This window comes from Sabulicella glaciei, from assembly GCF_026183895.1.
GTDB classification, from domain to species: domain Bacteria; phylum Pseudomonadota; class Alphaproteobacteria; order Acetobacterales; family Acetobacteraceae; genus Roseococcus; species Roseococcus glaciei.
Genome location: NZ_JAPFQI010000022.1, coordinates 1 through 57671 on the forward strand (window position 1 = coordinate 1; position 57671 = coordinate 57671).

45 protein-coding genes and 7 pseudogenes (1 of these 52 running past the window's edge) are annotated in these 57671 nt (G+C 65.3%); 28 read left to right on the plus strand and 24 right to left on the minus strand.

Annotation, left to right across the window (positions count from 1 at the left end; all coding sequences use genetic code 11):
* The coding region (locus OF850_RS19500) for a transposase (RefSeq protein WP_301592009.1) at positions 1-375 on the minus strand (375 nt) is incomplete at its 3' end.
* A gap of 299 nt (positions 376-674) precedes the next feature.
* Here OF850_RS19500 and OF850_RS19505 point away from each other — a divergent pair.
* The 6 genes and pseudogenes from OF850_RS19505 (at position 675) to OF850_RS19530 (ending at position 7031) form a co-directional block, all read left to right on the plus strand.
* Complete coding sequence (locus tag OF850_RS19505) at positions 675-1967, plus strand: alpha/beta hydrolase family protein (protein WP_301592010.1); 1293 nt, start codon at positions 675-677, stop codon at positions 1965-1967.
* 65 nt (positions 1968-2032) lie between these two features.
* Positions 2033-2801, plus strand: a pseudogene (locus OF850_RS19510) (IS5 family transposase).
* 847 nt (positions 2802-3648) lie between these two features.
* A complete protein-coding gene (locus tag OF850_RS19515; RefSeq protein ID WP_301592065.1) occupies positions 3649-3984 on the plus strand; it encodes an SH3 domain-containing protein in 336 nt (111 codons plus the stop codon).
* Between the two features lie 518 nt (positions 3985-4502).
* Positions 4503-5426 carry a transglycosylase SLT domain-containing protein gene (locus tag OF850_RS19520; RefSeq protein ID WP_301592011.1) on the plus strand — a complete coding sequence of 308 codons (924 nt, stop codon included), beginning with the start codon at positions 4503-4505 and terminating at the stop codon, positions 5424-5426.
* Positions 5427-6092: 666 nt separating this feature from the next.
* The gene (locus OF850_RS19525) at positions 6093-6515 is read left to right on the plus strand and encodes a response regulator (protein ID WP_301592012.1); all 423 of its coding nucleotides are present in this window, start codon (positions 6093-6095) and stop codon (positions 6513-6515) included.
* Positions 6516-6875: 360 nt separating this feature from the next.
* Complete coding sequence (locus OF850_RS19530; protein WP_301592013.1) at positions 6876-7031, plus strand: hypothetical protein; 156 nt, start codon at positions 6876-6878, stop codon at positions 7029-7031.
* Between the two features lie 87 nt (positions 7032-7118).
* On the opposite strand, the gene OF850_RS19535 is transcribed toward OF850_RS19530, so the two are convergent.
* From OF850_RS19535 to OF850_RS19545, 3 genes are all read right to left on the minus strand, one after another.
* Entirely contained in the window at positions 7119-7328 is a 210-nt protein-coding gene (locus OF850_RS19535) for a hypothetical protein (protein WP_301592014.1), read from the minus strand.
* A 550-nt stretch (positions 7329-7878) separates the two neighbouring features.
* Entirely contained in the window at positions 7879-9276 is a 1398-nt protein-coding gene (locus tag OF850_RS19540; RefSeq protein ID WP_301592015.1) for a DUF2254 domain-containing protein, read from the minus strand.
* Between the two features lie 398 nt (positions 9277-9674).
* Positions 9675-10625 carry a M20/M25/M40 family metallo-hydrolase gene (locus tag OF850_RS19545; protein ID WP_301592016.1) on the minus strand — a complete coding sequence of 317 codons (951 nt, stop codon included), beginning with the start codon at positions 10623-10625 and terminating at the stop codon, positions 9675-9677.
* Positions 10626-11303: 678 nt separating this feature from the next.
* Between OF850_RS19545 and OF850_RS19550 the strand changes: the two genes are divergently transcribed.
* Positions 11304-11720, plus strand: coding sequence for a YcgN family cysteine cluster protein (locus tag OF850_RS19550; RefSeq protein ID WP_301592017.1), 417 nt, complete (start codon positions 11304-11306; stop codon positions 11718-11720).
* A 368-nt stretch (positions 11721-12088) separates the two neighbouring features.
* Here the strand turns inward: OF850_RS19550 and OF850_RS19555 are convergent, their stop codons facing one another.
* Both OF850_RS19555 and OF850_RS23770 read right to left on the minus strand, forming a co-directional pair.
* Positions 12089-12397 carry an ankyrin repeat domain-containing protein gene (locus tag OF850_RS19555; RefSeq protein ID WP_301592018.1) on the minus strand — a complete coding sequence of 103 codons (309 nt, stop codon included), beginning with the start codon at positions 12395-12397 and terminating at the stop codon, positions 12089-12091.
* Positions 12394-13092, minus strand: coding sequence for a transposase (locus OF850_RS23770; RefSeq protein WP_368044707.1), 699 nt, complete (start codon positions 13090-13092; stop codon positions 12394-12396). Before OF850_RS23770 ends, OF850_RS19555 begins: the two co-directional genes overlap by 4 nt.
* 426 nt (positions 13093-13518) lie before the next feature.
* Between OF850_RS23770 and OF850_RS19560 the strand changes: the two genes are divergently transcribed.
* A complete protein-coding gene (locus OF850_RS19560; RefSeq protein WP_301592019.1) occupies positions 13519-14901 on the plus strand; it encodes a hemerythrin domain-containing protein in 1383 nt (460 codons plus the stop codon).
* A 146-nt stretch (positions 14902-15047) separates the two neighbouring features.
* On the opposite strand, the gene OF850_RS19565 is transcribed toward OF850_RS19560, so the two are convergent.
* The 3 genes from OF850_RS19565 to OF850_RS19575 all read right to left on the minus strand — a co-directional run bounded on the left by OF850_RS19565 (position 15048) and on the right by OF850_RS19575 (position 19688).
* A complete protein-coding gene (locus OF850_RS19565; RefSeq protein ID WP_301592020.1) occupies positions 15048-15722 on the minus strand; it encodes an IS5 family transposase in 675 nt (224 codons plus the stop codon).
* A 643-nt stretch (positions 15723-16365) separates the two neighbouring features.
* Positions 16366-17718, minus strand: a complete 1353-nt coding sequence (gene hflX / locus OF850_RS19570; protein ID WP_301592021.1) for a GTPase HflX — start codon at positions 17716-17718, stop codon at positions 16366-16368.
* A gap of 344 nt (positions 17719-18062) precedes the next feature.
* Positions 18063-19688, minus strand: a complete 1626-nt coding sequence (locus tag OF850_RS19575; RefSeq protein ID WP_301592022.1) for an ATP-binding protein — start codon at positions 19686-19688, stop codon at positions 18063-18065.
* Positions 19689-20511: 823 nt separating this feature from the next.
* Between OF850_RS19575 and OF850_RS19580 the strand changes: the two genes are divergently transcribed.
* Together OF850_RS19580 and OF850_RS19585 are read left to right on the plus strand one after the other, a co-directional pair.
* Positions 20512-21327 carry an FkbM family methyltransferase gene (locus tag OF850_RS19580; RefSeq protein WP_301592023.1) on the plus strand — a complete coding sequence of 272 codons (816 nt, stop codon included), beginning with the start codon at positions 20512-20514 and terminating at the stop codon, positions 21325-21327.
* Positions 21328-22531: 1204 nt separating this feature from the next.
* Positions 22532-22828, plus strand: a complete 297-nt coding sequence (locus OF850_RS19585; RefSeq protein WP_301592024.1) for a response regulator — start codon at positions 22532-22534, stop codon at positions 22826-22828.
* Between the two features lie 188 nt (positions 22829-23016).
* Here OF850_RS19585 and OF850_RS19590 read toward each other — a convergent pair whose 3' ends face one another.
* Positions 23017-25350 (minus strand): PAS domain S-box protein, encoded by a 2334-nt coding sequence (locus OF850_RS19590; protein WP_301592025.1) that lies wholly within the window; start codon positions 25348-25350, stop codon positions 23017-23019.
* Positions 25351-27624: 2274 nt separating this feature from the next.
* Between OF850_RS19590 and OF850_RS23775 the strand changes: the two genes are divergently transcribed.
* Positions 27625-28332, plus strand: coding sequence for a PEP-CTERM sorting domain-containing protein (locus tag OF850_RS23775; protein WP_368044708.1), 708 nt, complete (start codon positions 27625-27627; stop codon positions 28330-28332).
* 163 nt (positions 28333-28495) lie between these two features.
* Here the strand turns inward: OF850_RS23775 and OF850_RS19595 are convergent.
* A protein-coding gene (locus OF850_RS19595) for an IS3 family transposase (RefSeq protein ID WP_408906482.1) occupies positions 28496-29616 on the minus strand; the annotation gives its coding sequence in 2 pieces (ribosomal slippage) (positions 28496-29373 and positions 29373-29616; 1122 coding nt in all).
* 114 nt (positions 29617-29730) lie between these two features.
* Here OF850_RS19595 and OF850_RS19600 point away from each other — a divergent pair.
* Both OF850_RS19600 and OF850_RS19605 read left to right on the plus strand, forming a co-directional pair.
* Positions 29731-29958, plus strand: a pseudogene (locus OF850_RS19600) (transposase); the annotation flags it as partial.
* 412 nt (positions 29959-30370) lie between these two features.
* On the plus strand, positions 30371-30616 hold the full coding sequence (locus tag OF850_RS19605; RefSeq protein WP_301592027.1) for a hypothetical protein: 246 nt from the start codon (positions 30371-30373) through the stop codon (positions 30614-30616).
* Positions 30617-30725: 109 nt separating this feature from the next.
* Here the strand turns inward: OF850_RS19605 and OF850_RS19610 are convergent, their stop codons facing one another.
* Positions 30726-31190 (minus strand): hypothetical protein, encoded by a 465-nt coding sequence (locus tag OF850_RS19610; protein WP_301592028.1) that lies wholly within the window; start codon positions 31188-31190, stop codon positions 30726-30728.
* 30 nt (positions 31191-31220) lie between these two features.
* Positions 31221-32045: pseudogene (locus tag OF850_RS19615) on the minus strand (recombinase family protein).
* Between the two features lie 73 nt (positions 32046-32118).
* Here OF850_RS19615 and OF850_RS19620 point away from each other — a divergent pair.
* Positions 32119-32892 carry a substrate-binding domain-containing protein gene (locus OF850_RS19620; RefSeq protein ID WP_301592029.1) on the plus strand — a complete coding sequence of 258 codons (774 nt, stop codon included), beginning with the start codon at positions 32119-32121 and terminating at the stop codon, positions 32890-32892.
* Positions 32893-33039: 147 nt separating this feature from the next.
* Here OF850_RS19620 and OF850_RS19625 read toward each other — a convergent pair whose 3' ends face one another.
* Together OF850_RS19625 and OF850_RS19630 are read right to left on the minus strand one after the other, a co-directional pair.
* The gene (locus OF850_RS19625; protein ID WP_301592030.1) at positions 33040-33270 is read right to left on the minus strand and encodes a hypothetical protein; all 231 of its coding nucleotides are present in this window, start codon (positions 33268-33270) and stop codon (positions 33040-33042) included.
* Positions 33271-33315: 45 nt separating this feature from the next.
* Positions 33316-33993, minus strand: coding sequence for a class 1 fructose-bisphosphatase (locus OF850_RS19630; RefSeq protein ID WP_301592031.1), 678 nt, complete (start codon positions 33991-33993; stop codon positions 33316-33318).
* 747 nt (positions 33994-34740) lie between these two features.
* Here OF850_RS19630 and OF850_RS19635 point away from each other — a divergent pair.
* Positions 34741-35211 (plus strand): hypothetical protein, encoded by a 471-nt coding sequence (locus OF850_RS19635; RefSeq protein WP_301592032.1) that lies wholly within the window; start codon positions 34741-34743, stop codon positions 35209-35211.
* Between the two features lie 474 nt (positions 35212-35685).
* Here OF850_RS19635 and OF850_RS19640 read toward each other — a convergent pair.
* The 4 genes and pseudogenes from OF850_RS19640 to OF850_RS19655 form a co-directional block, all read right to left on the minus strand.
* Positions 35686-36640, minus strand: a pseudogene (locus OF850_RS19640) (IS3 family transposase); the annotation flags it as partial.
* Between the two features lie 7 nt (positions 36641-36647).
* Positions 36648-38261: a hypothetical protein gene (locus OF850_RS19645; protein WP_301592033.1), complete on the minus strand. Its 1614-nt coding sequence runs from the start codon at positions 38259-38261 to the stop codon at positions 36648-36650.
* Between the two features lie 129 nt (positions 38262-38390).
* A pseudogene (locus OF850_RS19650) lies at positions 38391-39177 on the minus strand (IS5 family transposase).
* Positions 39178-39260: 83 nt separating this feature from the next.
* Complete coding sequence (locus OF850_RS19655; RefSeq protein ID WP_301592034.1) at positions 39261-39413, minus strand: hypothetical protein; 153 nt, start codon at positions 39411-39413, stop codon at positions 39261-39263.
* 68 nt (positions 39414-39481) lie between these two features.
* Between OF850_RS19655 and OF850_RS19660 the strand changes: the two genes are divergently transcribed.
* Positions 39482-39928, plus strand: a complete 447-nt coding sequence (locus OF850_RS19660) for an Rrf2 family transcriptional regulator (RefSeq protein ID WP_301592035.1) — start codon at positions 39482-39484, stop codon at positions 39926-39928.
* A 136-nt stretch (positions 39929-40064) separates the two neighbouring features.
* Here OF850_RS19660 and OF850_RS19665 read toward each other — a convergent pair whose 3' ends face one another.
* Both OF850_RS19665 and OF850_RS19670 read right to left on the minus strand, forming a co-directional pair.
* A complete protein-coding gene (locus OF850_RS19665) occupies positions 40065-40892 on the minus strand; it encodes a glycosyltransferase (RefSeq protein ID WP_301592036.1) in 828 nt (275 codons plus the stop codon).
* Between the two features lie 131 nt (positions 40893-41023).
* The gene (locus tag OF850_RS19670; protein ID WP_301592037.1) at positions 41024-41266 is read right to left on the minus strand and encodes a hypothetical protein; all 243 of its coding nucleotides are present in this window, start codon (positions 41264-41266) and stop codon (positions 41024-41026) included.
* A 170-nt stretch (positions 41267-41436) separates the two neighbouring features.
* On the opposite strand from OF850_RS19670, the pseudogene OF850_RS19675 reads away from it, so the two are divergent.
* From OF850_RS19675 to OF850_RS19710, 8 genes and pseudogenes are all read left to right on the plus strand, one after another.
* Positions 41437-41913, plus strand: a pseudogene (locus tag OF850_RS19675) (integrase core domain-containing protein); the annotation flags it as partial.
* A 1230-nt stretch (positions 41914-43143) separates the two neighbouring features.
* The gene (locus OF850_RS19680; RefSeq protein WP_301592038.1) at positions 43144-43722 is read left to right on the plus strand and encodes a hypothetical protein; all 579 of its coding nucleotides are present in this window, start codon (positions 43144-43146) and stop codon (positions 43720-43722) included.
* 122 nt (positions 43723-43844) lie between these two features.
* Positions 43845-44015, plus strand: coding sequence for a hypothetical protein (locus OF850_RS19685; protein WP_301592039.1), 171 nt, complete (start codon positions 43845-43847; stop codon positions 44013-44015).
* A 304-nt stretch (positions 44016-44319) separates the two neighbouring features.
* Positions 44320-48189 carry a PAS domain-containing hybrid sensor histidine kinase/response regulator gene (locus tag OF850_RS19690; protein WP_301592040.1) on the plus strand — a complete coding sequence of 1290 codons (3870 nt, stop codon included), beginning with the start codon at positions 44320-44322 and terminating at the stop codon, positions 48187-48189.
* Between the two features lie 98 nt (positions 48190-48287).
* Positions 48288-49429: pseudogene (locus OF850_RS19695) on the plus strand (IS3 family transposase).
* A 331-nt stretch (positions 49430-49760) separates the two neighbouring features.
* Positions 49761-51488 carry a SulP family inorganic anion transporter gene (locus OF850_RS19700; RefSeq protein WP_301592041.1) on the plus strand — a complete coding sequence of 576 codons (1728 nt, stop codon included), beginning with the start codon at positions 49761-49763 and terminating at the stop codon, positions 51486-51488.
* An 80-nt stretch (positions 51489-51568) separates the two neighbouring features.
* A complete protein-coding gene (locus OF850_RS19705) occupies positions 51569-51856 on the plus strand; it encodes an RNA polymerase sigma factor region1.1 domain-containing protein (RefSeq protein ID WP_301592042.1) in 288 nt (95 codons plus the stop codon).
* 64 nt (positions 51857-51920) lie between these two features.
* Positions 51921-52250 (plus strand): RNA polymerase sigma factor region1.1 domain-containing protein, encoded by a 330-nt coding sequence (locus tag OF850_RS19710; protein ID WP_301592043.1) that lies wholly within the window; start codon positions 51921-51923, stop codon positions 52248-52250.
* Here the strand turns inward: OF850_RS19710 and OF850_RS19715 are convergent.
* Complete coding sequence (locus tag OF850_RS19715; protein ID WP_301592044.1) at positions 52207-53856, minus strand: arylsulfatase; 1650 nt, start codon at positions 53854-53856, stop codon at positions 52207-52209. The two genes, OF850_RS19710 and OF850_RS19715, sit on opposite strands and share 44 nt — an antisense overlap.
* Positions 53853-54335 (minus strand): OmpA family protein, encoded by a 483-nt coding sequence (locus tag OF850_RS19720; RefSeq protein ID WP_301592045.1) that lies wholly within the window; start codon positions 54333-54335, stop codon positions 53853-53855. Before OF850_RS19720 ends, OF850_RS19715 begins: the two co-directional genes overlap by 4 nt.
* Before the next feature lie 137 nt (positions 54336-54472).
* On the opposite strand from OF850_RS19720, the gene OF850_RS19725 reads away from it, so the two are divergent.
* The 4 genes from OF850_RS19725 to OF850_RS19740 all read left to right on the plus strand — a co-directional run bounded on the left by OF850_RS19725 (position 54473) and on the right by OF850_RS19740 (position 57167).
* On the plus strand, positions 54473-54964 hold the full coding sequence (locus OF850_RS19725; protein WP_301592046.1) for an MgtC/SapB family protein: 492 nt from the start codon (positions 54473-54475) through the stop codon (positions 54962-54964).
* Positions 54965-55123: 159 nt separating this feature from the next.
* A complete protein-coding gene (locus OF850_RS19730; protein ID WP_301592047.1) occupies positions 55124-55543 on the plus strand; it encodes a response regulator in 420 nt (139 codons plus the stop codon).
* 136 nt (positions 55544-55679) lie between these two features.
* The gene (locus OF850_RS19735; protein WP_301592048.1) at positions 55680-56105 is read left to right on the plus strand and encodes a DoxX family protein; all 426 of its coding nucleotides are present in this window, start codon (positions 55680-55682) and stop codon (positions 56103-56105) included.
* Positions 56106-56114: 9 nt separating this feature from the next.
* The gene (locus tag OF850_RS19740) at positions 56115-57167 is read left to right on the plus strand and encodes an AI-2E family transporter (RefSeq protein ID WP_301592049.1); all 1053 of its coding nucleotides are present in this window, start codon (positions 56115-56117) and stop codon (positions 57165-57167) included.
* Positions 57168-57515: 348 nt separating this feature from the next.
* Here the strand turns inward: OF850_RS19740 and OF850_RS19745 are convergent, their stop codons facing one another.
* A protein-coding gene (locus OF850_RS19745) for a DUF421 domain-containing protein (RefSeq protein ID WP_301592050.1) crosses the window boundary here: on the minus strand, positions 57516-57671 show its final stretch. The gene runs 441 nt beyond the window's last position; 156 of the gene's 597 nt are visible here — the last part of the coding sequence; its start codon lies beyond the right edge, outside the window; it ends in the stop codon at positions 57516-57518.

A 57671-nucleotide genomic window follows, 5' to 3' on the forward strand; every position in this document is an offset into this window, starting at 1 on the left:
ATGCCCGTGGCTGGAGCGGACCGGGTCCCGATAGATCCCTTTGGCGCTGATGCGCCTGCCGCGCCGCCGCTCAATCGTGTCATCAAGGCCCAGCAGCACCGGCCCTGCCGGCAGGAACGCGTCCAGCAGAAGCTCAAGCAGCACGCGGGCAGCCGCCCGCCCGCTCCAGGCAGCGCGATTGAGCACGCGGTGATAGTTCACGAACCGCCGTTCCCGGCTGAGCCCGGTGATCCGCAGGATGCTGGTCACCATGCGTCGGCCTGGTGCCAGAATGGACCCGATCAGTAGCACCTGAGCGTGCCGCCAACTCCGTTGCCGGAAGAGCGGCGCGAAGCATAGGATCACCGCGGCGAAGCGGGCTGGTAGGCGCAGCATGGCGGCTGTCCTTTGGCCGGGACGCCTCCAGCTTAGCCGCTCACCCGCTCCGCCGCCTCAGCTCCCGCAAATGGCCAAAGTCGAGCTCAGACTGTATGCCGAGATCAACTAAGGTCCGTTAGCGCTTGAGCCAGCCGAGCGCAGTGGCGTGGTGTAGGGCGCCGATGAAGGACCGGGCGGCCTTCGCGTGGCGGGTGGCGTACGCGCTTTGAACTACGTGGCCGTCCCGGCAACCAGCAGGCAACCAAGTGGTTCATCCGCATGGAGGGATCAGCAACCCTCCTGACAGCGAGATGGCCATGACCACCGCCCGCGACGTCTCCCTCGCCCGGCTCGCCCTGGCCGCCTATTCGAACGCGGACCCTCCTCTTCCCGCTGGCTTCACGCCCCTTCCGACTACAGCGCTGACCCTCGATCCCAGCTTGGGCGCGAGCTTTGTTGATGGCATTTACCGCAACCAGAACGCGGCGGCGCTGGTGGTCACTGGCTCCCTCAATGGCGAGCCAACGGTCGTCCTGGCCTTCCGAGGCTCTGACGACCGCGAGGACTCGATCAACTCCTTGCGCGACATCAATGCCGACTACCCAGATTTCGCACCCTTGGTGAGCGCGCTGGACAGCTACGTGACCGCCACTGAGGTGCGTAACGTCGCGGTCACCGGGCATAGCCTCGGCGGCGCCATGACGCAGCTCTACATGTCTCAGCATCCCAGTGCGGCGACCCAGTATCTCGCCGTCACCTTCGGTTCGCCGGGGGCATTGCTCGGCGAGGGAACTGACCCACGCAGCCGCGACTACGTGATCGCCGGTGACCCAGCCGTTTATCTGGGTGAAAACCGTGCGGAGACCGGCGCGGAGCTGCGTGCCAACCCGCTCCTCGCTGGAGGAGCCGCATTTATTGCCGCGGACACCTTCCCTGGCCTCACGGTGGCCGACGCCCTTGCTTCGCTGCCGTCCTTGACGCGGGACTACGAGAACCGCGGCATCACCGTGCTGCTCCCCAGCCTCGATGGTAGTGTCGATCAGGTCTCTGACTTCAGGGAGTTGTTGCGGGCGGATCCAGCGAACCATCGAATTGAGGTTTACACGTTCCAGGTGGCCTCGGAGGCGGCAGGCACCAACGGACGCAATCCTGCCCCGCTCTTCGACCGAGACTTTTACTTGGCGAGGAACCCGGACGTTGCGGCGGCGGGAGTCGATGCGCAGACGCATTACGAGCAGTTTGGCTGGCGGGAAGGGCGTGACCCTGACGCGGCGTTCAAGACCAGCTTTTACCTCGCGTCCAACCCTGATGTCGCCGCCGCTGGGGTCAATCCGCTCGAGCATTACAGCATCTATGGTTGGCGCGAGGGCCGCGACCCCAACCCCTACTTCGATCCCGACTTTTATCGGGCCTCCAATCCGGATGTCGCGGCCGCCGGTGTTGAGCCGTTGCTGCATTACCAGTTATGGGGCTGGATGGAGGGCCGCGATCCAGGCCCCTCCTTCAGCACCTCGCGGTATCTTGCGGCCAACCCTGATGTCCTGGCCGCCGGAGTCGACCCACTCGGGCACTACCTGCAGTTTGGCATTGAGGAGGGGCGGATCTTCTAGGGTCTGTCATCGCTTGAACTTGTTGGCTTCGCTGGGGTTTTGCCTGCTTTGAGCAGGAGGGACCCATGCTGGACGACAATCAATGGGCGATGCTCGAGCCTCTGGTGGAGGCGTGCCGGCCCAAAGGGAAGACGCCGCCCCGTGACCTGCGGCGCACGATGGCCGCGATCCTCTGGCGTCATCAGAACGGCGCCAAATGGCGAGCCATCCCTGAGGAGTACGGGCCATGGTGGCGGGCGCCACAGATCTTCATCCGCTGGGCCCGTGCCGGCGTCTGGGAGCGGCTGCTGCATCTTGTGCAAGACGCGGGATCCAGCTCGGCATGGTGTTCCTCGATGGCACCAGCGTGCGCGCCCATCAGAAGGCGGCTGGTGCTGCACGAAGGGGGGATCTCGGGCTGAGCGAGACGGTCGTGAGGCGCTTGGCCGCTCTCGTGGCGGATATGGCACCAAGGCTTGCGTGATCGCCGATGGTGCCGGTCGGGCGATCGCGTTCCGGATTGCACCAGGACAGGCGCATGAACTCCCGCACGCGATCCCGCTGCTTGACGCGCTGCCAGAGGTGCCCCGCTGGGTGGTCGGCGATCGCGGCTACACCAGCCACGACCTCCGCGAACACATTTGGAGCATGGGAGCGCGGCCGGCGATCCCACCCCAACGTCACGAGGCACCGGTCTCTTGCCCGGACTGGATCTACAACAGCCGAAACCGCGTCGAGCGCCTCTGGGCGCGGCTCAAGGAGTGGCGGGCTGTCGCCACACGATACGAGAAAACCGCCAGGTCCTTTCTCGGCGTGCTCTGCCACGCCGCCACACTCGATCATTTCAAGCGATGACAGGCCCTAAAGTGGGCACGACCCCTTGCGCGACTACTCAAGTACGACCGAAACCTCCCCCCATTTGTTAGTGAGCATGGTCGCCACTGGGCCCCAGCTGACCATGTTAGTAAATGCGGTCGCCTGCACTCCTTGTGGTTGCACGATTTCTAAGAGATTAAACCCTTCGCTTCCCGTGTCTCAGCTTCTCCGTGCTCTAGGCTCGTCGAGGCGAGGCCTACTGGGCCGGCTGCTCCAATTGGATTGTTAAGGAAATAAGCAACGAAAGCCGAGCACCGCGGCCAAGCGTCGTCCGGCTTCCGGAACGGAAAAGGCTCCGCTACCCGAAGGCAGCAGGGGACAGAGGCGTTTACATTCAGGAGAATGTTCCTGGAACACGCGAGGCCCCACGCATTTGCGTCTGCATTCTTGGACTGACCTGCGGCGTTTGACGCGCATGCACTTCCGCTGTGGCTTGCTCCTGACCCTTGCCGCCGTGACGCTCCTGGCGTGCCGGGAGGATCCCCCCTCCGAGAAGGCGGCAACTCCCGATCCGCGCCTGCAGGCCGCCCGCCAAGCCGCGGAGGGCCGCCTCCGGGAGCGCATGCGCGCTTCCGGTGAGCCGCAATCGCGCGGGGTACAGGTCTTTGCCCAGGCCGTCCCGAACAGCTTCGCGGTCTGCGGTCGTGCCACCGCCTCGGGCAGTGCGAGTGAGCCGCTTTTGCCCTGGGTGGCGGTGGTGTCCGTCGCGGGGGATGAGGCGCAGGTCACCAGCTTTGTCTTGGGAGCAAGCGGTCCCGAGGCGAGCCGCGTGTTCACCGAACTGGTCGACCGATGCTTCGAGGGGGGCGGCCCGCCTTCCGGGCGCATGCCAGCGCGGCCTCTCCCGCCCTTGCCGACACAATCGGCGCCCGAAGCTGCGCCCACCGTGGCAGGCAGCGACAGGCCCACTGCTGCCCCGCCTGCGTCGTCAGCCGCGCCCCCTGCGGCGGCCGCACCCTCCTTCAGGACCGTCGTCACTTCGGCCCGCAGCGGCGCAAACCTCCGTTCCGCACCCCAGGGAGGTCAGGTTCTGCGCGTGGTTCCCCGCTCGAGCACCTTGCAGGTGCTCGGCGAGGCGCCGGGCGGGTGGTACCAGGTCGGCCAGAACGGCGCCGCCTGGGGCTGGATCCACTCTTCCGTCGTGGAACGGACGGACCGCTGACGTCGGAGTGTCGAGGATTGTCTGCGCAGGCGAATCTGGCCACGTGACGCGGCGCAACGCGCCGAGAGAGCGGCCAGCGATCGCTTGCAACCCATCGAGACCGAAGCCCGCACTCCCAGCTCCAGCACAGCGGCTATGAGGCCGCTTGCTCATCCTTCTCTTGCATTTTTTTGAACCGCGTCACGCACACGCAGCAGTCCGAGCACAAACGCGCGAGGAGGTGGCAAGGCTCGCGTTCTCGACGAAACGCCACCCCGCACTGAGTTTCTTTTGCGATGGAGCTACGGCTGAAGCGCCAGGGCCCGGACTGAACTCGCCTCTCCACCAAACTTCTGGTTGCTGAGAATATCCCTCGTCCACAACCGAAGAACAGGAGGCTCACTCACACGAGAGGACGCAACGAGAAGGTTGCACGTTCCAGGCATCGATCTCGGCCCTTCTTCTGAGAACCATTCTTTCGATCTTGAGTTAAGCGCTCGCTGGGCGGCCACGCCCTTGATCATTTCGAGGAGACCGGCGTGAGCCAGACCACTTCTTCCTCAGCCCATGCTGCTCCGATCTCGACAGCGCTGCGTCTGACGGTTCCGTGGTTGTGCCGCCACCTCAAGTCCATCGCCGCTGCTGCGACCATCCTGGTGGTCCCCGCGATGGTTCCGGAAGCAGAGGCTCGTTCCTCGTCGCAGGCGCGCGAGAGGGCGACGCACAGCGAGCGCCCGGCGGCGCGCGACCGCGCTGACGCGAGGCAGAGACGAGACTCTTCCTCTGCTCGCCTGTCGGCACGCCGGACGCAGGTCCGCCGGGCAAGCCCGGCACCGCGGCCGCAGACGCCCGAACTCACGCGAAACCGCGTGCTCACTGCCTTTGTCTCGGCGCAGCAGGCGACGGGCTTGAGTGCAGAGTTCCTCCGGCTGATCGCGGAGCGGGAAAGCAGCCTCAATCCGAAGGCCCGCAACCGCAGCTCGTCCGCCACAGGCTTGATGCAGTTCACGGACGACACCTGGCTCGAAGCGGTTCGTGACTTCGGCGCGCAGCACGGCCTCCGGGGCTACGCCGCCCTCCTGCGGACCGACCGCGACGGCAACATCACTACGCAGGACCCAAGGGCGCTGCGCCACATTCTCAAGCTCCGGGAGGATCCGCGCCTTTCGGTCGCGATGGCTGCCGAAAGGCTTCGGGCGGCACGCCCACGCCTGGAAGAATCCTTGGGACGCACGGTCGAGCCAGCGGATCTGTACCTTGTGCACCTGCTGGGCGTGACCGGCGCGAGGCGCTTTCTTGCTGCCATGCGAACCGATCCAAACACGACTGGTGTCGCGGTCGCCGGCACGGCAGCCCGCAGCAACATCAATGTTTTCGTCCGGGCGGGGCGGCCTCTCTCCGTCGCAGCCGTCTACGAGGATATCCGACAGGTCTTCGCGCCCCTGAGGGTCACGCGCGTCTAAAGGGAGAAGGTGGCAGACTTCGAGGTTGCGGCGCAGGAGTGCGGCACGGCTGTGCCGCCGACCCGGAAAGTCAGGCTGGCGTGGCGGCAGCGATCGGGGGCAGCTTGGGGAAGTGAAGCCTACCTAGCAGGGCTCGCATGGCGCTGAGGACGGCGTCCGCCACTTGCCAGTTGCGTCCGCTCGACGCCCCCTCGCGCACAAGGCCAGGGCGGTAACATGCTGTATTATGGAGTTTGTTGCGAACGACGAAGCGAATAATGCTTTAAGGAATCAAGCCTTTGCCGCCTCTTTCCCCCAAACCCCGGCGGCTGAGGTGAGGCCGTGCGGGATTCCCCCTCCCGCACGGCCGTCTTCTCAGTCCCCCTGAGTACCCCGACCGGCTTCTGCACGTATCCGATTCGGCGTCATAGATCGTAATCCTACCTACATGCCGCCGCATCAGAAAACCCCGGCCGCAGTGCTTTTTGGGTCGCGCGCGTAGCTCCCAGTTTGCGATGGCCAACAGCTTGACACCTGGGGCTGGCGGCCCGGCTGAAGCCTTCGTTGCTAGCGAGGTCCGCCGCTGGCAATCGAGGAGGTCCGTTTATGCGGTACTGTTGTTTTCCCTCATGGACCGCGCTCTCGAGCGGCTGTATGGGCCGTCGCTGGACGCCGAGACCCCGCTTCATGAACCCGGACACGACCTTTCCCACCCTCAAGGTGCTGGTGGCGGAGGATGATTATCTTCACGCGAGTTCCCTGGCGCGTTCGCTCGAAGCCGCGGGGGCAGGGGTCGCGGGTCCGGTGGCCACCCTGGCCGCGGCACTGCGGATGCTTGAGCGCGAAGCCGATATCAAGGCAGCCGTGCTCGACGTTGAGCTGCATGGTGAGCTGGTGTTTCCGGTGGCCGTATTGCTGCGGCGCAAAGGCATCCCTTTCGTGTTCGTGTCGGAGCAGCCCGCCGTAGGCGTCCCCTTCTCCTTTCAGCACGTTCCCTGGCTGCCGAAGCCTGCGCCCGCAGTCCAGCTCCTGCGCCTCCTGGGGCAGGATCAGGTCTTCGAGCCTTTGTCTGTTGTGGGCGTGTCCGAGAAAGACCTGCTCGCGGCCTGACCTGCGGAGGCTTCGAAGGCTTTCTGTCAGAGGCGATCAGCGCGACTGGGAGTGTAGTTCGACCTTTGGCTCGGGCGCCCGGCAGCAGGGGCAGCACCCGTCTGGGCTGTGGCTCCGCTTTCTCCTCTTCCTTTGCCGCGCTGCACTCGTCCAAGGCGAGCAAAGCCCTCCAATTGGAGCTATAATGCCCTTGTACGGCTCAGGTCTGACCAATTGGCCCTATGGCGTCAAACAACACCACAGCGGTACGATGCTGGGAATGGCGCAAGGTGCAGCAACAAATGGGGCACCTCGGAGTTCGAGTTTCAACTAGGTCTCGAAGTCGCGGAATGAAGCACAGCCGGCGATGGAGAAAAGACGATGACATTCCGGAATGTTCAGGCTCTGGAGATGTGCTTCTCGCTGGTTCCAGCGACAGACGGTCGGCTTCGCGAAACAATGGTCATCCGCTACGCCGACGGCATCATGGAGCGCTTCGTTCGCGCCAGCACCGAACGGGACTGGTCCCGCGTTTGAGAGACTGATCAGGTCGCGAGGCCGCCGAACGAAGTGCAGCTGAAAGAATTCGAGACCGGGTGTGGGTGGCGAGGGGCGCTGCGAGCATCAATCGGCTGAGAGCCGCCCGCGCTTGAACTCCTCGAAAAGGAGGTAGACGACGCGCGGTGTCGAGGCGCTTCCGGTCGCGATGGTTTCGCCGCGATCCCGGAACACAAAGGCGAAGTCGGGCTTGTGGATGCTCGTCATGTGGATGTGGGAGCGCCAGCGATAACAGCCGACCTGCGTCACGCCGGTCGCCCGGATCGACTCCGCCACGGACTGCCCTGTGAGAGCAGCACATCCACCTGCCGCAGCTTGGTCAGCGCCTCTTCAGACCGGTGCTTCCCCCGCCCCGCCGTCTCGGTCCTCCTCCGGTTCAAACCTATATCTCAAGGCGGACCACTGTAGAGGGAGGGATCACGGACAGGGTGCTGGAAAGGATGCCCTGGGGCGCAACGGCCGACGCGGCCCTTGTTCTTCATATCAGAACGCTTGCATCAGGCTTCCTCAAACGCCCCAAGCGCCACGACACCGTGACGCAACCATTCGGCACGGAAGGGGTGCCCGGCTTCGCAGCGTTGGTGGCCAGTTCGTGAAAGGCAAGGTTGAGCACCTCCGCCGCATCCTCCGCGACCCAGATTGGCGCGCCGTCGGCCTCCATCCGGCCGGACCCGCCATAGGGCGAAAGGACACGTCGTGCGACCTCTGCCAGGGCCGGCCCCCCTGAGACCGCGAGAGCCTGGTGCCTATCCTCGAGCGCGCTTTGGATCGACAAGGGGACGGCCACCATGGCGGAGGGCCTGGGCCTCGTGAAAGTCAGAGGGCGCTATGCCGTGGGCCTCAACAGGGCGCCCGGCGTCGCGCGAAGGCGAGTACCGCGGTCCACCCGGTGTGATGCCTCCTCCGGCCGAAGCTTTCCTTCTGCGTTCTCGAGGGCTCGTTCGATGTCGTGGCGGTCGCGCGGCTCGGAAGCCTCGCGCAGGCCAGCCGCCGCGACCATGCGTGCGTGCTGCGCCAGGGTGACGCATTGCTCCTCCGTTCTGCCGTGCTCAGCAATGCGGGCAATGGCTTCAAGGAGGTGGATGACCACCGCCGGATGTTTCGCCGCAGCTTGGCGGATCTGGTTGAAGGCGGCGTCCAGGGTTCCCGCGAATGTCGTCGTCTGACGCATGACGCGAAGCCGACCCTGGGCGTCGCGCAGCCTGCGCCGCGGCAGCTGCCGTCCCGCCAGCCGGCTGAGGCAGCCCCGCAACCGGTCTACCACCGCGATGGCGGTGGCCGGGTCGTTGATGCCGGGCGACAAGGCCCGCACCGCCACCTCGACCAGATGCCGGACGGCGAACTCCAGGTCCTGAGTCGGCGTCCGTTCCCGGCCCACCGTGGCGAGTTCGCAGATGCTGTCGCGCTCGGCAGCCTCGGCCATTTCCGCCGGCCAGACCAGGATACGGCGGTCCCCCGCAACGACAAAGTCACCAGCGCGAAAGTCGAGGCGAAGCATTGCACCATGTTGGTCGGCCCACGCCAGCAGGGCGTCGTGGTCGATCGACTGGACGTAGCCCTCCTGGCGCTGCTCCAGGGCCGCGGCTGTCCGCCAGAGATCCTCTGCGGCTTCCTCCTCTCCCTCCAGCTCGGTCTCCGCGTCATTTTCTAGCCGGGGCAGGTGCTCGATCGCCTCGTCGAATTCCCGGCCCACGCGCGCCACGACCTCGTTGGCAACGGCGATCGTGCTCAGCTCCTGGATGAAGACCAGCAGCGCTAGCACGCAGCCCAAGGCAAGCACCGTGCCAAGGCTGATCGCCGCGTGGGGGACATCGTGGAACTCGGCATCGCCCCGGACCGCACGCAGGACGAGCACCAAGTAGACGATGGTCATGGCGAAGGTGCCGAGCGTGGCCTGGGTGGTAAAGTCGGCACGGAAGACGCGGATCAGCCTCGGTCCGTACTGGCTGGCGGCCAGGGTGAGCACGACGACGGTGGCGGAGAAGGCCATGGAGGCCATCGAGATCACCCCGGTCAGCAGCGAGGACAGGAGGTTGCGCGCATCCTCGCCGCTGCCGCTGTTCATCCACCAGGCGCGCACGTCGTCCTCGCCGCCTTTTCCAGCGTCCACCGCCAGCATCGCCCAGGCCAGTCCGGCTGCCGCGAGGATCATCACGGAAGGAACGAGCCAGAGGCTCGTGCGCACCGCATCCCAGATCGCCCGGGCCCGGTTCGTATTCACCATGCCGTCTCGGCCTTTCGTTCTCGAGAAGAAGCAATGCCCCGAAGCTCCGTGGATGCAGGTACAGCAGAGACTTCAGGCGACCTTTGCACCGTGTCCCAAGGGAGGACGGGGTCGTTCGGCTTCATTCTGCAGCTTCTGCGGCATCACCCCCGCCGGATCTCCCAATCCAGCGCGACCGCAGCCTGGACATTGCTGGACCAGGAACTCGGCCTGAGGTCGGCAGCATGGCTGTGGGGGGCCGACGAAGAACGCGGGCTTCGGCACCTTCTGAGGTGTTCAGGTGAGACCGCATCATCCGCGCAGCGCCTGAGGGGATGGTCTCGGTGTGTGCGGCCTGGTGGACATCCCATCTTTGGCGAGCAGGACGACGCATGGCGGTTTTCGAGCCGCGCTCCATCCTAGTGCGGCGTGAAATCCGTATCTGGTCTCACCTGGCGGCAGTACGACGCCACCAGACGGCTGCAATTCTCCAGGTCGGAGAGACTCAGCACCTCGCTGGGCGTGTGCATGTATCGCAGCGGGATCCCCACCAAGCCAGTTGCCATCCCATGCCCGCTGGTCTGCATCGCCTTGGCATCGGTGGGCGTGGCCCCTGGCGCCACGCGCACCTGGAATGGGATGCCCGCCTCGGACGCGGCCTTGCAGAGCAGCTTGAAGACGATTGGGTTGGTGTTGGCGCCCCGAGAGATGCTCGGCCCCTTTCCCATGTCGAGCTGGCCGAACTGCGCCGGGGTCAGCCCAGGAAGGTCGATCGCATGCTCCATGTCGACCGCAATGCCAGTCCTCGGGGCTAGCGCAGCCGCCGCAGCCGAGGCACCGCGCGAGCCAATCTCCTCCATCACCGTCCCGACCGCCCACACGCCCACGTCCTCGTGAAGTCCGCCCTCCTCCTTGAGGAGGCGCAGCGCCTCGGCTACGATGAAGAGGCCGCCTTTGTTGTCGAAGCCTCGTGCGACGGCACGGTCGCCAAGCAGTGGCTGGAAATCGTACTGATAGGTGGCCAGGTCCCCGACGCCGACCGCCTCCTCCGCCTCGCTTCGTGAAGCGGCGCCGATGTCGATCCACAACTCCCCAAGCTTCGGTTTGCTTCCGGCCTCATCAGGACCGAGGAGGTGCAACGCCTTGCGTCCGATGACACCGGTGATCCGCCGACGCCCATGCACCCAGACCCGCTGCCCAACAGGCACAGCACTGTCATGCCCGCCGATGGCGCTGAAGTAGAGCAGCCCGTCATCCCCGATGTGGTGGATGATGAAGCCGATCTCGTCCATGTGCCCGGCGAGCATGATCTTCGTGGGGGCACCCGGGTTCAAAGTCGCAGTGACGTTGCCGTGGATGTCGGTCGTCACCTCGTCCGCGAGGGGCTCCACGTACTCCCTGTAGAGCTGGGCGACAGGCTCTTCGCTTCCGCTCGGCGAGACGGCGGTAATGATGCGCTTAAGGAAGCTCAGAGACTCGTCCCGCATGGAGGATGCCTTCCTGGGTGTTGTTTTAGGTTACTTCACTGATGCTGATACTTTAGCTGGACGCTCCACAGCCGTGCTTCCGTAGCCGCGGCGCCGTCCGCACCCGATCACACTCCAGGCGCCTTCTCGCCGGGCGAGGGCAGGGGGGATGGAGCGTCATCACGCAAGAACTCGTCAGCGAGAAGTTTGTTTGCTTGCGGAATGAACTGGTAGGGCTGCGCGCGGAGCCGCCTGGTTAGCCCCTGCAAGGGATCTGCGGCTGCGAGGGTCGGATGGAACAATAAGAGGCAATCAACTGGTTACTGCAGGTCGTACATGGACCTGACACCCGGTTCTCGCTTCACCGGAAGCCCACCGCGTCCTCCGCTGGGCTTTGGCGATCGGATCGCAGCCAGCCCCCAGCGGTCGGGAGTAACTTTGGAGCATTGTCCGCCATCCGCCGGTCCTGACCCGCAGCCTCTCCCGCTTCTTTCGGCACTTAGGGAACGGTCGCGTGGAGAACCATGCGCTGCGTCCATCGTTCCAGATGAGCCATGGACGTTGCGGGCAGGGGCTGAAGCCATGACCTTCTGGATGCAAAAGAGCTTGGCGGAGATGACCCAGACTGAGTGGGAAAGCCTGTGTGACGGCTGCGGACGCTGCTGCACGGTCCGGCTCAAGCGGGCGAACTTCAGGCTCCTGACTCGGCTGGGCTGCCCTCTGCTGTCACCGGACACTGGCCGGTGCATGGACTACGCCAACCGCAAGGAACGCATGTCGCACTGCAACACGCTGACCCCAGAGAGCGTAGGAAACTGGCTGCCCAACACCTGTGCCTACCGGCTGGTGAAGGAAGGCAGATCGCTGCCTGAGTGGCATCATTTGATGTGCGGCGACCGCGAGCGGGTGCATGAGGGCCACAGCGTCCGAGGCTGGGTCGTGCCGATGGAGCCTGGCATGGACCCGATCAAGAACCTCGTCGGGTATGAAGAGGGCTGAAGCGGGGCGCACCGACGCTAAAGGTCTCCGAGGCAAGCTTGGGCTGGCAAGACGTGGCCAGATCGACCCAGCCCGCTGCACCAAGCTGTCTTTAGGGACGGCGAAATGAGTGGACCTTTCTCACGGGCTTGTGACCACGTGCACGGTGTTGCTCCTTTCGGTGCTTGCGGCAGGAAAGCCCAGAACCGGTCGATGGAAACGTTCCTGAGCGACCTGCGCCGCGAGGTGCCCGAGGCGACGCGGCCGCGTCACATTGAGATCGACACTTCCCAGGACAGCTTGGAGCGGCAGCCACCGATCGAAAGCCAAGCTGCCTAACGCGCCTTCTCCAGCGGTGAGGCCGTGCGGGCTTTCCTTCCCGCACGGCCTCACCAGATCGTTTGTTCTTGGTCAACGACCCCGTCGAGCCGCGCCGCCAAATGTGGGTGACCCGCCCGGCGAGCGTATTCCGAGGCACTGCGGCCTTGTGCGTCACGTCGCGACGGATTGGCGCCGCGCTCCAAGAGGAGTTCTACTGCTGCGTGGTGCCCGGCGGATGCCGCGACCATCAAGGGCGTCACGCCCTCAGGACCATCAAAAGGCGTGAGGTCGCCCGCAGCCGGCAGAAGCGTCTCCAGCAAGGCAAGATTGCCGGATGCGGCCGCCGCAAGCAGCTTAGCTTCCCTGGATTCCGTCATTCTGTCTGCTCCTCCACTGGTGCGACCGTCGCCCTCCGGAAGGCCTGGTGCGAGCCACAAAGCCGCAGCAGCCAACCCTCAAACCAGGATCTGCGTTTGGTGACAGCAGCTCCTGGTGGCGACCGGACGCTAACGACGCCTAGATTTGCCTTTGCAATATTTGGTTCAAGCATCTCGTCAAAGACTTTCGTGTTCCGGTTTTCACGGCGGCAGCGGTGAGAACTGTCGAATGAAATTCTCTGAGCGCGTCCCAGCGGCTCGACCGGCCGGGGCGCCCAGGCGGCCGCTTCAGGACGGTTGGCCCACTGCCCGCGCCCGGCGCCGCTGCCCAGCCAGATGTGCTCAGCGGCCCCAGCCGAACCGCGGTCCCGCGGAGGCTGCGGCCAGCATATCGCGGACCTGCCGGGCCGGCACGCACGGCTCGAGGTGCCCGCCAGACCCGCCCGAGGGGTCGCGCACGCGGCCGAAGACGCAGGGCCGCAGCACGTACAGCGCAGCGAAGTCGTCAAGCGCATGAAGCTGATTTGGTGGTGCAGCTGGTACTCGGCCTGCTCCTCGGACAGCGCATAGAGCCCCTGCAGCACCAGCACGCGGAACATCAGCACCACGTCATAAGGAGGACGGCGGCCGCGGCTGCGGCCGGCCCGCGGCAGCGCCTCCTCCAGCTCCGCGCGGAGCGCCTCGAACTCCACCACGGCGCGCAGACGCTCCAGCGGCTCCCCCGATACCGACAGCCATGCAGCCGCTCCTCCGCGTCAAAGGAACCGGGCTGTCCCGCGATGCCTCGCTCTCACCGTCACAAGCAACAGTGAAGCAGCCTGCAGCCGTCAGCAGCAGATGCTCTCGAGGTGTCCAGGTAACTTGCCTTCATCACTCGTAGCAGGTAATTCGCCAACCTTCCATAACTGGGTCAGTGCGGCCGCCATAATTTATATCTTCTGGGCCCTAACTTTCAGTCCAACCGAGCATTACTTGTGTGCAGTGCAGCATTTTCAGGCATTTGTTGCCTGGCACGATCGCTCCAACCGGCATGTGGGCCGAGATGCAGCGCAAGCTCTGTCTGGAGATCCTTTGCACATTCACGTCGCAGGCCCGCACTGCGACAGGACAAGGACATCACCATGACCTTCCGCGCCCTCATGCAGGCCGGCCCGGCCAAGGCCAACGAACTCTTCGCCAAGCTTTCCGAAACCTCGGATGGCGCGGTTAAGACTAGGGAGAAGCTCTTCGCCGAACTCAAGGGCGAACTCGAACTCCATGTCAGGCTCGAGGAGCAGCACCTGTTCCCGATCCTGCGGAAGAACCCCGAGACCCGCGAGCTCGTGGCGGACGCGATCCGGGACAACAAGGAGCTTCGGGCTAAGCTGAACGACCTCGAAGCCATGCCCAAGAACGACCCCGCCTTCGCCGAGACGCTGCAGGACCTGCAGAAGGCCTTCCGCCAGCATGCGCGAGATGAAAAGAAGGAGCTGCTTCCCGCGGTGCAGCGTGCACTGACTGACGAGCAGGTGCAGGGCGTCGCCGAGAAGATGGAAGCCAGCCTGGCCGAGGTTGAGCAGGCGAGGCAGGACGAGGCCGAGGAGCGTCGGGCCCAGGCGCGACAGGAGCGCGAGGAGCAGGAGTTCCAGGCACGCCAGGCCGAGCTGCGAGCAGAGCAGGCTCAGGCGGCCGAGCGGGAGCAGGCAGCCGCCGAGGAGCGCGCCAGCGAGAACATCCGCCGTGTGGCCGATGCGGCCCTGAGCCCGATCGTCGCGGCAGCCAAGGCTGTGGCCGTGACAAGTCGTCCTGCCTCCACCGCAGAGGTGGGCCAGCGTGCCCAGGCTCAGGCATCGGCCCTGACCAACATGTTCCTGTGGCCCTGGATGAGCATGGTGCCGAACGCGCAGCGGCCGGGATCCTCCGCGGCCGTTCGTGGCCCCGCGGCCATGGAAGAGGTCATCCCCCTGGGCGAGGAAGTCCTCGAGGTCGGCAAGCGCACGGAGAACCGCGGCACGGCCAGCATCCGTCGCTTTGTGGTCGAGACCCCGGTCGAGCGTCAGGTCACGCTGCAGAGCGAAAGGGTGGTCGTGGAGCGCCGTCGCCCGGTGAGCGACAAGGTCACCGGCGAGGTCCTGACCGAGGTGTCGATCGAGGTGATCGAGACCGAGGAAGTTCCGACTGTCGAGAAGCGAACTCGCTTGCGGGAAGAGGTCGTGGTGCGGATGGAGCGCAGCCAGCGCGTTGAGACGGTGCGCGAGACCGTCCGTCGCGACGAAGTCGAAATTCGCCACCCTGGCCGCAGCGCCGGACCAGAGCTGAAGGCGGGCCAGCTGAATGGGCAACGGGGCTCATATATCGAGCAGGATCCCATGGCGTCCAAAAAGGGCGAAGTGACTTCGGCCAAGGCGGCGAGTGCGGCGGGCAAGGTGCTCGCGGACAATAGTTCCTCTGCGGATGCGAAAACGGCAGCAGCCTCCGCGCTGACGCAGAAGCCGTCCAGCAGTCAGCCGACTGGGAAGAAGTAAGGATTGGGAACAGCGCTGATGGCCGGCTCAACCTGGAGCCAGCCATCAAGGGACGTCACGCGGAAGGAGCCAAGGGGCACGCCACCCACCAAGCCTCAGGCCACGGTGGATGCCGCCACCGACTTCCCTCTGCTGCTGGCTTCAAGTCAAGCGCCTCCCTCTACGGTCCGGTAGCGAATGGAGCAGGCCGCGGTGCGGGCGCGGCTGATCCATTCGGATGCGGACGGCTTGGTTCGGTCGTAGCCCGCATCGGCGAAGAGATGCTTCAGCCATGGCCAGCGCTTGCGGATGGCGGCCAGGATCACCTGCGCCCCCGCGCTGTCGGACACGTCCGCGGGCGTGAGGTTTACCATCAGCAGGCGCCCATCGGTATCCACCGCGACGTGGCGCTTGCGCCCGACGGTCCGCTTGCCCCCGTCGAAGCCGCGCACCTCGGCGAAGGGTGCTTTCACGGTTTGGCTGTCGAGCACACCACCCGTGGGGCTCGCCTCTCGGCCTGCCGCCTCGCGGTCCAGCATCAGCGCCACGTCTTGGATGGTCTGGAACAGCAGGCGCCGAACGAAACGCCGGAACCACCAATAGACTGTCTGCCAAGGACCGAAGTGCACCGGCAGCATGCGCCAGCCGCCCGCGCTGCGTGCCATGTATCGGATCGCGTTCAGCACTTCGCGCAGGTCAACCGAGGGCTTGCGGCCCTGCCGCGACGGCTTTGGCAGCAACGGCTCAATCCGCGTCCACTCCTCGTCCGTCAGGTCAGAGGGGTAGCGCTTCGTCTTTCGGCCAAGTTCGGCCATCCGGCCTCGGGTTTCTCGGGTCCACATCCCGAGTTTGAATGACCCCTAGCCGCGTCGCGCCAAGCCTTTCTCAAACGGTCACTCAGCCTCGCCCTCGACGGACAAACGCGCGATGGCCCGATACCCCCCCAGGAGACGCAAGACTGGGCTTGCGGACATCGGCTTCGACATTCGGCAGCAAGGGCACTTGCCGAAGCGCGAGGGGGCCCGTTGCAGGGCTGCTCGGACACGAACACGAAAGGAATGCCCTCGCAGCAGCACTCCTGGGCGATGCTGCGGCGTTGCGAGAAGATGGGCCCGCCCTGTGCTCTGCTTTATGATCCCAGCCGTGTCGACGCTCCTGGCGTCCCGAGAGGATCTCCCTTCCGAAAAGGCAGTAGCCCCGGATCCGCGCGGCACGTCGTTCTGAGGTCGTGGCGCTCATGAACTCCTCGGCAAACGAGGCGCTGCGTGACCCGGTGGTATTGGAGCGCCTAGCACGGAGGAGCGTCAATCCGAGCGGCAAGACGCCGCGCGGTCATGCTCATTTGTCGCTCGGACTGTATTCGGTGGCATGGCCCAGGATCATCGGCGCCGCCAGAGGGAGGCGGCCGATAGACGTTTCGCCGACTTTGTCCTTTCCCTGATTGCACCATGTTCGGCTTCGATGAACGACTTGGCGCAGCAGAACTCAGGGCGCAGCGAGACTCCTTCGCAGCCGCATGATCGTTCCAGGCAAACCGCGGACCCTCAGGACGCCCCCAATCTCGTCGTAGGTCTCTGACAGCACGTGGGCGCTTTCGTAGATTTCGCCGATCAAGGCCTGCTTGGCGTGGGGCATCACTAGCACATCCTCCACCATGGCAGCCTCGAAAAACCCGATGATGGTGTCCCGCAGCGCTCTGACATCCTCCGGCGAGTGGGCGGAGAGCAGGATCGCATCCGGATGCCTCTCGACCAGAGCCGCGCGCCGCGCGGGGGCCACACGGTCCATCTTGTTCAGCACGAGGTGGTACGGGACGGCGTCCGCCCCGATTTCGCGCAGCACGCTGCGGCTCACTTCCAGCTGTGCCTCGTAGGTAGGATCAGACGCGTCCACCACGAAAAGCAGTAGCGAGGCTTCAAGGGCCTCCGCCAGGGTGGAACGGAACGAGGCGACCAGGTCGTGCGGCAGCTGCTTGATGAAGCCCACCGTATCGGAGATGAGCACCCGCGGCCGGGTCTCCGGCTGCAGGACGCGGACAGTGGTATCGAGGGTCGCGAAGAGCTTGTCCTCCACCAGCACCTGGCTGCCCGTCAGCGCCCGCATCAACGACGACTTGCCCGCGTTGGTGTAACCCACGAGAGCGACCCGCAGCTGGTCCTGTCGGCCCGTGCGGCGGTTGTCGCTGTCGCGCTGCACCGCTTCCAGCTGCTCCCGCAGCTCCGAGATCCGGTCACGGATCTTGCGGCGGTCGAGGTCTAGCGTCGTCTCCCCTGCACCCGGTCCCTGCTGTCGCCCACCGCCGCCCGAGGACTCGCGAAGGCGCGGTGCGACGTATTTCAGCCGAGCCATCTCCACCTGCAGCTTCGCCTCGCGGGTGTTGGCGTGGCGGTGGAAGATCTCGACGATGACGCCAGTGCGGTCGAGTACCTGAGCGCCGGTGGCCCGCTCCAGGTTGCGAATTTGACTTGGCGAGAGGTCGTGATCCACGATCACGAATTCTGGTTTCCGAGCCGCATTCTCCTCCGACCCCAGAACGGGAACGGCTTCGACCGCGCCCCCGAAGCGCCCGCGCGCTTTCGCGGTTGGTGGCGCTGCCATCGAACCGACCACGCCGGTGCCGCCGGTCAGCGCGGCCAACTCCGCCAGCTTGCCCGTCCCCAGCAGCGATCCGGCACCGGTGCCCTCGCGCCGTTGCGACACCGCACCCACAACCTGGTAGCCAAGTGTCTTCACCAAGCGCCCCAACTCCTCAAGGCTGGCGGCATGGGTCACGTCATCGACTTCGGGGGTCTGGATGCCGACGAGGACGGCGAGTGGGACGGGAGGCATGGTTTCCATGGCGATGACCTAGCATGAGTTCAGTCGAAGCTTCGTGGGCCGGAACCGGTTTCAGTCTCAACCGAAGTGCCCGTCGGTCCACGGCTACGTGGCGGGGAGGTGCGGCGGGAATGCTTGGCAAGGCCGCCCGCACCGGATCCATTCAGGTGTCCGCCGCGCGCTACAGATGCCGCGCGGAACGGCACAGTTTTTCCGGGCAAGGGCCATGTTCTCGCCGTGGAGAAGGCAGAAGACGCCGGTCCGGCTTCGGCCGGAGAAAGCCCCAGGCTGCTCAAATCCACACAAGGGTAGGACCTCGAGCCCGCTCCAGACCCCCTCTCGAGAGAAGCGCGCGGAGTCTGGATTTACAATCGCTCAGGCCGGACCGCCGGGAGCCACAGCGTCACTGTGGTGCCGCGTCCCGGGTGGCTGGACACATGCAGACCGCCATCAGCCCGCACCGCAAAGCCACGGACCATAGATAGGCCGAGCCCTGTGCCCTTCTCGCCCTTGGTGGTGAAGAAAGGATCTCCCGCCCGGGCGCGCGTGGCCTCATCCATCCCCATGCCCTTGTCGCGCACTTCGATGCGTGCGTACGCCCCTGGAGCAAGCCCGGCTGGATGGCCCTCTGCCTGCGCCACAGCATCCCCCTGGCTCAACACGAGCACCTCCCCACCGTCAGGCATGGCATCGCGCGCATTCAGGCACAAATTGATGACGGCACTTTCCAACTCACCCCGGTCGACATTGACTCGCGGAGGCCGAGGCTGCCCGCTCTGGTAGCGAGTCGTGACCCCGTGTCCGAGGGTGGATGATAGCAGCTCCACCAACTCGGAAAGGATTGCGCTCGGGTCGACCGGCTGAATCGACGCTGTATTGCCCTCGGGCGCCCCTCTCCGTGCAAAGCTGATCATCCGTGCCGCAAGGCCCGCCGCCCGCTCGGCCGCCCCCACGACGCGCGCTACCGCCTCCCGCACGCGCGCAGGATCCTCGACACTCCGCTCGATCCGATGCGCACCTGCCATAACGACCTGTGCCGCATTGCCAAAGTCATGGGCAACACCAGCCGCCAACTGCGAGAAGGCCGTTCGCGCTTCCGAGCGGCGTAGCTGCTCTTCCATCTCCGCCCGGCGCTCCGCTTCTTGTCGCGCTTGGCCGGCTTCCCTCTGCGCACGCCAAGTGAGGAACATCAACAGGATCGTTGCCAGCCCGGCGAGGAGGGCCGGTGCTGGCAGGCGTGCTGCCCAGTTCCTCCACTGAACGGAGGCATTCAGCGCATAGGCGACAGAGACAGGGAAATCTCCAAGCCCGCGGACGACGACCAAGCGCTCGGCCTCGCCAGCCTCGAGCCTAAGGCGACCCGGGCCGTCACGCTTCGCCTCCTGACCCTGGATCAGTTGAAGAAGAGTCCCGCTCGGGACCGACAAGCCCACAGGCGCTGCAGGCGCCGGATGGCGCGCCAGCACCGCCCCATCATGGCGAAGCAGCAGCACGACGTCCCGTTCTGTTTCGATGATTCCTCGCCAGAACTCCTCGAAGTAAGCCGGGAAGAATGCGGTGCTGACCACTCCCCCATCAGGTTGGCGGGCTGCTCCAAGACGGGCACGGCTGAGCCGAAAGACGGGGCGGCCCGTCACAGCTCCCTCGGAAACCGCGCCGACAAACGTCCCACCTTCCATGATGCCCTTTGAGCCGGCCTCGGAGTCCTGGTGTGCGTGGACATAGTCGCGGCCGGAAAGATCCACGGCAGGGGTTGGAAGGGCCACGCGGCTTGTGAGAGCAAGCTTCCCCTCTGGGTCGATTAGAGCGATCCCCACCGTCGCGGGCGCGGCCCGGTCGAGATTGAGGAGGGCCTCGTGCAGGTCAGCCGCGTCACGGATCTCCGACCAGTTCCTTTCCCCGGTCAGGAGAGCGGCGGCAACGATTGCAGCGTTCTGCGCCTCGAAGGCACGAAGCGCGTGCTCGCGCAGCATTTCGGTCGTGCGCGTCAATCGCACGTGGGTTTCCTCGGCGGTCTGAGCCCATTCGAGCCAGGCAGCCGCCAGAAACCCAGAAAGTGGGACCATGAACGCGGACAGCCACAAAAGGACGAAGCCCTTGGACCGAGTCCAAATGGCACCCACCTTGCCCGGGGGCAGAACGCTGCTTCGCTTACTCGTCACGAGTGATGCTTCGGGGTGCAATCAAAGGCGATGGCGACGATCCCTTCTTTGCTTCAGATATTGCCTCCCAAGGATCGGAGGTAATCTTCAACATTCTGGCCCTTGAGATTTGCCAAAGGCAAATCCTGGCGCGGAGCGGAAGTTCGCGAGAAACGCGGCGAGTGCTTCGATGAAAGCACTCGCAAGCAGCCAGCAAACCGGCTCTTTCGCATCATCCAGCCTCCGGTCAGGTCAGCAATCCTGCCTGAAAAACTCTCACAGTGGCTGGACCAGTTTTCCGGTCTAGGGCCAGCCAACAGCTTGAGACCCTTCACCGGCGGCTCGGTTTGATCGCGCCCTCTGCTCGGCGTTCACCGCTGGCTCGGTCCAGGTCCGTCGGCATATATACGACGCCTAGCGCAATGGCGGGCTTCGGACTGGGCGTGGCGTGTCGCAGGGTCGCCCGACACCTCCGTGCTAGAGCCATGAAGAGGACCTTTGGGTTTCGGTTGGATCTTTCTCCGGGGGAGCAACAGCAGCGGAACCAGTGCTCATACAGAAAAATAGAATTTTCGTTACATTTTCTCCTTGGTCTTGCCAACGAATGTTTGAGTTGTGCAAGGTTGTCGGAGCGCAAGCGCCCGGCGACAGCAGGGCATGAGGACGCCCGACCATGTTGCTCTCCCCTTTTATCAAGACTGCGAAGCGCCTAGCGCCGTCGCGCATCGCCTTCCGGTTGGAGCAGATGTGGCGTGAGCGCCGGCGGGAGGGCGAACCCGAATGGCACCTCCTCCAGGGACTGGCCGATCCCGCCCGTGCTGCGGTGGACGTTGGGGCTAGGGGCGGGGTCTACGCGGAGCGGCTTTCCCGCATTTGTCCCTATGTCCATTGCTTCGAGCCGCAACCTGGGCTGGCGGCGGACTTGCAGCGCAAGCTTCCGCCAAACGTCACAACCCATAGTATCGCCCTTTCGGACCAGTCTGGCTTCGCAGAGCTTCGGGGCGTGCACGGTGACAACAGGCGCTCGTCGCTTCACCCGGCGGACACGACCCAAGGCGAAACAATCTGCGTTGCGCTCCGGCGCCTGGATGATGTGGTGTGCGATCCGGTCGGCTTCCTGAGGATCAACGTAGACGGCCAGGCGATGTCCGTGCTTCGCGGCGCGGAGGAAATCCTCCATCGCGACCGCCCCACGCTTCTGATCACAGCAAAGGCTGTGCACCAGGAAGGCCAACCCCTCGAATTCTTCCAGTATCTTTCCGACTGCGGCTACGAGGGGTGCTTTCTGTGGGGGGATGACATCGTGCCGGCCGACGCGTTCTCCTTGGAGGAGCATCAGCGCCCGGATCGAGCGGGTGGCTACGTCAGCAACTTCATATTCATGGCTGTCGACTCGAAGCGGCGGGCGAAGGCTGTTTCTTCGTTGGCGCTGACACGCAATGTACCGGTCGCTGCAGACCTGTCTTCCACCGGTCCACTGGCAGCGTGACCGAGCCCGGCGCGGCAGCTGCACCTCTTCAAAGGGGGCCATCTGCAATTATTCGTCGTAAGGGATGGGCGAATCCGCCCGCTGGCTACCAGAAGCTCCCGTAGGGACGGTGCCCGCTTTCCTCTCAAGGCAAACAACAACCCAGACCGCCTTCTGACTCGGCTTGCATGTGGTCTGAGCTGCGAAGCGGTTGCGGCGATATCTCACAGGAGACAAAGAGGATCAGCCACAGCAAAACCGATATCACGAGGAGGAGACGCACCGCCTCGTGCCACGGTAGACCATCGCGCGAATGGTCTTCCTTCCCAGGTCCACTGCGACGCCAGAACCGTCCCCCACATACCATTCGCACCCCCGTCATTGACGCAGTCTAGGCCATTTACGGTGCTGGCGCATGTAAGTAGGCACGCTTCTCCGCTTGAAAACGAGAACTTTCGGCCGGTTGCGCAAAACTCGTTCACGATGCGGTTCCAGCCCGCTCCACGACCCGGTCAGGGTCTCTCTGCGCCTAGGGACTCGGGCCGAGCAGCATGCTGCGATCTTGACATGGCCTCACACCCGCGAAGGAGCCATTGGCAACACTCGCACTTACTTCGGTGCGTTGGTGCGCGGCGTGGCTGAGCGTGTGACAAGGAGCTGAGGCGAGAGCGCACTGCGCACTCTGCCGAGCCGTTCGGCGACAAACGGTGTGAGGCCGGGCGCCGCAAGAAGGGAGGAGGACGAGCCGAGGCAAACTGAGGTTCCGGCTGCCAAGTGGTGTTGAGAGGCGCCCGATGGAATGCTACTGGCTTGCGCGACGTGGCGTGCAACGACGCGATCGAGACACTTGCCAACTCGAACACCGTGCTTTTGCGCGTAGGAGCTGATATCCTAGGCAGCCCAAGGCGGGTTGCGGCGCGGAGCGGCAACAATTCTGCAGCGATCTGGGACGCGCTCTCCGGCCAAATCCCTCTTCCCGCGCGAGGGCCGCCGCTGGTTGCCGAGGACACGTCCGCTTACTTGGTACTGTTGATTTCCCTCATAGACCGTGCTCTCGAGCAGCTATATGGGCCCTCGCTGGACGCCGAGACCCCGCTTCATGAACCCGGATATGACCTTTCCCACCCTCAAGGTGCTGGTGGTGGAGGATGATTACCTTCACGCGAGTGCTTTGGCGCGCTCGCTCGAAGCAGCATGAGCGAGGGTCGCGGGTCCAGTTGCAACGGTGGTCGCCGCGCTGCGGATGCTCGAGCGCGAAGCCGGAATCACGGGTGCTTTGCTTGATGTCGAACTGCACGGTGAGTCAGTCTTTCCCATCGCTGCGATGCTGCAGCGCAAGGGCATTCCCTTTGCCTTCGTGATGGAGCAGCCTGCCAGAGATATTCCTTTCGCCTTCCGCCATGTGGCTTCGCTGCCAAAGTCAACGCACGCAGGCCGCGCCCTGCGCTTACTGAGACGGGATCAGGACTGCGGGTCACTATCCGTTGTGGACAACCCCGAGAAAGACAGGTTCGCGGCATGAGCCGCTGTAGCTTCTCGAAGTCTTCCTGCTCCAGGCGGTCAGCTCGCGAGTGCGATCGGAACCTTTGACGTGGAGACTTCACGGAAGCACGGGATTGCCAATCCCCGGCTTGTCGGGAGCGACGCAGGCCCTTCGCTGGACGTTCCGCTGTCATAGAGTTCGGGAGCGGCTCACCTTCACACGATTACTCAGCGGTGCCGCACCACGGCCGCGAGGCTCGCAGCAAGATCCGCCCGGCGAAACGGTTTGGCGAGACGTGGGAGGTCGGGGGCCAGCCCATCCACCTCGGCGTAGCCGGACACAATGACCACCGGCAGTCCAGGTCGAAGCTCGTTCAGGCGCCGGGCGAGATCGGTGCCGCTCAAGCCTGGCATGAGATGATCCGTGACTACCAAGTCAGGACGTAATCCACCGCCGACGAGGCGCAGAGCTTCCTCTGCGGAACTCGCCTCCACGACCTCGTATCCAAGGTCGGCGAGCATGTCGGCGGTGCTTGCCCGAACGATTTCCTCGTCATCGACGAGCAGAGTGGTGCCAACGCCCTGCCCAACTACTTGCGATTGCTGAGGCTGCTCTGCCTCAGGTGTCGCGCCGCTAGCCGGTAGCCAGAGCTGGACGTTCGTGCCGACCCCAAGGCGGCTGGCGACCGAAAGTCCGCCGCCGAGCTGCGACGTGAGACCGTGAACCATGGACAGCCCCAAGCCCGTTCCCTTGCCAATCCCCTTTGTCGAGAAGAACGGCTCGATCGCCCGCTTTGCCGTCGCCTCGTCCATGCCCACACCGGTGTCCGACACCGACAGGCAGACGTAGGTGCCGGGTCGGAGCCCCGCCCGATGGGTGTCCCGCACCTCCTCGAGAAAGGCCGTCAGGCGGAGTGTACCGCCGTCAGGCATGGCGTCTCGCGCATTCACGCCAAGGTTCAGAAGCGCCATCTCCAGTTGGTTGGGGTCGGCGTGTGCCGGAGGCAGGCCGCTCGCAATGTCGACAGACACTCGGACCTGCGGCCCGGTCGTCGAGGCAAGGAGATCCGCCATGCCTTCCATGAGCTTGGCGACGTCGATGGCGGTCGCCTGCAGCGGCTGCCGGCGGGCGAAAGCGAGCAATCGCTGCACCAGCATCTTCGCGCGCTCTGCCGATTGCATGGCGCCATTGATCAATCGCCGTTCGCGTTCACCGCCCAGGCCTTGTCGCTGCAGCATGTCCAGGCCGCCGACGATCGGGGTGAGCAGGTTATTGAAATCATGGGCCACGCCACCGGTCAGCTGCCCCATCGCCTCCATCTTCTGACTCTGGCGGAGCGCGTCCTGGGCGGCCAGGAGTTCTGCCTCTCGAGCCTTGGCTAGGCTGAGGTCGCGTCCGACCGCGATGAAGTTGACGCCATCCGGTTCTGGGGCGACGGTCCACTCAATCGGCTTGAAGCCGCCGTCACGTGTGGCGATGCGGTTCTCGAAGCGCGTGGGCTGGCGGGTTTCGGCCATGCGCGCGATGGCTTCCAGGGTTGGCGGCATGTCGTCCGGATGCATGAAGGTCGCGTAGCCGCGCGACAGCAGTTCGGCCTCGCTCCAGCCCAGGACCTGCGTCCAGGCCGGGCTGACGGCCGACATCATGCCGCTGTAGTCGGCCCGGGCGAGCATGTCCTGCGAAAGGCTCCAAAGATGGTCGCGCTCTGCGGTGCGGACCGCCACCCTCTGCTCAAGCGTTTCGTTGAGTTCCCGCAGTCGGCCCTCGGCAATGCGGCGTGCCGAGATGTCGTTGAAGAGGATCGCAACCAGCCGGGCCTCGGGCTCACCCACGCGAAACGCGTACACTTCAAACGACCGCCCGAGCATATCCGAGTGCTGCTCGAAGCGTTCCGGCCTGCCAGTGAGGGCGACGCGTCCATAGACTTCGTACCACTGCTCCTCGAGACCGGGAGCTACCTCGCGGAGCCATTGTCCCAGGACCGCCTCGGAAAAGCCCGCCTGCCGATAGAAAGCGGGGTTTGCCTCGACGACGCGGTAGTCGATCCGTCCGCCCGGAGCATCGAGGTCCACCTCAACGATGCAGAAGCCCGACTCGATCGTCTCGAACAGCGCGCGATAGCGCGCTTCGCTCTCGCGCATCACCGCTTCCGCGCGGACCCGCTCGGTCGCGTCCACGACATGGTGGATGACCGCGACCACCTCTCCATCTGCGTCGAGGACGGGCGCGTTCACCGGGTTCCACCAACGCTCCTCGAACCCGCCGTCGGGGCGCGGGATGTCGTACTTCTGTAACGGCATCCTGTCCGGCTGCTTTCCGGTGATGGCCCGCTCAATGGATGCGCGCAGATTGGCGGCGCCCGCGGCACCCGGATCGTCCGGATTATCCGGCATCGCCTCGAAAACGCCCCGCCCGGTGAGGTCCTCGCGAGCCCTCATGACAGCAGCGAGGTAGGCGTCGTTCACGTCCGTGATCGTGAACCGGGGCGCGTCGGGCGCAAGCAGCAGCATGGGCGCGGGAGATGCCGCGAACAGCGCAGCGGGGCCGGCCAGGTCTGTCACGGAGGGGTCACCCATCGGCTACTCGGTCCAGGTTCGGCGGCGCATTGAGTGCCGCCCCCGTTCTGATGTCTGTCTAGCGGCGAGAACCCATGCGCAAAAGTGCAAATAGTCGTACAAGGCCGTCTGCGAGATCTGGCGCGGTGCCTTTCTCTCGGACCACGCCCTCCAGGTTGTGCTGTCCGCTGTCATCCCTCTGGGCGGTTTGTCAGTGGACTTGACGCTCAGCTACTGCTCCGGGCGATGCGGCGTCAGATGTCTAGGATGACGCCGCGAGCGCCCGGTGTGAGCGGCGCCTGGAGCGTACCGACGAGGCGGTTCGGCTCCGCACCCCGGAGCGGAACCGTTGTGGTCCGCCCACCCGACTGGATCGTCAGCCGCCCCGATGCCTGACGGGTTGACGCGGGACGGCCGCGCTCGTCAGTGACGAGCAAGGTGACCTCCGTTCCGGAAGCCAGATCCGCCGGAACCACCTGTCCAGGCTCCTCGCCGCCGCGACGTCGTGCAGTTCTTGGGTCTGGGTTCCCGCCACGTGTTTTGGTCTCGCCGCGGGCGGCGGGTCTCCCCTGATGAGGGTTCGCATTTGAATTGGCGGCGGCAGTGAACCTCATGGCGCTCTTCGGTCGGTCTGGAGCACATCGCGTTTGCTTCTTTCGTCTTCACTCGGGCTAAGGTTTCAGTTCAGTGGGGTGTCGGGGCGCGCGGCATCGAGCGTGGATCCGGGGGTCAACCTGTGACGAGACGGTCACAGTTCCCGGCTGCGGGGTGTACGACGCTTTCTCGGAGCGTTTCTTCAAGCGCTCGCAGCGTGCGTGGCCCCAACAGTTTGAAAGAATCGGGGTGTGCTGAAGCGAGAGGCCGTGGCTCGCTGGCGGCACGACGTTTCCAGGGAAGGGTCATTGCCTGTGGATTCCCAGCGGTGCCCTTCCGACTCATGGCACCAGCCCCATAGCATCGGGTTGCACTGACGCGCTGATGTATCACACCAACCGCGCCGGGCGTCCCCGCCCCGAAAGGCGTGGGCGCTTCCATCACGCCAGAGGCCGTTCGATCTGTCGTGCTGGCTTATATTCAGAGAACCGTGGAAGCCCTGTTACTACTGTGACGCCAGAGACCATCGAGAGGATCAATGCATCCTACGTCTTTCATGTACTGCGGCTGACGCTGCTGGCGCCGGACGTTGTCGAGGCCAATCTGGACGGTCGGCAGCCAGAGGGGAAGACACTTGTAGGCAGATAAAGCGTTTCTCGGAGCATCGGGGGCGATCAGCGCCCGATGCTCCGATGACGGCAATTGTTGCTCCCGGCAGCAACCAGAGGTTGAACGCGATCATGCCTATTGTGGCCACGTCGTAACCGGTAATGCGCTGCCAGACCATTGATCACGCGTGGCTGGTGGAGCCGCTGGCGTGCGAGACTGAAGTCGTGGAACTGATGGCCGTGGCGCATGACCGTTAAGGGCGGAACGACCTTCTTCCAGGTGATGGACCGCAGAGGCGTGTCGTTGCCTCGCCGCCCCCAGGGCCAAGATTTTAAAGGTATGGCGCCGAGCGTGAGGGCGCTGAAGGCGTCGGTGCTAGGCTGCACCCTTCGTCATAATGGCAACGCGCTGCCGCGCTGGGCCGTGGCAAACGCGATGGTGGACGTGGACCCAGCTGGTGGGCGAAAGTTGAGCAGGAAGCGCGCGGCCGGATCGACCAGTTGGTGGCGTTCGCCATAGCGGTGGCCCGGCGAGCCAGGAACCGGCAGCGCCGACTTACGAAGGCAGAGGCTGGGTGCAATTCTGATGCCACGGCACCTACGTAGGATTACGACCTATGCCGTCGCATCGGATGCGTGCAGAAAACTGGCCGGGCGCTCTGGGGAAATGGGGAGCGCGGCCGTGCGGGCGGGGGGAGCCCGCACGGCCTCACCTCAGCCGCTGGGATTGGGGGGAGAGCGGCAAAGGCTTGATTCCCTTTAGCATTTTCCGCTGCGCCGTTCTCCACAATTTTCATACGTAGGAATGCGTGCGCAGCCGCATTGACCCGCCGGTAATGGCAGTTATGGCGGTGGACTCAGCAAGCAGGGAGCCTGGCACGTCGACCTACGAGCAATCAGGATGGATAGCTCTGTCACCGATTTAGCTCACCGCTCTCGCCTTCAACTGCTGTCGGAAAATTTGCCACTCGATTTATTACCACCCCATATCATCAGTGAATTCAGTCGCTTAAGACTTGGTGTATATTTTGCTTCTGAGTTCCTCGCGCACCTTTTTGTGCGGTTCGGGAGAGGAAAAATGCGAGGAAGCATCACTTCGCGAGTTACGCGCCTTGCGCTTGGTTTGACAGTGAGCCTTTGCGCTCTGATAAGCATACAATCGGCTCAAGCGGACGTAATATTCAATTTTAATCAGACAGGTCCGACTAATCTTGTTAGTTTTGGTCCAGGCGATAATTGGGATCCTGCTGGAGCCAAGGGCAGCACACGATTCGACGGACGCTTGATTGTAACGGATGAGCAGTACATCAATGGGTTCTCTTTCGATTACCGAAATTCAGTTCTGCCCAATGATCCAGGCCTCCCGGCATATTTATCCTCGCTTCCTGATCTGCGGTTTACGTTTACCTATACTCCATGGGACGAGGTAGTCGCGGTACTCGACAATCAATTTCTCTTGGTATCTGGTAACAGCCTAGCTTCGGGGGGCGATGGTTATACGTTCAGCAGTGGTCCGTTCGGACAAAATTTCACGGGAAGCGTCATCAGCTCGCAGTCTGGCTCCCGTTTCTCCTTGACGCTTAGTAACGGGCGCTTCGAGGCTTCCTACGGGGATGACAATGCTTTTCGTGGGGATTGTAGCTCTGCCACTTGTGTCGTCGGCGGCCGCGTAGTCGTGACAGGGCCAAGGCCTGTTCCGGAGCCGGCGACGCTGGTCCTCCTCGGCACCGCATTGACGGGCCTAGGCTTGGTTCGTCGTCGCAGGATTAAGAGCGATACGCACTGAGACAGCTCTAATCTGCTCAAGCGTCTGACGCGTCCGGGAGTGACCTGGGCGCGTTTCTTTTTGTTGCCTACTTATGGTGGTCCTGACCCCGGAAACTGGTCCAGGTGAAGCGCAAATTTTTCGGGCACGTGAGGCGCTTGGCTGTGGTGGTCCAGGTGCAGTGTTAGCCTCCGCCGGTCGTCGAACCCTCCACCGCTGGTGAAGGGCGTGTCAGCAAAAGGTATTCCTGCGGCGTCCGCTGGCCAAGAGCCATCTGAGGTCGGCTCTCGTTGTAGTCCCGTCGCCAAGCCTCGATCACCGCCCGTGCCTCGGCCACCGTTTCAAACCAGTGCAGGTTCAGGCACTCGTCGCGCAGCGAGCCGTTGAACGTCTCGATGAACGCATTGTCCGTCGGCTTGCCAGGGCGCGAGAAGTCGATCCGTACGCCGTGGTGATAGGCCCACAGGTCGACCAGCTGACCAGTGAACTCCGCCCCATTGTCAACAAACACATACTTCGGGGCACCGCGCTGGCGCACCAAGCGGTTCAGCACTTCGACCACGTGCTCGCCCCGGAGCCGCTGGCCCACCTCGATGGCCAAGCCTTCACGGCTGTAGACATCGACCACCGTCAGCGCTCGGAACTTGGTGCCCTGGCTGAGCTGATCGTGGATGAAATCCAGGCTCCAGGCCTCGTTTGGTCGTCTGGGAATGCAGCGTGCCTCCCGGTGCACTGCCATCTTGCGCCGCCTTGGCCGCTTGCTGCGCAGGGACAGGCCCTCCTCGCGGTATAGACGCCAGACGAGGTTGCGGCTGACCTCCCAGCCGTCGCGCCGGAGCATGATGTGGATGCGTCGGTAGCCATAGCGGATTCGGGTCGCCGCGATCTCGCGCATGCGCTGACGGATCTCGAGACGCGGATCCCGCGTGCTCGGCTTGCGCTGCGTCGAGCGGTGTTGACGCGTCAGAGAACAAGCCCGGCGCTCGCTGTAGCCGTGGCGGCTCGCCACGTAGGCCACAACCTCCTTCATGAGCGCGGGCCGGGAAACTTTTTTGACAGCACGTCCCGCAGCACGGCTTTGTCCAGGCTCAACTCCGCGACGAGCTTCTTCAGCCGGGTGTTCTCCTCCGCGAGCTGCTTGAACTCCCGGACCTGGTCGGTCTCCAGTCCAGCGTACTGCTTCTTCCAGCGATAGAAGGTCTGCTCCGAAATGCCGACCCGGCGCGTCAGCTCAACGACCGACAGGCCCAGCTCCGCCTGCTTCAGCACCGCAACAATCTGCTCCACCGAGTATCGCTTCTTCATGGCCAATCTCCTCCGTCCAATCTGGGGAAATCCGCCGAAAAGCTAACATCAGGACCGGACCACTTCCGCCGTGTCACCTCACACGCTGAACCCCTGAGGAGGGGGAAAGGTGCCATGAAGCAGAAGCGATACACGGACGAGCAAATTGCCTTTGCCCTGCGGCAGGCGGAAAGCGGCACGGCGGTGGCCGAGATTTGCCGCAAGCTCGGCGTGTCCGAGCCCACGTTCTACCGGTGGAAGAAGCAGTTCGCCGAGATGGGTGTGGTGGAGATCCGGCGGCTCAAGCAGCTTGAGGAAGAAAACGCCAAGCTCAAGCGGCTTGAGGTGCAGGCCTGGCTGGACGCCGAGCGGGTCTTTGCCGTCAACGAGAACGGCCAACCCCTTTATCCGCTCTTCCAGTTCGACCCGGCCGGACAGCCGCGGCCGGAGTTTCGGCCCTTGCTGCGGGCGATGCGCGGCAAGCTCGAGGGCTGGCAATTGGCCGTCTGGCTGACGGGCCCCAATGCGGAATTTGCCGACTGGAGGATCCCGCTTGAGGTGATCGCGTATGATCCACGAGCCGTTGTCAGGGCCGCGGAGAGGTACGTAGTCGAGCCGGACTACTGATGCGCCTGCACGTCCTGTCCGACCTTCACTGCGAGTTCGGAGGCTTCGAGCCACCGGCCCTGGAGGCCGACGTGACGCTGCTCGCAGGCGACACTTTCATCGTCACGAAACCTATATGATAGCGCAGCAGCCGAGCAGGAGCGCCGCTATGACGAACCGGCCCGAGGCCATTGACCCAGCTGCCCCGGACGGTCGCGTGCCCTTTCACCGCCTCACCGAAGCAGAGCGGGCCGAGGTGATGGCCCGGATGCACAAGAACTTCCGCAACCCAAGCGCGGAGATCCGCGAGTTCTACGCCACGATCGGGCAGCGGACGGGCGCCTCAGGCATCGACGAGAAGGGCCGCCTGGTGCGACAGCGGGCCGACGGGTCGCTGGAGGTCCTGGAGGAGTGATCTTGCCTCACCGCGTGACCGGCCTGGATCAGCCATAGGCCTTCCGGCTCGACGCCGGCCTCGCGGCAGAGTTCCTTGATGCGGCGCAGCATGGCGCAGGACATGGCCTTCACGGCTCAGTTCCTTGCGGTCCCCGGACGGCCGCTTTCAGCGGGCCTGGCGAAGGGGTGCAAGTCGAGCGGCCATGCGCCTGGGCCTCGGCCCAGGCCCGCTCGCCCCGCGTGACTTTCCATGTCCCCAGGGTGCGAAGCCGGCCATCGGGCGTGCCATGGCGCGCACAGGTTCGCCGGGACGCGTCCGACAGCTGGGCCAGGATCGCCTGGGCCGCCTTGACGCGCAGCGGGTTCGCCTCCGGCGCCGGCTTCGCGGCCACATCGATGCCACCGAACTTCTCCCGCAGATGCGCGTGCGACAGGACGTCCCCGAGACCCGCAGCCGCCAACTGCTCCGCGGCGTCCTCGACGAGACCCAGCCAGCCGATCGGCAAGGCCTGGGGCGCTCGCCTCAGAGCCGGCACCAACGCGGCGATCCACGCACAACGGCTTTCCCACTCGCATTCGTCGGCTGGGATCATGGCTCAGCCTCGTCGGGGAGGAGGACCTCGTCAAACGCCGCGGTTATCCTCGCCCGAGAGCGCGCCTGGCGAAACCGTCCCTTTCGACGCCACCAGTTTGCTTCCGAAGTCGTCCTCGGCCGTCTGATCCTCAAGCCGCTGAATGGTGGACCGGCCGACGCCAAGGATCCGCACCACCTCGGCCTGGCTGCGGCTGGCGGCGAGCAATTCGCGGGCGTGATCGCGCTGCGCCGCCGTCAAGGCGGGCCGGCGCCCCAGCATCCGTCCGTTGCGCTTCGCCGCATCAAGGCCGGCCATGACGCGCCCGCGGATGGTGCTGCGCTCCAGTTCTGCGAAGACCGCCACCATCTGCATCAAGGTGCGGCCGGCTGGCGTGCGCGTGTCGAAGCCCTCCGTGAGGCTGAGGAAGTGGATCTCCCGTTCATCCAGGTCCCGGAGCAGTTGCAGCACGCCCACGGTTGTGCGACCGAGCCGATCGAGCATTCACACCCCCAGGGTGTCGCCGGGCCGCAGCGCGGCAAGCGCCGCCTCGAGGCCGGGCCGCTGCATGACCGAGTAGCTGACGCCGTCGTCCACATGGACCACCGCGGCGCCGGCTTCGGCCAGCGCCTGGCGTTGCAGCTCGGCCGTTTGTTCACTTGTGGACACTCGAGCGTAGGCGATGAGGCGCGGCCCCTCCGGCAGCCCCTCGAACAGGGCGGGGGCGACCACCTCCGCGCGGGCGGTTTGGGCAGATGCTTTTCTAGCCGGGTTTCTGGGCGGCCCCCCAGCCGCATCGTCGAAGCGTAGGCTCGTGAAGCTGCGCGCGGACGGATCGGATATGAGACCATGGACATGTATTGAGATTGTCTGCATGACTCATGTCATGTGGAACGCCCTTCGCCGGTCCGCTCTTGCTGTGGCCTTCGCAGGGTTTGCTCTGCCGAGCATGGCACAGGAGCGCGCGATCACCGTCGCCAGCACGACGAGCACAGAGCAGTCGGGGCTGTTCGGCCACATCCTGCCGCTCTTCACGCGGGAGACGGGCATCGCGGTCCGCGTGTTGGCGCTCGGCACCGGGCGGGCGCTGGACGCGGGGCGTCGCGGCGATGCCGACGTGGTCTTCACGCATGACCGTGAGGCGGAGGAGCGCTTCGTCGCCGGGGGTTTCGGAGGCCCGCGCCGCCACGTGATGTACAACGACTTCGTGCTGATCGGCCCGGCCAGCGACCCCGCCCGTATCTCCGGGCTTCGCGACATCACGGAGGCAATGCGCCGCATGGCCGAGGCCCGCGCGCGCTTCGTCAGCCGCAGCGACCGCAGCGGCACGCACACAGCCATACTTCGCCTGTGGCAGCTGGCTGGCGTGAGCCCAGCGCAAGGCCGCGGGCAGTGGAACCACGAGGTGGGCCAGGGCATGATCGAGACGCTGAACGCCGCCGCCGCGCAGGGCGCCTATGTGCTGTCGGATCGGGGCACTTGGTTGTCCTTCCGAAACCGCCAGGATCTGCGCATCCTGGCCGAGGGCGATGAGCGTCTGTTCAACCAGTACGGCGTCATGGTCGTGAGCGCCGAGCGCCATCCGCACGTGAAGGCAGCCGAGGCACAGCGCTTCGTCGACTGGATCACCTCGCCTGCCGGGCAAGGCGCAATCGCCGGCTACAGGGTCAACGGCGAGCAGCTCTTCTTCCCGAACGCCGACAGGCCCGAGCCTGCCCCGTGAAGGGGCCGTATCGGTGACCACCGGCCCTGCGCCTCCCTGATCGCCTCCTGCGGCGGCCCAACCACCAGCAGAGTGCTCGCTCGCAGGATCGGCTCGATCACGCCCTGTGTTTGACGGCTTCCGCCACTACCTCCCGGCATCCCAGGATCACCGAAACGCGCTGGTGTAGGCTTGTAGGGACGATGTCGAGATGCGGCCGGTGCCGTCGCTGGCGCTCCCGCTTGCTTGCTCAATGAGCATCCCCAGGGGGTTCCCTTCGTACATCAAGCGAAGCTTGCCCGCCCGGTCCGGCTCTGGCGCGTCCCACCGGTAAAGGACGATGCCACCACGGGTCAGGATGCGCTGGACGTCGGCCACCATGGAGCCGGTCCAGCGCATGTTGAAGTCCGCCCCGCGTGGACCCTCCCTTCCTGCGAGGCAGTCTCAGATGTAGCGCCGCGCGCCCGGCGCCCAGTGGCGCTCGTTCGACATGTTGACGGCGAACTCGCGGTGCCCGCCTGGATTGGTCTTGTTGGGCTGTGTCGGCACCAAGGAGCCCACCTCGCGATCCAAGGTGAAGTCGAACACGCCCTGGCCAGAGGTCAGCACCAGCGTCGTCTGCAGCCCGTAGAGGGCGTAGCCCGCCGCGACCAAGTGCTGCCCGGCCTGGAGGAAATCGGCCTCCTCGGCGGGACGGTCAGAGAAATGCGGTGGCGCCTTCAGCACCGAGAAGATAGTGCCGATGCTGAGGTTGACGTCGATGTTGCTGGAGCCGTCGACCGGGTCGTAGACTAGCAGGTACTCGCCGCGCGGATAGCGGTGCAGGATGGGATGGACCGCCTCCATCTCCTCGGACGCCAGGGCAACAAGGTCGCCGCCCCACTCATTCGCCTCCAGCAGGATGTCGGTGGCGATGACGTCCAGCTTCTTCTGAACCTCGCCCTGGACGTTCTCCTGACCGAGGCAGCCCAGCACGCCGCCGAGTTCGCCCTTTTTGATGGTGTGGCTGATCGCCTTGCAGGCGCGGGTCACCACCTCGATCAGCAGACGCAGCTCGGGCGGCAGGGCGCTGCCCGCCTGCTGCTGCTCGATAAGGAAGCGGGAAAGGCTGACTCGCTGCATGCAGTTGGGCTCCTTACAATCAGGCATTGGCATAGCAGCGGCCCTGGCCCGCTAAGGCGAGCACGGCGGAAGGGCGGACTGCCCATTCGACATGCACAGCCTGGTGCCGATCCCCTGGCCAATCCTGCAGCTCGGGCCGCACGACCCGAAGTCCATCCAGTGGATGGCCGCCACCTGGGGTACCACCTGGACCCTGCGTCGCGTCGAGGAGGTGCCGATCACCAAGGAAGAAAAGAAGGCGTTGGTCCCAGGCCAAGCCCTTGTCCGATATCGCTTCTGGTCGGCCGACTGGTCGCGCTGGCAGGCGATGGAGACGTTGAGAAAGGAATGGCCGGCGCCTGGCTTCCGGATGTCCTTCCAGGTGGACTGCGGAGCTTCGTCAGCAAGATGGGATAACCGAGAGAAAGCCTCTCAAGCGAGTGTATCTGCATCGTCAGCGAGACGATCGAGAGCGGCTTGAGATTATGATGAACGTTGCGTCCGCGATTGGCCCGGTCCCAGCATGCGTTGTCATGGAATCCCGTGACGGGCGCCTCGTGTGCCCCCTTCAACGCGAAGCGTTCTTCATCTGAAAAGGGCGCCGGTGGTATTTGGGCATGCCGCTGCTTATCGTGGCATCGGATGCACAAAGCGACCTCAGGCTGTGCTTCGTGTCGTGGGAGGTTCTCCGCAACCCAGGCCGCTCCATCCGACTTAGTACTCAAGGGCCTGAGCCACGTGTCCCGCGAAATAATGGGAAAGGAACGGATGGATCGCTTTCTGCTCGACCGCGTGTTCCAGCCCGTCGCAGACCGCACCCGCGGACCCGAGCTTTCAATCGCCATCTTCGGCGTCAGCTGCCTCGTGGGGATTTTTGCGCTGGCGCTCCGGTGGCACGATCCGGCCCCGTGGGATCTCATGGATTTTATCGCCTCCGCCGGTCAGCCCACTAGTGGCGCCTTTGTCGCCGTTCTCGTTCAAGGCATCCTCCGCCGCCTCAAGGAAGGTCAGGCGAACCCCATACGGACGGTGCTCGCCGTCCCGCGCGTCGCTCTGGGGATTACGGCGCTGGTCTCGCTAGCGGCCATCGTGGTGACAGGCTTCGCCGTCTCTCCTCTGCGAGTAGCGAATTTCGCCTGGATCGTTCTCTACGTTTCGGGTTTCTACCTCGCCTCATGCCGGATCAACCCGCCGAGGCAGCGCGAACCCCGAAGTCATCTGGCTCAGCAGGCGGCCTGAGGCGCGCCTCTCGAGAAAAGCGTGACGGCGGAAACTCAACGAGGATAACCAGCTCCCCGTGCCAGGTTCGATGAGTTGCGATTGAGCGGCGTCATCGAGAGAGTCCGTCGATCTTTCATGGCAGCGTGGCGGTCTAGTTCGCTCCCGACGCGGATCGACAGCAGCGCGGGGCCGTAGATTAGGATGGCATAGAGCGCCATCGGCCCAGAACTGATGTACTCTATGCTTCGCTCAATCCGGGGAGCCCGTCGGCAGCCTCTTGCAAGAAATGCACCAGAGGTTAGATGAACTGCGCACATGCTTCTCCTGCAGCGGATGGTTGCCGATCGTTTGTCGTCTAAGCGGCGTTGCGCCCGAGGTAGCTGCTGTCGGGCGGCGCCAGCGATGTCAGCACACCAGCGCGTTTCACGTTCAATGGTCCCAGTGACTGTGGACCCGAAACTGGTCCGCCCGAAGGGAGAGAGCTTCCGGGCTTCATCGGCAGCCCTTCCGGGCTGCTTTGGCAGCAAATTCCTGGGGCGTCAGGTGCCCCAGGGCAGTGTGAGGCCGGAACGCATGGTAGTCCTGCCTCCAGGCCTCGATCTTGCTCCTGGCGTCCTCGAGCGACAAGAACCCATGCGTGTCCAGGCATTCGTCCCACAGCCGCCCGTTGAAGGACTCTACGAAGCAGTTGTCGGTGGGCTTGCCGGGCCGGCTGAAGTCGAGCGTCACACCGCGCTGTAGGCCCAGCGGTCCAGCGCCTTCGAGACAAACTCCGGACGGTTATCCACGCGAGAGAGGCGGGGCACGCCGCGGATGCCGCTATCCACCACGATCGCCAGCGCCTCCCGCGTGTGGTTGTCGACCAGTGTCAGGGCCCGGATCCTGCGTCCGTCGAAGGGCGCGTCTGAGACGAAGTCCAGGGACCACTGCTCGTTCGGACGCGTCGCCGCTGGCCGCTTGCTCCGGCGTGCCGCCATCACGTTCCGCCTGGGTCGCTTGTGTCGGAGGCTCAGCCCCTCTTGCCGGTACAGCCGATAGACGCGCTTTCTGTTGACGGGCCAGCCCTCGCGCCGCAGCAGGATGTGGATGCGCGGATAGCCGGGGCGGACGCGCACTGCGGCGATCTCGCGGATCCGCAGTCTCAGAGGTGTCTGGTCGTCACGGGTGGCGCGAGGGCGCTGGGAGGAGCGGTGGAAGCGCAGCGCCGCACATCCCCGCCTCTCGCTCACCCCGAACCGGTCCTGCACGTGCCGGACCAGTTCGCGACGACGACCAGGCGTCACGGCTTTTTTGCCAGCACCTCTTGGAGCATGGCCTTGTCCAGGCTCAGGTCGGCCACGAGCTTCTTCAGCTTGGTGTTCTCCTCCTGGAACTGGCGAAGCTGTCGAAGTTCCGACGGTCCCAGGCCGCCGTACTTCTGCTTCCATCGAAAGAACGTGGCCTCGGATCTCGGATCATCGCGTGCTGACGAAGGCGCGTGCCTGAGCCAGTTCCGCGCGGGTGGCATCCGCGTTGGGCGCGATCTCCAGCAGCGCGGCGTAGTGCCGGCGTGCCGTGGCGGGATCCCCTGCCTGCTCCGCCGCACGCGCGGCGCCCGCGACGGCGCGGAAGCGGCGCGGCTCGGTCTGCTGGACGGCTTCGAACTCGCGCAGCGCGTCCGCAGGGTGGCCCGTCTCCAGCAAGGCCTCTGCCAGCAACTCGCGCGCCGGCGCCAGCGGGCCCGGGGTCACCACGTGCTTGTCGGTGCGGCTTTCACGTTCCGCAGCGATGCGCAGGGCCGCAAGGCCGTCCTCGTTCCGGCCCGCCGCGAGGAGCGCGATGCCCTCGGCGGATTGGCGCTGGATATCCACCTGCTCCGCCCAGTACGCGTCGCGCGCGCGAAGCGCCTCGGCGATGTGGCGTAAGGCGTCGATGTCGGCGGCGGCTTCCGCTGGCCGGCTGGAGCGGGCCAGCCCTATGGCCCGCGCGAAATGCGTCAAGGCATTGGTGTAAGGGTACGCTCCCGCCTGGGTAGGGGCCGGCAATGCAGCGGCCTCGGGCCAAGCACCGCGCTCCAGGGCCAGCCGCGCCGGCATGGCAGCCGCGGCAAAGGCATGGGTGTTGCGCGGTGGCTGCGCCGAGCGCGCGCGGCCAGCCGACGCCAGGGCGCGCCGCGCAGCCTCGTCCTGGCCGGTCTGCAGGTAGGCGTAGACCATGTAGTCGAGTGCGTGGAACTCGCCGTCCACATCGCCCGTGGCGACGGCGCGCTCGGCCGAGCGCTGGTTGCTCTCGATCGAGCCCTCCCAGCGGCCGATCCGGGTGAAGATGTGCGAGGGCATGTGCAGCGCGTGCGCTGCGTCGGCGGCCAGCGTCGCGTAGCGCTCGGCGGCACGGACGCCACGTGCCGCGAGGGGCGGGTAGTCGTAGAGGTGGATGAGGTAATGGACGATGCCCGGATGCTCCGGCTGGCGCTCCCATTCCGCCTCCAGGATCGTCGCGCCGCGAAGCTGGTCGGCATAGGTCTTGTCGGCCGGCGAGGCGGCGACGCCCAGGAGCAGCGCGTACTGGATCGCCGCCTCGGCGTCATCGGGGAAGCGGGCGTGCAGCCGGCCCATCGCGTCGCGGAAGTCGCCAAGCCGCGCGCGGTGCTGCGTCAAATCGTCGCCCGCGAAGACCTGCGAAAGCGCATCCACGTAGGCGGCCTCCCGCTCGTTCCGCGCGCCAGCGCGCCGCGCCTCGTCCAGCAAGGTGCGGCCCCGGCGCAGATTCTCCGGGGAGGGCGGGCTGTAGGGGTTGGTCAGCAGGGACAGCGCCTCGCCCCAATAGGCCATGGTGCAGCCCGGGTCGTGTTGCCGGACCTGCTGGAAGGCCTGGCCGGCGGCCTGGTACCAGAAGGAGTGCTGCAGCTTCATCCCCTCGTCGAAGGCGGCCTGCGCCTCGGGGGAGCACTGCACGGGGAAGTGCACGCGGCCGAGCACGGCGGCGCCGCCCCCTGCATGGCCGTGATCGTGCGACTGGGCGTAGACGGCAAGCGGCGCAGCGGCGAGACCAGCGGCGAGCAGCGCGCGGGCGAAGACAGGATACGGCATGACGGCGTCCTCCGGGCCGAGGCCGCCTGGGTCGGGCCCCTGGCAGCAGGGAGGTTAATCCTGCCCTGGGCATTCATGCCAAGGAAATCTTTCCGCCTGAGCATCGATGAGGGATGGCACCCTTTAAAGTCAGGAGCAAAACCGCCTGACCTGACGCAGGCGGAGGACGGTGAGGGCGAGATGCACGTCGGCGCGGCGCTCATGACGGATGGCCAGGCGGCGGAACTGGGCGAGCCAAGCGAAGGTTCGCTCGACCTTCCACCGATGACGGCCGAGCCGCTCGCTGCTGTCGATGCCGCGCCTTGCGATGCGCGGGACGATGCCGCGGGCGCGACACTCGCGGCGGCACCGGCGATGATCATAGCCCTTGTCGGCGTGGAGTTTATGCGGTCGACAGCACGGAGGGCCCTGCCGCCCGCCGTCCGGCGGCACAGTGTCCAAGGTGGGTGGCAGCATCCGGCTGTCGTGCCGGTTGGCCCCGCTCAGCGTCAGGCCGAGCGGCGTGCCCTCGCCATCGACGACCAGGTGCCGCTTGGTGCCCGCCTTGCCGCGGCCCGTCGGATTGGGCCCCGTCTCCGCACCCCCCCTTTGGCGCGCACGGAGGCGCTGTCGAGCGACGCCCGGCTCCAGTCCAGCCGGTCGGCGTGGCGCAGCCGCTGCAGCAGCGTTCGATGCAAGGCGCGCCAGACCCCAGCCGCGTGCCATTCGACCAACCGGCGCCAGCAGGTCTTGCCACTGCAGCCCATCTCGGCGGGCACGTCGCGCCACTGGATGCCGGTGCGCAGCACGAACAGGATCCCGCCAGCGCCACCCGGTCCGGAACGCGCGGGCGTCCGCCCTGCGGCTTCGGTGGATCGGCCGGCAACAAGGGCGAAATCGCCGCCCAGAGATCGTCAGGAACAAGAAGGGCTGCCATCGCCCCTTAACGACCAAGATCAGGTTTCGTCCCCGGTTTTAAGGCCGCCGCATCGATGCCAAGCCTTATCAGGGTCCGGCCTCTCAGATGAAGGGCAGCACCGACAAGACGACCACAAGGTTCCAGAACAGCATGTTCACGAGGGTCCGAATCATCGTGCGGCTGTCAGCTTCATCCACGTGCAAGACGTCACTGACGAGGTTTCCAGGCAGCAGGAAGAGTTGCGTCGGGTTCATGGAAAGCCTCATAAGGTGTCTCGTTCGTGCATCTTATAGCGGAGCAAGCTTGTAAAGCAATATCAATCATGCATCTTATCGGCATGCGCCTCACGACCCTCACTGACTTCGCACTTCGGATGTTGATGCACCTCGCGCTGAGGCCGCAGGGACGGGTGACGATCTCCGAAGTCGCGAAGGCGTATGGCATCTCCGAGAACCACCTGATGAAAGTGGCTCAGCTGCTCGGTCAGGAAGGCTTCGTGAACACGGTACGCGGCCGGGGAGGCGGCTTGGTCCTGGCAAGATCAGCGGACCAGATCACAGTCGGGCAGGTTGTACGCCGCCTCGAACCCGACTTTGCCTTGGTGCCTTGTTTCGGTGGAGGATGCTGCGCCATCTTGCCCGCCTGCCGTCTCAAGCATGCGCTGCACACCGCCCGAGAGGCTTTCCTTGGGGTGCTGGATGACACGACGCTCGAGGCGATAGCTGAGCCCGAGGCCGAGTTGCGCGGACTGCTAGGGATAGCTCTCTGACCTTCCACGGTCCCGTTCCGCGCGATGCAGATCGCCGGATGAAAAAATCGTGATCAAGCCTGATTGCGCCTAGCGGGGCCGTCACTCCTTGCGGCGGCAGCCACGTCTGAGCGGAGAGGCTGCTGCCCTCCGACCCTCATAATGACTGAGCATGAGTTTTCACCACCTCTTCCGCGACCTCGCAGGCACGCGAAAGCGTGTCCACTGCGCGCAGCCGCGCAGAGGCCTGACGCGCTGCCCCCGCATAGCTCGGCTCCGCCAGCACTCGGCTGACCGCCTCGGCCAGCCGCTCCAGAGTGCAATCGCTCCGCGAAACGATCTCAGCCACGCCCATCGCCGCGGCCCGGGCGGCGACGCCCGCTTGATCGCGGCCCCAGGGAACCAGGACCATTGGCACGCCATGCCGCAAGCCGCGCATGACCATTTCGTGCCCTGCGTGACCAACAAGCAGGCAGGCTTTGTCCAGAACGGGGCCGTGAGGCACATAGCCGCTGATCCGCGCGTTCGGTGGGGCGGGGCCGAGTTCCTCCAGCGGATGTCCGGGCGCAAGCGTGACCAGAACCCTCACGGGCCGGTCTGCAAGCGCGGCGAGGGCGGCGCGGGCGATCGCCATCTCCCCCGACTGCGGCAGAGTGCTGAGTGTGACCAGGACCCAGGGATTTCCTGCCTCATGCAAGAACGCGGTGTCCCCTGGAGTGGGCGCTGGCGCCAGGTCGAGTGGACCGACGTAGTGGTGGTTCCGGGGCAGGTGGAGCGGCGGCGGATCATAGACGGGGTCGGTCGCGTGAAGGACGGCAGTCGCACGCTGCACCAGGGGCAGGAGCCAGTGCCGAAATGCACCTGCCCCGAGCCCGGGGAAGTCTTCCTCCCAGGGGCGGCGGGCGTCGTCGCCGAAGTAGAAGCTCGGGTTCACGAGCACCCAGGGAGAACCAAGCGCCTTGGCCAGGCGCTCGGCCAGGCCCATGCAGAACAGGCTGCTCAGCAGCAAGGCTGGGCCGAGAGGACGGAGCATTGCGAGGGCGTCGGGGAGACAGGCTTCCGCCCACGCAGCCAGTGGATCGGGCGTGTTGGCTTCGATCGTCTCCCCGCGCCCCATCATGCGCGGAAATGGAAAGGATCGTAGAATGCGGACTGACGCAGGGCCTGCGGCAGCCCCAGCATTGCCAGCCCGGTCGGTCGGGCCGCGTCGGCGACATCGCCGTCGCACAGCACGTGCACGGTGTGGCCGCGGTTCCGGAGTGCGGCCGCGAGGGCAAGAACGGGCGGCTTGTCTCCGGCGCCACGCTCGCTGACCAACGCGACAATCGCCTTGCGCTGCCCTGGGCAATCCGGATCCATGTCTGCCTCCAAGTTCACTGCGTTTGGCTTGAGGTCCGCTCTGATCCGCTCCCAATGGCGAAGCATGCTAGACTCTGCACAGACAGGACAGGGACTTTCGCATGCCCGTAAGCCTGAATGCATCCACTGGCCCAAATCTGGACCCTGCAGCTCTCGAGCCAATCCCGCTCTTGCTGAACGTGGTGGACGAGTTCACCCGCGAGCGCCTGACGATCCGGGTCGGCCGCCAGCTCAAGGCAACGGACGTCATCGACGTGCTGTCCGACCTGTTCATCCTGCGCGGCACTCCGAGCCATGTTCGTTCAGACAATGGGCCGGAGTTCGCAGCCACAGCCGTGAAGGGCTGGATCAGCGGCGTCGGCGCCAAGGCGGCGTTTATCGAGCCCGGTAGCCCTTGGGAAAATGGCTAAGTGGAGAGCTTCAACGGCAAGCTGCGCGATGAGCTGCTCAACATGGAGGTGTTCAACACGCTGGCCGAGGCCAAGATCCTCATCGAGCAATGGCGACGGCACTACAATACTGACCGGCCACACTCCTCGCTGCGCTACCGCCCACCCGCACCCGAGGCGCTCCTGACATCATGTCCGCCGTTTCCCGCAGGCCCACCCTCCTCCAACTCAGGCCAAGCCGCAGCCATGCTCCATTAAAAATTCGCCTGGACCCGCTCGTGGGGCTGGTCAGTCTTCGGCGGTTGCTCCTTGTTCACGGACTACCCCGCTCACCCACGTGAGGCGTTTTGCTGGGAGGGTCCGCCTCGGGGAGCCACCGTTGTCGCGGTGGCCCCCATGGCAATGCCCGAAGGCTCGCTGGCTGTCCTCCTAGGCCCTGCCGTTTCCTTTGTTGCCCCCCTTCCTGAAAGCGTCGGGCGTGCGATTCATTGGCGAGCTCAATGCGGAGTGGGCCGGTGAGACCCGCGATCAAGCCAGCTATGCGGCACGTGTGGTGCGGGAGGTCCACTCGCACCCCGGGCCAGTCTTTGTGCTTCTCGAAGATCCCGCCTTCTACGAAGGAGGAAGCGCGGAGGCTCTTGGCATCACATTTGAGCGGACATCCTGCCGTCCTGTGCTGAACAATCTCACGAAGGTGGTCCAGCTCTGCCGCTGGCGATGAGGTGCGGATCGGTGTCTCTGTCTTCGTGCGGTCGGATCAGGGCTCCGCACCATCTGCAACGCCTCGCGGGCCTCCGCACTATCGCCGCCCAGTACTTGCTCCAGTTCCTTAACCTTGCGCCGATTGGCCGCGGCCAGCGCCAGATGGGGCTTGGCGGGGACCTCAGTGTGGGATTTCGCCAGATCCGATAGCCGCGCCTTGATGGCCGTCCGTTCCTCCTCCAACGTTTGCATGCGATCCCGCATCTGCCGGGCGGGAGTGCCCTCAGCGACGGCATCGACGAAGCGGTCTAGGGAGAGCGTCGCCTTGCATAGGCGCCGGCGCAGCCGGCTTTCCTCGGCATCGCCTCGCGCCTTCGCGAAACCTGGGCCAGCCGGGCCTTCTCCAAAGCCACCGCGATCGCCTCGCGGCCAGAGCAGCCGTTCCTTGAAACCTGCGAGGACACGCCTCTCGAGCCCAGTTTGAGCCACCGTCTTGCCGTTCGGGTAAATCGCGGCGGCGCGCCCCGCGCAGCCGAACCGCCGCCTCGCCTGCGATACACCATTCCGGCACCCGGCCAGCGGTGCTGGTCAAACGCGCTGCGGCGACGGTTCACGGGCGACCTCAGCCTGTCCGGCAGACCTAGGCGGTCTGGCGGGCCGCCTGCTACGCTGTGCATTCGCTCCTCTCACAAGGGGGAGCGCACCGATCGGCTGACGCGATGCCTCAGGCACCGGGTTACGACCGTCGTGCTCAGAGCACAGTCATAAATCAGGGGAGGGGCCAAATTGAGCGAGGACTTTCTGGCAGGGCGCAAGAAGGGCCTGGAAGATGCGTTCTTTGCGGAGCAGGACGCGCTCCTCCGCCGCCGGCTGCGCGAGGCCGACGAGACAGGATCCCGGCGAAAAGCGCTATCGTCCGCGTCCGGCATCACCGACCACGCCACGCTTGAGAGGCTGGAAGCGCTCGGCATCACCGGCGAGACAGCGGCTGCCCTCTCCCTAATTCCGCTCGTGGCCATCGCCTGGGCGGACGGCCGGATCGAGGAACGGGAGCGGGCCGCGGCCCTGTCCGGAGCCGAGGGGCTCGGGCTGACCAAGGGCGACCCGGGCTACCAGATGTTTGAAGGATGGCTCACGAGGCAGCCGTCACCCGATCTGCTTATGTCTTGGAAGGCGTACATCGGGGCGCTGGCGCCGACGCTGGGGCAGGATGCCCGCGACGCGCTCAGAGCCGCGCTGTTGGGCCATGCTCGTGCCGTGGCGGAGGCAGCAGGCGGCTTCCTGGGACTTGGGTCCAAGATCTCGGAGGCGGAGCAGTCCGTCCTGGCCGATCTGGAGCGGGCATTCGCTGCCTCATCGCCCTGAGACACTCCAGACGATGCGAGGGTTCCGTCCCAACGTCATGAGGGAGCACCGGAGCGTCGCGCATGGCGCACCGATTGACCCTGATGGCCTGGTCTGCAACGGACTGCCCAGGGAGCACACCAATGACGGAAGCTGGGACGCCGCTGGTCGTCGCACTCGGCCGCACGCCACGCACGGAGGCGCTGTTCACCGGCGCAGTCTCGGCTCCGGCGCTGCCTCTGGAGCTGCCGGCGATCCCGAGCATCATCGGTGCCTTCCCGGCCATGGTGCGCGAGGGACGCTGGCCCGTGTAGGGGACGGGGTGCCGTTTGTCCCGGCGAGCGCCCACAGCGCGGCCGAACTTGCGGCGAATGCGGTGCTGGCTGGCGTTCAGAATGTCGGCAAGTCAGCCATGCGATCAAATCTGCTTAGGGCTCTGCAGCACCTTCCCGACCACGGATAGATTCCGCGAACGCGAAACTGTCGCATCGGCCCTGGCCTCTCGGTCGCATTCCAGGGCCGCTTGCGGCAGGAGCGGCGCCCCGAGCGAGATGGGGTGCCCACCGGCGCTCCTTCGTGGTTATTAGAACATTCGTACACACCTCCGAGGGCACACGAGTGACGGACGCACCAGGTGCCGCGAGGCCAGAGACTGGCTTTCTGGACGGAGGTGGCGAGACCGGCGCCCTGATCGCGGCCCGCGACTGGTCACGCACGAGCCTAGGCCCGACCGAAACCTGGCTGCAGAGCCTCAAGACGGCTACGGCCCTCCTGCTGCGCTCGCCGGTGCCCATGGTGATGCTGTGGGGCGAGCACGGCGTCATGCTCTACAATGATGCTTACTCCGTGTTCGCAGGGGCGCGACATCCGGAGCTTCTGGGCTCCAATCTGCGGGAAGGTTGGCCGGAAGTCGCCGATTTCCACGACCATGTGATGAATGCGGTCCTGGCGGGCGGAACGCTTGCCTACAAGGACCAGGAGCTCACCCTCCATCGCCATGGATACCCCGAGCAGGTCTGGATGGACCTAGCCTACTCGCCAGTGCTCGACGAGAGTGGCCGGCCGGCCGGTGTGCTAGCGGTCGTGACCGAGACAACTGAGCGCGTGTGCGCCGAACGCGAGCTGCACAAGGAGCGCGACCGCAGCCGGCGCGTCCTCGACGGCATGGCGGAAGGCTTCGTGCTGCTCGACTACGAGTTCCGCGTGCTCGACATCAATGCCGAAGGTATGCGCCTGGAGCATCGCCCGCGCGATGAGATCATCGGGCGGGTGCACTGGGAAGTCTGGCCAGGCACGGAGGACAGCGAACTCGGACGGCTCTACAAGCGGGCCATGGTCGAAAGGGCGTCCGTCAGTCTCGTGCACCGGTACGAGTGGGAAGACGACGGCCGCTCGAGCTGGATCGATGTGCGGGCTTACCCGGTCGCGGACGGTCTCGCGATCTTCTACCGCGATGTTTCCGAGGCCAAGCGGGCCGAGGACCGCCTGCGCGCGAGCGAGGAACAGCTGCGCGGCGTGATCGAAGGCGCGCGCGATCATGCCATCCTCACCACCGACCTCGAGCGGCGGATCACGAGCTGGTCCGCAGGGGCCGAAGCCACCTTCGGCTACACCGCCGATGAGGTTCTAGGCCAGGTATCCGACATCCTATTCACCCGCGAGGACCGGGAGGTAGACCGGCCGGAATGGGAGGTCGCCACAGCCGAGCGCGAGGGTTCTGCGCCAGACGTGCGCTGGCACCTTCGCAAGGATGGCACCCTGGTCTTCGTGAATGGGTCGGTGCGCCCGATCCACGACGGCCAGGGCCGGACCACCGGCTTCCTGAAGATTGGGCGGGATGAGACGGAACGTCAGCAGGCCGAGGCAGCCCTGAAGGTGAGCGAGGAGCGCTTCCGCTTTGCGCTTGAGGCGGCGGGAGGAATTGGGACCTGGGACTGGGATGTGGCGGCCGACCGTGTCTATGCGAGCCCACACTTCGCCGAGATGTATGGTCTTGATCCCAGGGCAGCGAATGAAGGCCGTCCCATGGCCGATTACGTCGCGGGCGTCCATGCGGACGACCGGGACAGGGTGGGCCGATTGATGAAGGAAGCCGTGCAGACCGGCGGCGACTATCGTGCCGAGTACCGCACTCTGGGTCGCGATGACGGGATGCGCTGGGTCGTTGCGCGCGGACGCTGTCTCTCTGACGAGGACGCCCGTGCCACCCGCTTCTCTGGCGTTACCTTCGACATCACCGACCGCAAGCGTGCCGAGATCGAGCTGGCTGAAACCTCGCGCCGACTGGACGCGATCCTCGCCAACACCCGCGAGGCGGTGTTTCTGATGGATCACCAGCAGCAATGCGTCTACGCCAACGCGGCGGCCGCGAAGCTGACGGGCTACCGCTTCGAGGACATGCGGGGCCGTCCGCTGCACGACGTGGTCCATCACAAGCGTCCCGACGGCTCCCATTACCCCCTCGAGGAGTGCCCCATCGACCGCGCCTTCCCAGAGCGGGCGCAGATGTCAGGCGAGGAGCTGTTCGTCGCGCCGGACGGGTCCTTCTACCCGGTGGCCTTCACGGCAAGCCCCGTCCTGGACGACGAGGGAGAGCCAGTCGGTACCGTGATCGAGGTGCGCAGCATCGCCGATGAGAAGGAGCGCGAAGCTGACCGTCGGTCCGCCTACGAGCGCCTTGCCGAGGAGACGCGCACGCTGGAAACCCTCAATCAGACCGGGGCGGCCCTTGCAGGGGAACTGGATCTTGAGCGTGTCATACAGATGGTCGCCGATGCTGGGGTCGAGCTGACCGGTGCTGCCTTCGGCGCGTTCTTCCGCAACGTGCTCGGTGAGGCGGGCGAGAGCTACATGCTCTACACGCTCTCGGGCGTGGAAAGGGCTGCCTTCGAGGGTTTCCCGATGCCGCGGGCGACGGCGGTGTTCCGGCCGACCTTCCAGGGAGAGGGCGTGATCCGGTCCGAAGATATCCTGGCCGATGTGCGATACGGCAAGAATGAGCCGCACCACGGCATGCCAAAAGGCCACTTGCCGGTCCGGAGCTACCTGGCCGTGCCGGTGACCTCCCGTTCAGGAGAGGTGGTCGGTGGCTTGTTCTTCGGCCACCCGGAGCCGGGCCGCTTCACCGAACGCCACGAGCGGCTCATGCTCGGCCTGGCCGGGCAGGCAGCGATCGCAACCGACAACGCGCGCCTGTTCCAGGCCGCACAGCGCGAGATCAAGGAGCGCCGTCGCGCGGAGGAGCAGCTGCGCGAGCTGAACGACACGCTTGAGCGGCGGGTCGAGGAGGAGGTGACGGAGCGCGCCAAGACGGAGGAAGCCCTGCGCCAGTCCCAAAAGATGGAGGCCGTGGGGCAGCTCACAGGCGGCATCGCCCACGACTTCAACAACCTCCTCACCGGCATCATCGGTTCACTCGACATGATGCAACGGCGCATTGCCAAGGGCGAGACGGACATCATCGAGCGGTACACCACGATCGCGATCACGTCGGCTAACCGGGCGGCCGCGCTCACGCACCGCTTGCTGGCCTTCTCACGCCGCCAGCCGCTCGACCCCAAGCCCGTCAGCGCCAACCGGCTTGTCACCGGCATGGAGGAACTCCTTCGCCGCACCATCGGGGAAGCGATCCGGCTGGAGATGGTCACGGCCGGTGGCCTCTGGCAGACGCTCTGCGATCCGCACCAGCTTGAGAGTGCGATCCTGAACCTCGCCATCAATGCGCGTGATGCCATGCCCGGTGGCGGGACGCTCACCATCGAGACATGCAACGCGCATCTCGACACTGCCTACGCCGCGAAGAGCCGCGAGGTGAAGCCTGGCCAGTACATCTGCATTTGCGTGACGGACACCGGATCCGGCATGAGCCCGGACGTGATCGCCAAGGCCTTCGACCCGTTTTTCACAACCAAGCCGATCGGCATGGGCACGGGGCTGGGCCTGTCGATGATTTATGGTTTCGCGCGACAGTCGGAAGGCTATGCGAAGATCTACTCCGAAGTGGGACAGGGCACGACAGTCAAGCTGTATCTGCCGCGCTACTACGGCGAGGGCGAGGATGCCGGTGAAGGACCGGGCGAGGTGCTGGAGGCCCATAGCGCTCAAATGGGCGAGGTGGTGGCTGTTGTCGAAGACGAGACGGCGGTGCGCGACCTCGTCGTCGACGTGCTGCAGGAGCTTGGATACCGGGTCGTCGAGGCAGTCGACGGGCCATCTGGTCTCAAGCTTCTGCAGTCCGATATGCATGTCGACCTGCTCGTGACCGATGTCGGCCTTCCCGGCCTGAACGGGCGCCAGCTTGCCGATTACGCACGGCAGCACCGCCCTGGCCTGAAGGTGCTGTTCATGACGGGCTACGCTGAGAACGCCACCATCGCGAACGGCTTCCTGGAGCCCGGCATGCAGATGATCACGAAGCCGTTTGCCATTGAGGCGCTCGCCACGCGCATCCGCGACATGATTGAGCAAGGGGGACCTGCAGCTTTTTAGGATACCTGTGCGCGGAAGGTGACCCTAGACCGGAAAACTGGTCCAGCCATTGTGAGAGTTTTTCGGGCAGGATTGCTGACCTGACCGGAGGCTGGATGATGCGAAAGAGCCGCTACACCGAGGAGCAGATTGGCTTCGCCCTGAAGCAGGCGGAGCTGGGCACGGCGGTGGCCGAGGTCTGCCGCAAGATGGGCGTGTCGGAGGCGACGTTTTTCCGCTGGAAGCAGAAGTTCGGCGGCCTCGGCCCGTCGGAGCTGCGCAAGCTCCGGCAGCTCGAGGAGGAGAACACGAAGCTCAAAAAGCTCGTGCCCGACCTCAGCTTGGACAAGGCCATACTCCAAGAGGTTCTGGCAAAAAAGCCCTGACGCCTGGTCGTCGTCGCGAATTGGTCCAGCACGTGCAGGACCGGTTCGGGGTGAGCGAACGGCGTGGCTGCGCGGCGCTGCGGTTTCACTGCTCCTCGCAGCGATACCGAGCCACCCGCGGCGACCAGGCGCCCCTGAGGTTGCGGATCCGCGAGATCGCCGCGGTGCGCGTCCGCTATGGCTATCCGCGCATCCACATCCTGCTGCGGCGCGAGGGCTGGGCCGTGAACAGGAAGCGGGTCTACCGGCTGTATCGCCTGGCAGGCCTGAGCCTGCGGCGCAAGCGTCCGCGGCGTCATGTGTCCGCGGCCCGACGAGGGGAGCGCGAGGTTGCGGCCAAGCCGAACCAGCAGTGGTCGATGGACTTCGTCTCCGACGCGCTGTTCGACGGACGCCGGATCCGCGCCCTGACGCTGGTGGACAACTTCACGCGCTAGGCGTTGGCGATCGTGTTGGACGGGGGCATCCGCGGCGAGCACGTGGTGGAGGCCGTGGAGGCGATTGCCGCCTGCCGTGGTGCGCCAGATGTCATCCGCGTGGACAATGGCCCTGAGTTCGTGGCCACGGCTGTGCGGGGCTGGATCAGTGGCGTGGGCGCCAAGACGGCGTTCATCGAGCCAGGCAGCCCCTGGGAAAACGGCTATGTGGAGAGCTTCAACGCCAGGCTGCGCGACGAGCTGCTGAATGCGGAGGTATTCCACACACTGACCGAGGCGAAGGTTCTGATCGAGCAGTGGCGACACCACTACAACACTGTCCGGCCGCACTCGGCGCTGGGCTACCGGCCACCCGCACCACAAGTGCTCCTGCTGCCATGGCCGCCGCCCTCGAATGCACCATTTGGCTCAGGCTCGGCGACAGCCATGCTCCACTGAAAATTTGCTTGGCCCTCCTCGTGGGGGCTGGTCAACCTCTCCTCTGCTTCGGGTTCGGAGAGGAGGTCGGCCGCGACCTTCAGGAAGAAGCCTGGACTGCGGCCGCACCTGAACTTCAGTCGCCGAGGTATGCCACCGGAATGACGGTGGCCCGATTTTGCAATAGAAGTCTGGAAAGGCAGTCGCGGGCGCGTCCTGTTTACGGTGCCACGAGAACGTTGCGCCTCCGATTTGTTCGAGCCTAGCATGATTTGGCATAGGTATCCGTGACCGGAGCCGAGACGGGCTTGGCGCAGAGCGATGCCTGCTGAGGGCGAAAGGCGCCGGCGCGATGAGTGAGGACACAGGAAAAGGTGGGAACCTCGTCAAAGATCTGATCGCCGGCCTCGTAGGCGCCGTGGCCAGCGTCCCTTCAGGGCTCGCCACCGCATCCCTGGCCGGGGTGAACCCCATCGCCGGCATCTACACGAGCATCTTTGCTCCATCCGCGGGCGGCCTCCTGGTGTCTGCCCAGCGGATGTTCATCTCGGCCACCGCGGCCTCGGCCCTTGCGGCTGGGCAAGCAATCAGCGGTGTTCCCGATGAGCAGCGCATGGATGCAATCGCTCTCGTGACGGTCGCGACTGGTGCCTTCCTGGCTTTGTTCTGGCTACTGGGCGCCGCCCGGCTGATGAAGTACGTCTCCCACGCCGTCATGACCGGCTTCCTGATCGGCGTGGCCTGCGTCGTCATCATGGATCAGACCATCCCATTCGCGGGCTATGACCCGCCCGAGGGGAATACGCTCTTTCAGTTCTGGAGCCTTTTGACCAATCTGGGCGACGTTCACCTGCGGACGGTGATCGTGGGGGCGGTGGCCTTCGCGCTGGCACTCATTCTCGCGCGCACGCGTCTCGCCACCTTTGCCTCGATCATCACCATGATCGTCCCCGCTCTTCTGGTCCTGTGGCTGGGCTGGTCAGAGGTCCGGGTGGTGGCGGATGCCGGGGGGATGGAAGGGGGGTTTCCCCTTCCGGGGATTCCTGCCTTGTCGCTGATCACCCCGGATCTCATCCTGAGCGCCTTTTCCGTGGCCGCGATCATCGCCATCCAAGGCGCCGGGGTCAGCCAAAGCCTCACCAACATCGACGGCAAGCCCATCAGCGTGGGCCGGGACCTCCTGGCGCAGGGGGCGGGCAATCTCGCCGCTGGCGCATTCGGAGGGATCCCTGCCGGCGGCTCAGTCGGGCAGACCGCGCTCAATATGTCCGTGGGCGCGCAGACACGCTGGGCGAGTGTGGCCTGCGGCGTCTTCCTGCTGCTGATCCTGCTGTTCTTTTCGAGGCCGGTGGGCTTCGTGCCGATGACGGCGCTCGCGGTCCTGATGATCATCGCTGGGATTGGGGCCATCGATGTGGACGATGCCCGCGCGATCTGGGCAGTGGGCTGGACGCCACGGATCGCGGCCTTTGTCACTTTCCTCGCAGGCATCGTCTTCTCGCTGACCATCGCGATCCTGGTTGGGATTGTCCTTTCCACGGTGCTCGCGGTGGTGCGAGCCGGCAACGACGTCCGGCTGCGCCAGCTGCGACGCGAAAAGAGCGGCGCAATGGTGGAGACGGACGTTCCTACCAAGCTGGGCCATCGCCATGCCGTGATGGTCATCAATGTCTACGGCAGCCTGTTCTTTGCCGGCGCGCGCACGCTGGCCAGGTTGCTTCCCGCGCCGGAGGGCGCCGATCGCCCGGTGGTCATCCTGCGCCTGCGCGGGCACAGCCACGTCGGTGCGACGCTGGTGGAGGTGCTCAAGGAATACGCGGGCCGGCTGAAGGCTGCGGGCGGCCGCCTTTACCTCACGGGCCTCGATCCCGCGATCATGGAGCCGCTCATCCGGGTGTGCCGGCTCTCGGAGGACAAGGAGGTGGCCCTCTACGCGGCCACGGACCGCCTTGGGGCCTCGACCCGCGAGGCCATGGAGGATGCCAAGGTGTGGCGGTACGACGGGGATGGACCACCCGCCGAGGAGGTCGGCGGCGGCAAAGCGGCAAGCGCCACGGGAGACCAGCGGACCCAATCTTGAATGCGGTCAGTCCTGCGGCATGGCGCGGCCCCGGGCTGCATCCCATGTGTCGCTCCGGTCCTGGTAGCAGGAGGGGCAGGATGACTTTTGACGCATGGCAGCCCGCTCTGGACCGGCTCGTCGAATTGGGCCGGAAGCGGGGCTACATCACTGTCGCCGAACTGCGCGATGCGTTGCCTTGCACCGAGATGCCTTCGGAGAAGGTGAGCGCTGTCATGGTGATGCTGTCGGAGATGGGGGTGAACATCGACGCAAGGGCCCGGCCCGAGGATGGCGCAGCGGGCGCCGAGAGCCCCGGTGGGCCGCTTGGCCCTCGGCCTTTGCAATCGGGTGCGGAGGCGCCCTTTGACAGCGGGAGGAACCGATGACTTCCGATGCGTGGGGCCCGGATCTGGACCGGCTCGCCGCCCTTGGCCGGGCGCGAGAGTCCCGATGATGGTGTTTCTGAACGCAGAGTCGGCCGCCTTGCGGCGCCTCATGGTGGCCGGCAAGAAGCGGGGATACGTCACCGTTGGCGAGCTGAACGCCACGCTGCCGAGCGGCGTGGCTCACCCGGAGCTGATCGAGGACACCCTGGCATGGTTCGCGGATGAGGGCATCAAGGTCGTCGAGAAGGGCGACGGGCCGGAGGACGGCGAGGCGGCCCCCAACGGCCCACGCGGACCGCTGAGCCCCGCTCCCTTGCAATGCGGGGCGGAAGCTCAGCTGAACTCAGAGGCTAATCCAGCCCTCGATACTGATAGAATTCTTCCGGCGACATGACGTCGAGCTGCTTCTTGGCACCGGCCTTGATGTAGCCGACGGAGGCCGCGTAGGCCTCCCAATCGGCCATCAGTTCCTTGAACTTGGCAGGCTCCTGCTCCGCCCGATTGTTCATCTCACGCGGGTCGTCGCGCAGATTGTAGAGCTGCCAGTCATTCTCCCCATAGGGCGGCGGGACGAAGATCAGCTTCCAGTCGCCCTTTCGGACGGTGCGGCATTCAAACATCTCGAAGCCCAGGGCGTCGAACGGCCCCCGAACCGGCGTGTGGGTGGCGCCCGTGAGGTAGGGCTTCCACGACCGGCCATAGATCGGAGCCAGGGGCTTGCCGTCGCGCTCCTCGGGGCGCTTCACGCCCACGAAGTCGAGGATGGTGGGCACGAGGTCCGAGACATGCAGCAGCTGCGAGGTGTCGATGCCGTCACGTCCGATGCCGGGCCCTGCCAGGATCAGCGGAACCTGCGTGCCGCCTTCGTATGTCGTGGTCTTGAAGTAGGAGAGCGGTGTGTTGGTGACCTCGGCCCAGCCCCCGCCCAGGGAGATGAATGAGCCGATCCGTCCCATGTTCTCGAGGCTGTTGTCGAAGTCGCGCTCGATCTGCTCCTCGGTGTTGGGCGGGTAGAAATGTGGCTCCTTGGGGTTCGCCCCGTTGTCCGAGAAGAAGAGGATCAGGGTGTTCTCGTGCTTGCCCTGCTGCTTGAGCAGGTCGAATACACGGCCGATGTTGTGGTCGATGTTCTCGACCATGGCCGCATAGATCTCCATCTTGCGCACCTGCTCGGCCTTTTCCTGCGGGTCCAGGTCATCCCAAGCGGGAAACAAGCCGCTGCCTGGATTGGGCGGCAGCCCCTCCGGCTCGAGGCCCAGCTCCTTCATCCGGGCCAGCCGGCGGTCGCGGATGGCGTCGTAGCCGCCGTCATAGGCGCCCCGGTATTTGTCGAGCCAGGCGTCGGGCACCTGCAGTGGGTCGTGGGGCGCGGTGAAGGCGAGATAGGCAAAGAAAGGCGCGTCGTCCTCCTGCTCGGACAGGTAAGCGATCATCTTGTCGGCGTAGAAATCGGACGAGAAGAAGCCCTCGGGAAGCTCCTCCGTGACGTCTCGGCCGTCTTCGTCGTAGCGGCTGTGTGTGGCCTCCGCGGCACTCAGGGGCCGAGCGTCATGGAAGTGGCTGACACCGCCCGCCAGGAACGAGAAGACCCGTTCGAAGCCCCGATCTTCCGGCCGGTAGCCGGGCAGTTCGCCCAAGTGCCACTTGCCGGACATGTAGGTGCGGAAGCCTTCGGCTTTCAGGATCTCCGCGAGGGTCAGCGCGCGGTGGTTGAGCGGTCCTTCGTAGCCAGGCTGCAGATATTGGTTCGTTGAATGGAAGGGCGGCATGGTGCCCAGGCCTGCCTGGTGGTTGTCCACGCCGGTCAGAAGCATGGCGCGCGTAGGAGCGCAGAGCGAGGAGACGTGGAAGTTGCGGAACCGCGTGCCTTGTTCCGCCAGGGCCTGGAGGACCGGCGTGCGGATCTCGCCGCCATAGGGCTCGATGTCGGAGAAGCCCATGTCGTCCACGACAATCAGGAGGATGTTGGGCCGCTTCAGCGGCTCAAGGTGGACTGTCATCGTCCACTCCCATCCAACCGAACCTCGACCCTTCGGCTTTCCAGGTCTCCCATCCCGGCCGTCGGTCCACGATTGACGCGCCGCAGGCGGTTTGCCGGCACGCCCTCGGCCACCAGGAAGTCGTAGACGACGCGGGCCCGAAGGCGGGCCAACAGGCTGTTCGCCTCGTCGGTGCCGCGCGGGGAGGTGTAACCCAAGATGCGTAGCCGCGCGGAGGGGCGTTCCTTGGCCAGCTCTGCCAGTTCGCGCAGTGCCTCCTTTGCCGGGTTGTCGATGTCGGCCGACCATGAGGAAAAGAAGACTGGGAGCGCCGATCGGCCTGTCGGCGCCGAAAGGGCAGGGGTGGCGGCGGCAGCCACGGGTACCGTGGGCGCGGCGGTCAGAGCGGTCGCTACGGCGGCGGTGGGTGCCTCTTCGGTGGGGGCGCAGGCAACCAGGGCGGTGACGGCAAGCATGGCGAGGGCGGAGGCGGGGTGCACGGCGGCGTCTCTCCCAGGGCGCAGGAACTGTAGTCAGTTCTCAACATGTCGTTCATGAAGGTCCGTTCAGGATCACCCCTGCCTGTGACGAGGCAAAGCCCAGCCAAACCCCGGCTTTGCCGAAGTGTTCATCGGCCATGGAGATCAGTGCCTTCAATCCAGTCCACCTCTCCTGGGTGGAGACCCTGGTGCGGATTGGGGCGGCCTTGTTTCTGTCCCTTGCGCTGGGCGTCGAGCGCTTCGTGCACAAAAAGCCGATCGACTTCCGCCCCTTTGTCATCATCGCGCTGGGGGCCTGCGTCCTGATGATGGGCATCGTCGAACTGGCCTACCGGACCGACGACCCGCAGCTTTCCGTCGACCCGGCCAAGGTGGTGAGCGGCATCCTGACGGGCATCGGCTTCATCGCGGCCGGTGCTCTGTTCCGGGAGAAGCATGTGGTCCACGGCGCAGGATCCGCGGCCTCCATCCTGGGGGCCGGCGCGATTGGGATCACCTGTGGCATGGGCTTTCTCTGGCTCGGCGGGCTTTTCAGCCTCAGCGTGGTCCTGGTCCTGATCCTCAGCCGGCCCTTCACCGACGAATACGCCGCTCGTGCAGCCACAGAGGAGAGCGACAAGGACCGGTAAAGTGACCGATACAGTCCCGCAGCGCACACGCTGGCTCCGGTCTTGGCACTGTTTCTTGCTCCTGAGCGACGGCTCTCTTTTAAGTAAGACTACGTATTTCCTGTGGACCGCGCGCAAGGGCCGGCCTTATGGCCAAGACAGGAACTCCGAGACCTCTCAATGAACCTGAACAGGACCGCCGCCAGCCCCAAGGTGCTGGTGGTCGAGGACGATTACACGCTCGCCAGCGCACTCGCGCGGTCGCTTGAAGCGGCCGGTGTGAGGGTCGTAGGCCCCGTTGGGACGCTCTCCGCCGCGCTGCGGATGCTGGAGCGCGAGGAGGGGATCGCTGCCGCGGTCCTGGACGTGGATCTCCACGGCGAGTTGGTGTTTCCGGTGGCCTCCATCCTGTGGCGCAGGCGCCTTCCCTTTGTGTTCGCGGGCGCCTTCCGTCGCGCTGGCGTTCCCTTGGCTTTCCGGGCGGTCCCGTGGCTGCCCAAGCCCGTGCCTTTGGATCAAGCGCTGCACCTGCTGGGGCTGGACGAACACCTTTCCGTTCCGGCAGAGGCCGTGGTCGAGGAAGAGCTTCTCGCAGCTTGATCGGCGGCGAGGTTTGTCGAGGCGGGGCGGCCGCAACGGTATGGCCGAACCGGTATTGCCTTGCTGCGGCCTTCCTGGGCCAAGACCCGCGAAGGCCGCACCACGGCACCGTCGCCCGGAGGGTCAACTCATGGCAATGGCCGACCGCCTCGACCGCTTTGCTCCCTACGCGCTCGCGGCGCTGCGCATCGCGGCCGCGTCCATTTTCATCTTGCACGGCACGCAGAAGCTGTTCGGCTTTCCTGCCCCGCCTGGCAGCGGACTGCCCGAAGTCTTCTCCCTGTTCTGGATTGGGGCCGTGATGGAGTTCGCGGGCGGCCTGCTTGTTCTCGTTGGCCTGTTCACGCGTCCGGTGGCGTTCCTGCTGTCCGGTGAGATGGCAGTGGCCTACTGGATGTTCCACGCGCCCCGGAACTACTACCCCCTGCTCAATGGGGGCGATGCCGCCATCCTCTACTGCTTCGTCTTCCTGCTCCTCGTCTTCACAGGCCCCGGCGCTTGGAGCTTCGATGAAGCATGGGGGCGGAGGGCGGACGACGGACGAAAATCGTCTCTAGGCTGAGGTCCGGCGATGCGCGACGGAGCTTTTTTCACGGATCGCACCCGCGCGCTTCTGGTCGTTCTGTTGGCTGCCATTCTGATCTTCGTGGCCTGGCAGTTGTCAAACGTGCTGCTGCTCGGCTTTGGCGGCGTGCTCGTGGCCGTGCTGCTGCGCAATCTGGCCGTAGGGCTGTCGCGGTGGACGCGGCTGCCGGCCGGTGCCGCCCTGGCCGTTGTGGTCATCGCATCCATCGGCCTCGGCGTGGCCTTCGCGGTCTCGGTAGGTCCCCGGGTCGCCGAGCAGTTCGGCGAACTGTGGCGCACCCTGCCGGGGGCGCTGGCTCAGTTCCGGGCTTTTCTTGAACGCTTCGATTGGGGACGCGAGTTAGTCGAGGCGGGCACGGGCCCCCGGCCCGCCACCTTGCTCAGCCTGGCCACGGGCTTGGTCGGCACGGTCTTCAACGCTCTTTCGGACCTGCTGCTCGTGTTGGTGGTGGCGCTTTTCCTTGCCGCCGACCCCGGTTCCTACCGCAATGGACTGCTGCGTCTCGTGCCGCCCGCCCGGCGTGCGCGAGCGGCGGAGGTACTTGAGGCGATGGGCACCGGGCTCTGGCGATGGATCCTGGGACAGTCGATCGCCATGCTCATTGCTGCGGTCGCCACGGCCGCCGGGTTGATGCTTCTGGGCATACCTCTGGCGCTGGCGCTCGGCATCCTGGCGGGCCTGCTGAACTTCGTGCCTTACCTTGGTCCTATCCTGGCCGGCGTGCCTGCCGTGCTGGTGGCCTTCGCCCAAGGGCCGACCGAGGCGCTCCAAACACTGGTCCTTGTTGTCGTGATCCAAAGCCTCGAGGGCTACGTCGTGACGCCCATGTTGCAGCGACGGGCCGTTGCCATCCCGCCGGCGCTGGGCATCCTCGCCATCGTCGGCCTTGGTGTCCTGTTCGGCACTTATGGCGTCCTCTTCGCGACCCCGCTTCTGCTGGTGGCGATGATCCTGATCCGGATGCTCTACGTCGAGGACGCGCTGGGCGATCAGGATGGTGGTGGGGAGCCTGAACGGGACACCGGCAACCGCCCATGATGCCCCCCGTTCAATGGCCAGGTCGTCGGGAGGCGCCGTGCGATGATGGGTCAACGCAACAGTTTCCCGATCGCGGGGATCATTGCCCTTGCGGCGAGCCTCGTGATCCTCGCCATCGTGGTCAAGCGAAGCGGCCAATGGAGGCGAGATGCCTTGGAGGCGGCCGACGCTCATGACGGTCCGACGCGGCACTTCAACGACATCCGCCCGGCGGGCCCGGAGGCGATGCGCTCGCCGCCCCGCGAGCCTTGGGATGAGGTGGACGAAGCTTCCGACGGCTCGTTCCCCGCGAGCGATCCACCCAGCCACTCTCCCATGAGAGCCTGAGCGGCAGGGCAGCGAAAGGCCTTACTCGAGCTTGATGCGGACGCTCTGCACTCCGTCCTTGACCGAGACCTCCAGGACCTGCGGCTCGCTTGGATACGGGATGACGCTGATGCTGCCGTTGCGCTCAAGATAGGCCCGCCTGATTCTTGAACGATCTGTGTGCTTGGCGTTGATTCG

What these genes read in the sequence shown, in the direction of transcription:
- OF850_RS19610 (WP_301592028.1), bottom strand. Translation starts at nt 31,190, where the DNA reads ATGATCCCAGCCGACGAATGCGAGTGGGAAAGCCGTTGTGCGTGGATC.
- OF850_RS19555 (WP_301592018.1), bottom strand. Translation starts at nt 12,397, where the DNA reads ATGACGGAATCCAGGGAAGCTAAGCTGCTTGCGGCGGCCGCATCCGGC.
- OF850_RS19525 (WP_301592012.1), top strand. Translation starts at nt 6,093, where the DNA reads ATGAACCCGGACACGACCTTTCCCACCCTCAAGGTGCTGGTGGCGGAG.
- OF850_RS19670 (WP_301592037.1), bottom strand. Translation starts at nt 41,266, where the DNA reads ATGGATCCGGATTGCCCAGGGCAGCGCAAGGCGATTGTCGCGTTGGTC.
- OF850_RS19530 (WP_301592013.1), top strand. Translation starts at nt 6,876, where the DNA reads ATGACATTCCGGAATGTTCAGGCTCTGGAGATGTGCTTCTCGCTGGTT.
- OF850_RS19685 (WP_301592039.1), top strand. Translation starts at nt 43,845, where the DNA reads ATGACGGAAGCTGGGACGCCGCTGGTCGTCGCACTCGGCCGCACGCCA.
- OF850_RS19660 (WP_301592035.1), top strand. Translation starts at nt 39,482, where the DNA reads ATGCATCTTATCGGCATGCGCCTCACGACCCTCACTGACTTCGCACTT.
- OF850_RS23775 (WP_368044708.1), top strand. Translation starts at nt 27,625, where the DNA reads ATGCGAGGAAGCATCACTTCGCGAGTTACGCGCCTTGCGCTTGGTTTG.
- OF850_RS19580 (WP_301592023.1), top strand. Translation starts at nt 20,512, where the DNA reads ATGTTGCTCTCCCCTTTTATCAAGACTGCGAAGCGCCTAGCGCCGTCG.
- OF850_RS19635 (WP_301592032.1), top strand. Translation starts at nt 34,741, where the DNA reads ATGGATCGCTTTCTGCTCGACCGCGTGTTCCAGCCCGTCGCAGACCGC.
- OF850_RS19630 (WP_301592031.1), bottom strand. Translation starts at nt 33,993, where the DNA reads ATGCAGCGAGTCAGCCTTTCCCGCTTCCTTATCGAGCAGCAGCAGGCG.
- OF850_RS19605 (WP_301592027.1), top strand. Translation starts at nt 30,371, where the DNA reads ATGACGAACCGGCCCGAGGCCATTGACCCAGCTGCCCCGGACGGTCGC.
- OF850_RS19710 (WP_301592043.1), top strand. Translation starts at nt 51,921, where the DNA reads ATGATGGTGTTTCTGAACGCAGAGTCGGCCGCCTTGCGGCGCCTCATG.
- OF850_RS19645 (WP_301592033.1), bottom strand. Translation starts at nt 38,261, where the DNA reads ATGCCGTATCCTGTCTTCGCCCGCGCGCTGCTCGCCGCTGGTCTCGCC.
- OF850_RS19540 (WP_301592015.1), bottom strand. Translation starts at nt 9,276, where the DNA reads ATGGTGAATACGAACCGGGCCCGGGCGATCTGGGATGCGGTGCGCACG.
- OF850_RS19735 (WP_301592048.1), top strand. Translation starts at nt 55,680, where the DNA reads ATGGCCGACCGCCTCGACCGCTTTGCTCCCTACGCGCTCGCGGCGCTG.
- OF850_RS19550 (WP_301592017.1), top strand. Translation starts at nt 11,304, where the DNA reads ATGACCTTCTGGATGCAAAAGAGCTTGGCGGAGATGACCCAGACTGAG.
- OF850_RS19565 (WP_301592020.1), bottom strand. Translation starts at nt 15,722, where the DNA reads ATGTGGACCCGAGAAACCCGAGGCCGGATGGCCGAACTTGGCCGAAAG.
- OF850_RS19730 (WP_301592047.1), top strand. Translation starts at nt 55,124, where the DNA reads ATGAACCTGAACAGGACCGCCGCCAGCCCCAAGGTGCTGGTGGTCGAG.
- OF850_RS19740 (WP_301592049.1), top strand. Translation starts at nt 56,115, where the DNA reads ATGCGCGACGGAGCTTTTTTCACGGATCGCACCCGCGCGCTTCTGGTC.
- OF850_RS19705 (WP_301592042.1), top strand. Translation starts at nt 51,569, where the DNA reads ATGACTTTTGACGCATGGCAGCCCGCTCTGGACCGGCTCGTCGAATTG.
- OF850_RS19625 (WP_301592030.1), bottom strand. Translation starts at nt 33,270, where the DNA reads ATGCGCTGGACCGGCTCCATGGTGGCCGACGTCCAGCGCATCCTGACC.
- OF850_RS19665 (WP_301592036.1), bottom strand. Translation starts at nt 40,892, where the DNA reads ATGGGCCTGGCCGAGCGCCTGGCCAAGGCGCTTGGTTCTCCCTGGGTG.
- OF850_RS19715 (WP_301592044.1), bottom strand. Translation starts at nt 53,856, where the DNA reads ATGACAGTCCACCTTGAGCCGCTGAAGCGGCCCAACATCCTCCTGATT.
- OF850_RS19505 (WP_301592010.1), top strand. Translation starts at nt 675, where the DNA reads ATGACCACCGCCCGCGACGTCTCCCTCGCCCGGCTCGCCCTGGCCGCC.
- OF850_RS19515 (WP_301592065.1), top strand. Translation starts at nt 3,649, where the DNA reads ATGCCAGCGCGGCCTCTCCCGCCCTTGCCGACACAATCGGCGCCCGAA.
- OF850_RS19700 (WP_301592041.1), top strand. Translation starts at nt 49,761, where the DNA reads ATGAGTGAGGACACAGGAAAAGGTGGGAACCTCGTCAAAGATCTGATC.
- OF850_RS19655 (WP_301592034.1), bottom strand. Translation starts at nt 39,413, where the DNA reads ATGAACCCGACGCAACTCTTCCTGCTGCCTGGAAACCTCGTCAGTGAC.
- hflX (WP_301592021.1), bottom strand. Translation starts at nt 17,718, where the DNA reads ATGGAAACCATGCCTCCCGTCCCACTCGCCGTCCTCGTCGGCATCCAG.
- OF850_RS19725 (WP_301592046.1), top strand. Translation starts at nt 54,473, where the DNA reads ATGGAGATCAGTGCCTTCAATCCAGTCCACCTCTCCTGGGTGGAGACC.
- OF850_RS19560 (WP_301592019.1), top strand. Translation starts at nt 13,519, where the DNA reads ATGACCTTCCGCGCCCTCATGCAGGCCGGCCCGGCCAAGGCCAACGAA.
- OF850_RS19620 (WP_301592029.1), top strand. Translation starts at nt 32,119, where the DNA reads ATGGCACAGGAGCGCGCGATCACCGTCGCCAGCACGACGAGCACAGAG.